Consider the following 57,671-nt stretch of genomic DNA (forward strand, 5'->3'; position numbering starts at 1 on the left):
TTTTTGAAAATTGATTATAATGTGTATAATCATTCATAAATGGAAAAGGAAAGAAATCTATGGATAGTAATAAAAATGATTATGAACATATGTTATTTTACTTCGCATATAAGACATTTATAAAAACGGCAGATGAAATTATTGAAAAATACGACATGAGTCGTCAGCACCATCGCTTTTTGTTCTTCATTAATAAATTGCCTGGTATTACCATTAAGCAATTATTAAAGACATTAGAAATCTCTAAACAAGGATCACATGCGACGTTGCGTAAATTGAAGGAAGAAGGGTTAATTGTTGAACAAACATCTGAAGAAGATCGACGTGTGAAACAATTATTTCCAACGCCTAAAGGCAGTAAGTTAGTTGATAAATTAAATAAAGCACAAGATGAATTAATGCAGAGTACCTTTCAGAAGGTAGGACATGATTGGTATGACATCATGGAAGAACTATCGAATTACAGAGAAGGATTTCAAGATATTCAGCATTTGAAAGATGAGAAGTAAATAGGATTGAATAGTAAAAAGGCATTGCGTAAATGACTACGCAATGCCTTTTAATATGCTTATTAGAAATTTTTACCCATTTCTTGTGCTTCAGTAATTGAAGCGGCTTTAATTTCTTCTGTTCTCTCTGGTTCCGCATTATGACCTTCAATAATTACATTTTCGTATGAAGGTACACCTAAGAATGTCATGATTGTTCTTAAGTAACGGTCGCCACTTTCAACATCTGCAGCTGGACCTTCTGAATAGAAACCACCACGTGATTGAATGTGTAATACTTTTTTATCTGTTAAAAGACCTTGAGGACCTTCTGCAGTGTATTTGAATGTTTTACCTGCAATTGAAATTGCGTCAATGTACGCTTTCAATACAGGTGGGAATGATAAGTTCCACATTGGTGAAACGAAAACATATTTATCAGCTGAAAGGAATTCTTCTAAAATTTCACTGAAACGATCAACTTTTTGTTGTTCATCTTGATTAAGTTCATCGCCATTTCTTAATTTACCCCAACCAGTTAATACATCTTTATCAATAACAGGGATATCTTCTTTGAATAAATCAATGTGCTTCACTTCATCACTTGAATGATTATCTTTGTATGAATCAATAAATGCTTTACCAGCAGCCATAGAATTAGAAGCTAATTCATCTAATGGGTGTGCTGTAATGTATAATAATTTTGCCACAGTCGTGCACCTCATATATATTTATTTCGAAATCGATATAATTAATATACTCGATTTTCAAAATAATACAATACTTTTCATGAAAAATCAGACCAATGGTGTATAAGATAATTAAACGTGACTTTAAAAATGAACAATTTTAAGTGTATAATATAGGTAAATTTAGATTTTAATATTTAAGAAATCTAATAAATGTAGAACCTTAAAGGAGTGACAGACATGAAGGGATTATTAATTACAGTAGTTTTAGGCGTAGCTGCATATGTTGGTTTCAAAAAATACCAAAACAAAGTAAACGAAATGCCAAATATTGAATATTAATGTTTTAAGCCAAGATATCTCTGTGTAGAAATATCTTGGCTTTTTTATATTTATGTAAATTACATAATTATTGTTTGTTGGAGAGACCTTAATTGAGGAAGAGGATAAATGTAAGTATAACTTTTTAAGACAAATAATGAATTTATTGCATAAGGACATATATTGACCGTTCAAAATTGTATAATGTACGGATAAAGAAATCTGAAAGTTTTACTCGGAATTACATAGCTATAAAATGAATTTTTATAAATAAGCTACTAATTCATTACGCAAGTAGTTTATTTATTGCATATTTACATGATAGTTACATTAGTTTTAACGTAAATTCTAACTAATATTATAAGATAAAATGTAATGGTTTTGATGAATGTAAAGAATATATTTTGTAATGTTGAAGAAAAACAAAATTAATTCGCAATTACAAAAAAATAATATTGAAGCACGTCCAGTATGGAAACCAATGCACTTACAACCATACTTTGAATCTTATGATTATATAATGGTTGATGGTATAGATAACAGTGCCTATTTATTTGACCATGGAGTATGTTTACCATCAGGTTCTGATATGACAGATGAGCAGCAAACACGAGTGATTGAAATTATTAAAAGTCTATAAAAAATGAGTGATTAATATTATGAAAAAAAAGAAATCAACTACTTTTAAAGTAATTATTACAATACTGATTATATTATTAGTACTTATTGTTGCTGCAGCTATTTTTGTCTTTACGAAATTACATTCATTAAATAATTCAATTAATGAATCCTTAGATAGAGATCATTCCCAATTAAGACAAAAGGCAGCAAAAGAGGGAGACCCTATGACGGTTGTGCTTTACGGTATAGATGACGATGCTGAAAGACAGCAAGAAAATCTCGGGCAACGTAGTGACTCTATCGTCTTGATGTCAATTAACCCTAAAGATAAAAAAACTGTAATGGTAAGTGTACCTCGTGATACACGTGCGAAGATTGTAGGTAAAGGAACAACTGAAAAAATTAACCATGCATATGCATACGGCGGTCCTAAAATGGCAGTCAACTCATTGGAAAAATTAATGGATGTACCTGTTGACCATTATATTTCTATTGATATGGATGGCGTTAAAACAGTAGTAGATGAACTTGGTGGAGTTACAATTACGAGTAATGGCTCTTTTATAACTAAAGATAGTACCAATACCTATCAATTCACTAAAGGCGAGCAATACAAAATGGACGGTAAAGAAGCATTAGCTTACATGCGTAGTCGTAAGGAAGATGGTGCTGGTGGCGATGAAGGTCGTCAATTGCGTCAACAACAAGTGATTACTGCAGTTGCTAGAGAAGCATTCTCTGTTAACTCAGTAACTAAATTAAACGGTATATTCAAAGCTGCTCAAGATAACTTGAAAACAGACCTAAGCTTCATACAGTTAAATCGCTTTAAATCTGACTATGATAAAGCACAAGACAATGTAGAACGTTTAACAATTAATGGTCAAAACGCACTTGGTGACGACAATCTATACTACTTCTATCCTGATAAAAATAGTCTAAAAGAAGTTAAAGAGAAATTAAAAGAAAACTTAAATCTTAACTAAATGAAAGCACTTTGTCGATGATATAAATCATTGACAAAGTGCTTTTAAATTGCAATTAACCTTTATTATACTTAAATTTTTAGTCTTAATTATTGTTGGTTTTGATTAGATGTTACATCGTTATTAAAGAAATCAAAGATATTTTTTGCGCTATCTGTATTATCATTATTACCAGCAAATTTATTTTCACCTGGTCCATGTGCATATGTGTTTACGTCTTCACCTGTATGACCATAAGTAGTCCAACCAGTGTGAGATTCATCGTTGATTGGTTTTTGAATCGCATCTTGAAGTTTAGTAGTTGCTGCAGCTACTTTTTCATCGTCTTCACTTTTAGCTTTATCTTGAGCTTCTTTCAATTCTTTAGCAGCGTCTTTAACTTTATCCATTTGTTTAGAAGGGAATTCGAAACCATAGCCGTCGTTAATAACTTTTTCTGGGTCTTTGCCATCAGCAATTTGTTTAGTCATGTAGCTACCAGAGTGTTTCATTTTATGAATTGCTTCTGGATTCCATACGTAATCTTTCCCTTTAGCAATTGATAAACCACCAGTTGAATGATCGGCAGTTGCTACAACTAAAGTGTCTTTGTGTTTGTTTGAGTAGTCTATTGCATTTTGGAAAGCTTTTTCAAATCCGCCCATTTCTGACATAACACCAGTAATGTCGTTAGGGTGTCCTGATTTATCGATAGACGCACCTTCGACCATTAAGAAGAACCCTTTATCATTCTTTTCTAGTTTAGATAAGGCACTGTTTTCCATATCTACTAATAATGGATTACTTTGTGGTGCATCGATTTGTAAAGGCATATCTTTTTCAGAGAATAAACCTAATACTTGATCACTTTGTGAATTAGCAAGTTCATCTTTGTTTGTTACATAATCATAACCGTCTTTTTGGAACTTATCCGTTAAATTACCATTTTCTTTACCGAAGTATTTAGAACCGCCACCTAAAATAACATCAGCTTTATGTTGACCATTAATTTTGTCATTGTAAAACTGTTGCGCGATTTCGTCTTTCTTATCACGGTCATCAACGTGTGCAGCATATACAGCTGGTGTTGCATCTGTTACTTCAGCAGTTGTCACAATACCAGTTGATTTGCCAAGTTCTTTCGCTTTTTCTAGAACGGATTTTAATGGCTTTTTATTATTATCTACTGAAATTGCACCATTATATGTTTTGTGACCAGTTGCAAAGGCTGTACCACCTGCAGCTGAATCTGTTACGTTCTCTTTAGGGTCATTAGGGTTAGTACGGTTAGTACCCTTTAAATATTTGTCAAATGCAGTTTGATCTAATTCTTTAGTATTTGGATTGTCGGCATAGTAACGATAAGCTGAATTGTATGCAGGTCCCATACCATCGCCGACCATGAAAATAACGTTTTTAGGATTCTTTGTGTTACCGATGGCCATGTAATCTTCATTTTGTCCTTGTTGGCCTTGGTTACCTTCGCCAGAACCTGACGCGAATGACACGTGTGTTGTCCCTAATACAGATGCAGCTAAGATTGAACTTGCTACTGTTGTTTTACCAAATTTATTGATGAAACTCATTTAAAAAAAGCCTCCTAATATGTATATTGTGTAGTTGTTACACTATTTATATTAAGAAATTTAATTTGATTTTCAGTTAGTATAAAGTTATTTTTAAGTAAAGTAATTGTAAACAATTATTAATGAATAGAATTTATTTTATATTTAGTTTTATCATATGTTGTAAACGTTTTACTTTTATAATTGTTAAAAGTGAGTTATAATACCAATAAATAAAATAGTTCGTCTTATTAAGAGTGAGTGGAGGGAATTGGCCCTATGAAGCTCCAGCAACTGCGCTTTGCGTGAGGTGCTAAATCCAACAGGAGTTTCCTGAAAGATAAGAAGATGTCCGTGAGCGCTTCTTATTTAAGGAGGGCTATTTTATTTACCCAAATTTAGAAAAGGTGGTAAATCTTATGGAAACATTGAAAGAGCTATTTGAACAATTAGATTATTGGGAGCAATATTCACCAAAGAGCTATGGTGGAAGTATGTTGAAAGTAGCTAAGATAGGAGAAGCCAAAACACAAATATACGACAGTACTTCAATAGAAGATATTAGAACTTACATCTTAAATAAAAAGTAATGTCTAATCTGTACTTATGAGTCGCAATTAAATTTATAATCTTTATTATGATTGAAGCGGTACGTTGAAATAGTCATTATTTCGGTATCGCTTCAGTTTTTTGATGTTCATTTTATAAGTAAAGTTGTAAAATGAAGACTAAGATGATGTATCAATCAAATATAAAATATAGAGGTGTTCAATCGATGATATTTGTAATGTTATCACCACTACTCATCATTGGATTTATCGCATTATCAATAATGGAAGAACGTAAACGTAAAAAGAAAACTGAGCAAAAAGAAGCAGAATTTGAAAAGGAAAAGAATAAAGTTTCAAATCCTGATTATGACGACGACCACAAAGCTTAATAAATCATTAGTAATGAAAGGTGAGCAATATGAAAGTATTCATCGTGGAAGATGATTTTATCATTGCAGAAAGTTTAGAGCAAGAGTTATCGAAATGGAATTATGAGGTCATCGTGGCTAAACAATTTGATAATATTATCGACGTATTTCATGCAAATCAACCACAACTCGTATTGCTCGATATCAATCTACCGACATTCAATGGCTATCACTGGTGTCAGGAGATACGTAAGACTTCTAATGTACCGATTATGTTTATTAGTTCAAGAACCGACAATATGGATCAAATTATGGCAATTCAAATGGGCGGCGATGACTTTATCGAGAAACCATTTAATTTATCGTTAACTGTAACTAAGATTCAAGCATTATTACGTAGAACGTATGATTTAGCAGTGTCTAATAATGAAGTTACTGTTAAAAATTGCAAACTTGTTGTAGATGAAGCAACACTTTACCATGAAGACGAATCGGTTCAATTGTCTTTTACTGAATTACAAATCTTAAATATGTTGTTCCGCAATGAAGGTAAGTATGTCAGCCGTACCGCATTGATTGAGAAGTGTTGGGAGTCTGAGAATTTTATAGATGACAATACTTTAGCGGTCAATATGACACGATTGCGTAAGAAATTACAATCGATAGGTGTTGTAGATTTAATTGAAACTAAGAAGAATGTGGGATATAAGGTGTCTTAATTATGCTGAAAGCTTTTATTAAATCGATATTAAATGAAATCATTATAGTTATTACATGTATATTATTATTCTTACTTATCTTCTTTCTATTTAATCTGCCATTGAGTGCGTTTCTATTAGGCGCCGGAATTATGCTATTCATCATGATAATTTATTGGTTAGTTCAATTAAGTGGATTTAAAGAACAAGTACAGATGGCAGATACTATTCATGAACTAGAGCATGAATTGCAACAGGTAAAAAGTGATCAGACTGAATATCAAGCTAATGTGGAGAATTACTTCTTAACATGGGTTCATCAAATGAAGACACCTATTACAGCATCTAAATTGTTGTTAGAGCGTAATGAAGATAATGTCGTCAATCGAGTGCGGCAAGAAATTATTCAAATTGATAATTATACAAGTTTAGCGTTAAGTTATTTAAAATTGATGAACCAGGAAACGGATATGTCCTTTTCAAAAGTGAAGATTAATGACCTTGTCCGTCCATTAATTATGAAATATTCTATTCAATTTATTGATCAGAAGACAAAGATTCATTATGAACGGTGTGAGGATGAAGTTCTGACTGATGCACAATGGTGTTCAATAATGATTGAACAAATTCTTAATAATGCATTGAAGTATGCACGGGGCAAAGATATTTGGATTGCGTTTGACCAACAACAGCAAGTATTGACTATTCGTGATAATGGCGTCGGAATTAGTCAAGCTGACTTACCGAAGATCTTTGATAAAGGCTATTCAGGATATAATGGTCGATTGAATGCTAATTCATCAGGCATTGGATTGTTTATTGTTAAACATATCTCTCAACATTTACATCATTATGTAGATGTACAGTCTGAGTTGAACAAAGGTACGGCATTTAGTATTTATTTTCCGAAAAATAATTAAACTTTCAATATTGTAAGCTAGCCAACAACATTTGTAAGAAATTATCAATGTTGTTGGCGTTTTTTTGTTTTATGATAGAGATAACAAAAGGAACCTGAGGTCTGCTATTTTTCAATTATTGGATTACATTTCATTGTGGCCATTTTATAAAAAATAATTAAAGAGAGCGAGGGTGAAGCAATGTTATTAGACGTTAAAAATGTAAAGAAAACGTTTGGCAGGGGGTTAAATGCGACTACTGCGCTGAATGGCATTTCATTTACAGTTGATAAGGGAGAATTTGTAGCCATTATGGGTGAGTCGGGTTCAGGTAAATCCACATTATTAAACTTAATTGCAACGTTTGATAAAGTGTCTGAAGGCAACATCACTATTAACAATCAAGATATTCGTAAGCTACGTAATAAGCAAATTGCGCATTTCCGTCGTGATAACCTTGGCTTTGTTTTTCAAGATTTCAATGTCTTACCAACTATGACGAATCGAGATAACATCTTAATGCCACTTGTGCTTGCTAACCGTTCACATAAAGTAATGGAACAGCGTATGAATGCGCTAAGTTCTAAATTAGGTATAGAGAAATTACTTTCTAAATATCCGTATCAAGTTTCTGGTGGAGAACAACAACGGATTGCGATTGGTCGAGCTTTAATCAATGAACCGGATTTACTGCTTGCCGATGAGCCGACCGGTGCGCTCGATTCTAAGACTTCGAAACAAATCATGACGCTGTTTCGAGAAATTAATGATAATACGCAAACGATATTAATGGTAACTCATTCAACTATCGATGCGTCTTATGCTAAACGAGTATTATTTATTAAAGATGGACGTTTGTATCATGAAATTTACCGAGGGGAAGAATCGCAACAAGATTTTCAAAAGCGTATCGCTGATAGTTTGGCTATTCTGAATGAAAGTGGGTACTAACATGACCATACATATGCTCTGGAAGATGATTGCTCAAAACTTCAAGATGCAGCGACATGTGATCATGCCTTTTATATTAGCACTGAGCATCATGTTCGCAACGGAATTCATTCTATTATCTTTAAATATGAATGACTACGTCCAAAAACGAAGTCAGCTATTACCTATATTTATTGGTGTAGGAAATTTCTTTATGAGTGTCTTGGGTTTTATATTTATCTTATATGCTAACCGCTTCATGATGAAACGACGTCAACAGGAACTTGCGATGAACATGATACTCGGAATGGAGAAGAAACATTTCCGGATGATTATGCTCATCGAGATGGTATATCAATATGTTTTAATTGCGCTTATCAGTATAACTGGTGGCTATCTCTTTGGCGTATTAATCTTTATGCTTATGAATAGATTGATGCATCAAACGGGCATGTCGCTATTAGATTATCCCTTTAATGTGAAAGCGATGTGCATTACTTTAATTATTTTAGCAGCGGTGATGTTATTTTTATTCTTGATTAACAATTTAAAAATATTATTCCAAAGTCCTATTAAATTAATACATCAACGTCAGAGAGCTGAAAGAAAGTTACCCAAATTTGTATTATACGCATTACTAGTTATTGGAATTGTTACGTTATTTAGCAGTTATCACATTGCGCTCTCTAATCAAATGGTATTACGCTCGTTATATGATTTGTTCGGTGCAATTGGCTTGGTTATGATTGGGACATATTGCTTATATTTATCGTTAGGCGTTTTACTATTAGATTGGTTAAAACGAATCCCTAAAATGTATTATAATCCCAAATACTTTTTTACCATTTCAGGATTGCAGTCTAGGATGAATTCAAATGCGATTGGACTTGCAAGCATCACGATGTTATGTACATTTCTAATTGTTACTGTGGGTATGACGATTTCAACTTATCGAGGGATATCGGATCAGGTCGATTCTATTATGTCGGATCAATATAGAGTTTCAATAGATGGAAATCTTCACAATAATAAGAAGACGCAGGAGAAAGTGCGTCGTTTGGAACGTGATATTAAAGATCATGCTAAAGTTGATTTCTTTAAAAAGAATGCAGTTTCACTGATTGCGGTGGATTACAAACAACCAGGATTATTTAAACATCGCAATAATAAAGATTATAATATGACGATTAATAGTGCCTATCTCGTGATTATGACACAACACGATTATAATGAGTTAAACACGAAGAAGGTTAAGTTGAGACATGGGGAATTAGGATTTGAAAGTTTAAATCAACCTTTTAAAAAATTAAGAACTGCAACAATGATGGGGGACCAATTTAATATTAAACAAATAGATGGTCATAACTATTCCTATCCAGTTCCAGGATCGTTAACTATTATTACTCCAGATGATAAGACATTCCAACAATTAACCAATTATTATGTCAATGCTGATAAGAACGACCATCACGGCACACAGAAAGTTCAAAATACATTTATGCATTTTAATATCATGACAAAGCATACATCTGACTTTGATAAGTTGAAAAATACATTAATGCAACGCTATAAAGTGAGTATTGATGATAAAAAAGAAGTGGCGGGCACATTATATGAAATTAATGGAGGACTTATCTTTATTGGAACGGTAGTGTCTATCATTTTATTTATTGGCACATTTCTAATGATGTATTATAAAAATGTTGCAGAAGGATATGAGGATCGTAAGAACTATCAAATTATGCAACACGTTGGTATAGATAATGACAGAATTAAAGATACCATTAATAAACAAATTATATGGATATTTGCATTGCCAATTATTGTCGCTACGATTCATGTCATCTTTGCTTCAAAAATAATATATAACGTGTTAGGTATTCTGAATGTTAATCATGTTGGTGTGTTTGTGACAAGTTATGTCGGTGTTATTATTTCGATTGTTGCTATGTATGCCTTAATGTATTGGATTACATCGCGTATTTATTACATGATTGTTAATCGGTATCACTAAATCAAGTATTAGAAATTTGCCATACTTTTTAAAAATTAAGTGTAACCTAATCATCGGTAGGGTATACAACAAAAAAAGGAGGCGTAAAAATGGCTAATCAAACAAACGATTATACATCACATTACACACAAAATAACAAGATTAAACGCACAGTCGAACATATCCTTACTTGGTTAGGGGTTGTATTGCAAGCATTAGCTGCAATCATGTTCTTAGTTCTTAAACCTTTAATGGGAAATAGTAACTTTAAAGATCAAATGATTAGTGAATCTCAAAAGCAAGGTAACTCAGTATCTACTTCAGAATTGAATCAAGGTATTGATGTTTTAGGTAGTTTCTTTAGTTTCTTAACTTGGGGTGCTGTAATTTCACTAATTTTAGCAATTATTGGCGGTATTTTAATTAGTAAAAAACCTAAAATTGCAGGTATCTTACTAATTATTGCAGGTCTAATTGCATTAATGTCTAACTGGATTAGTGTTATTCTTTGGATCGTAGCTGGTATTATGCTACTTGTAAGAAAAGGTAAGAAAAAAGATAGTTATGCTAATGGCTATTATGATAATAACAACCATAATAATAGTCGTAATCATGATCATGATAACAACCGTCATGATGACCAAAATGATGACCGACGCGATTATGATCGTGATAACCGTCATGATGACAGATATAACGATCGTCATAACAATGAGTTTAATGACAATCGTCACAATCATAACGCACACCGTGAACACGACCGTGATAATGACTATAACAATCGTCGTGACAATCATCATGATGATAAAGATGTTAACGCTCAAAACAATGCGTTTATCTTAGATGAAGAAGATAAAGCGAAGGAACAAAGAGATATTAAAGAACATTATTCTAATGATGATGTTCATAATGGTAGTCATGACCTTTCAAATCACAATGATAACAATCGTTATGACAATAAACGTAACCGTTCTAATTTAGAGCGTAATGATTATCAAGAGTCTAATCGTCGTGATGACTTACATCGTTCAAATGAAGACTTTAACCGTCGTAATGATGTAGAGTGGTCTTCAGATGACCGTAAAGACAATAATTTTAATCAAAATCAAGAGCACAATCATAATCATGACAATGAAGAACGTAGTCAATTTGGTTCTCGTAGTGATAGATATCAAGATGAAGCACATAAAGATTTAAATGATTTTGATAAAGATCGACATCATCATAAAGATAACGACTTTGTACGTGATGAAGCGGACAAATTGAAAGATAAAAAAGATAACGACCCATATAAATATTAATAGTTGAGTCGTTTATAGAGTGAGACGAATGTCTCACTCTTTTTAATTGCAATAAAGAAGTCGGTGACGCCCCTAAGTTAGCATCACCGACTTTACGTTAATTTCTATTATATGGATAAATAAATTGGATAAATAAAATGAATTTTCTACAATATTTCTAGTCTAAGCTTCTCTCAGACAATGCTTATTTCAACATGACATTTTCGCTACTATGATAAAATTGTCTGGCGGTCACCTCTGTCACTTTTTTAAAGTAAAAAATACGCAACCTTCACTATAGAAAAGTTACGTAAATGATAGATGTGAGTTTATATGAAATAAGGCATGACATATCTAGACCTTAATCAAGTTATCTACGATTTCGTCCACACTTTCCTACGCTAGTACCATCTAGTTCAGGTTCAAAGGGTTCGGAGTAAGACTCCATCTCAGTTTGTAAACACCCCTAGTGCATATTTTTATACTATATATTTAATTTAGTATTTTTAATTTTAGAAGTCAAGACTGTGAAGTGATTCATTAAAGTTAATGTGAAATAAATTAATATAATAATATTAACTAATATTATTGCAAAAAGTATTATTATTATCATAAAATGAACATTGCATAATTTTGACCCCGTTAATTAATACTTTTTTTCAAAAAAAACAATAGTTAACTTAGCAAATATTAGAAGAGGAAGGAGGTTAATCATGACCTATACGATTGGATTAGTGCCATCGCCAGGCGTTGCACATAAGCTCGTCGATAATGCGATACCAAAGATCCAACAGCATTTGCATGAACGGATCAGTGATGTGGATAAATGGCATTTCGAGAGTAAAGTCGATTTATTAATAGGATCTGCTGAGGATGTACATGAGAGTATAGATAAAGCTGCAGAATTGAAGGAAGAATATGATTGGGATTTCGTTATCTGTATTACAGATTTACCAAGTATCTCAGGTAATAAAGTTGTGATTAGTGACTTTAATAGTGAAAAGCAAGTTTCTATGCTTTCATTACCTGCGTTAGGTTGGATTAATTTAGAGCGTAAGTTAGTGAAGAGTATGACAGCACTAGTTGAACAGTTATATCACAATAATACGAAAGAACGCCCCAAAGTGCACCCACTGATTAAACCTAAAGCTGTTGATCCTAGAGAAGATGAAAGTTCGAAAAGACGTTATATTAATCGCTATTTCATATTAGGATGGTTGCAACTGATTTTAGGTTTAACACGAGCGAATGAGCCATGGAAGAATTTGTTTAATTTTAAGAAGATAATTTCCGTTGCATTTGCGACAGGAACCTATGTTTCTATCTTCTCTATGCCATGGGAGTTAAGTGTTCAATATTCAACCTTAAGATTTATTGTCTTAATGATTATTTCTATATTGGGTATGGCCGGATGGTTATTATACGCACATCAATTATTTGAAGAAAAAACAGCAAAGTCTCAACGTGTTTATCGCTATGTATATAACGCGACGACATTACTGACCTTAGTCATCATTACATTGATGAATTACGTAGTTTTATACCTATTACTATCAATAAGTATTTCATTATTTGTACCTGTAAGTTTATTTAATAGTTGGACGAGTGCAAATCCCGACTTTACATTTATAAATTATTTGAAATTATTATGGTTTGTATCTTCGCTCGGGTTGTTAGCCGGTGCAATGGGTTCAACTGTAGAGAATGAAGAGAAGATACGTCGAATTACGTATTCTTATCGCCAATATCATCGTTATAAAGAAGCACAACAAGAGGAAAAAGAGAAGAAAGAACAACAATCACAAGATGTATCACAACATGACGTTGAACAATCTTCATCTAACAAGGAAAGTAATGATGAACAGTATGAAGGTAAAAAACAAGATCATAGAGAGGAGGATGAATCATGAATGAAGCTAAAACAATCGGTTTAGTTGTAGCCCCTGGTGTTACAGAAAAATTAGCTGAGAGTTTAATAGATGATATTCCAAATATCCTATCTCACCAGAATAACAACCAACATGACTGGGAAGTGGATCTCGTGGTTGATCCTCTGACAGGCTATGCAGAATCTGTTGGCAAAATTTTTAAAAAGATACAAGATTATCATGATAAGCGACAATGGGATTATGTCGTTGCAATTACAGATTTACCTATGTTTCATAATGAACGAGTGTTAGCATTGGACATTAATAAGAAGAATGGCGCTGCTGTTTTTTCTTATCCTGCTTTTGGTTGGCGTCCAGTTAAGAAACGTTTTAAGAACGCCATAGTTGCGATAATTAATGAAGTACATCATTCTGAAGCTGAAAAGAATGATTATGATGACAATGATAATGTAACATATGCTGTTAACAAACAATTTCCATTGTCTAAAATAGAAAAGACTGAAGTATATTTAGATGAAACAGGTAATGATCATTTACGCTATTCATCTAATACTAGGTCAATGGGAATGGTTCGGCTTGTGAGTGGTATGACATTTGCGAATAATCCCCTTAATATGATGGCAAGCCTTAGTAATATCGTGGCAATTGCTTTTACCACTGGTGCATTTGGCTTAATATTTACAACGATGTGGCAGATGAGTATGGAATTCTCAATGTGGCGTCTATTTGGTATATCGATTATTGCTGTCTTAGGTATGTTACTTTGGATTATGATGTCTCATGATTTGTGGGAATCTGTTAAACAAAGTCGTAATAAACGAATTACATGGTTATATAACTTAACTACAGTGATGACGCTCTTTGTAGCTATTATCATTTATTACATTATTCTCTACACATTATTTTTAATTGCAGAATTGGTGTTATTACCATCTGATTTCTTAGGGCAACAGGTAGGTTTAAAAGGACCGGCTGGAATTGATCTCTATCTAAGCATTCCTTGGTTTGTTGCATCTATTTCTACGGTTGCGGGTGCAATTGGTGCCGGATTATTAAATGATCAACTCATCAAAGAAAGTACTTATGGTTACCGACAACAAATGCGATATGATGATAGAGATAAAGGTGAAGAATAATGAGATTGAAGTCGAGAGGCATTAAGCTTTCTTCGGCTTTATTTTTTTAGGTAAATTTATATAAAAAAATTATAGAAAATCGTTACTGCTTAATTTAAAATTAAATATAATGTAGGTGTCAAAATAAATAAGAGACCTAAATTCACAACAACTACTTAGATTTAGCAACATGAAGTGAAGGAAGGTAATATCATGAATTTTTGTCCTAGATGTGGTAATAAAATAACTAAAGAGCAACGATTTTGTAGTAAATGTGGCAATGATTTACGCATATTTGAAGGCGATTCAATTGAGTCACAATATGAAGTAGCTGAGCGTAAGACAAGCATTTGGCCATTTAAATTAGTCGGCTTAGTCGTTATTGGTATTATAGTCAGTTGTTGTTTTGCTTATTATCATTTCTTTTTAAAAGAAGAGGAACAGCCAAAACAAACTGCGACAACGACGACCCATGTGAAGAAAGATAAAGACACAACAGAAGAAGGTAAAGTGTCTAACGATCCTATTAAAGCAGAAAAGCAAAAATCGAAACAAAGTGAAGATGAAAAAGACAAAGATGCAACTCATTCACAAGCACCTAAAATTGATGTTATGAGTGAGGATTTCCATAAGTCATTTATGCAAAAGGATACAAGGGATTCTTACATGGGAATTAAACCTGGCATGACTAGAGCGGAAGTGGAGAAACGGTACGGAAGTTCAAATCGTGTCTTTCATAAAACAGGGATGGATTATCTTTATACCATTTATGGAAATTTAGCAGTGGCCTATGAATTGAAAGGTAATAAAGAAGTAGTTCGTGAGATTGGTGTAGCACCTTTGAATGTTGATGAACAAACATTTATTGATAAATACAGTGATTATGATAAAAATAATGATGCTGGAAGTTATACTTATAATACTGTGAAAAATAATGGTTTTGAAATTTTAGTAACTACAAAGAATGGTAAAATTGCTTTGATTCAGTGTATTCCAGAGAATCATTACTAGTGAAAAGTTGAAACGTTTAGGGAGTGTGGCGGATGCAAAATGGAAACAATGTCCTACTCCCTCGTTCTTTATATAATTCTCCTCAGAACCTTGACTTTATAGCAAAATCTCGATAAAGTAGTAACATATTATTCTGACAATTCTGATAGGTATTAGATTAATAAATTTGTGAAATTTTAGGGGGGACCATAAGTTTATGTCAGTACCGACAATTACGTATGAGAATTTTGAAGGTGACCCTTTCATTGATTCTATTTCTACTGACGATGCAACTAAAGGCGCTTATGAAATATTAGAATGGGCGTATCGCACATATGGTGATTCCATTGTTTATTCATGTAGTTTTGGTGCGGAAAGTATGGTTTTAATTGATTTGATTTACCAAATTAAGCCAGATGCACAAATTGTCTTTCTAGATACGGATTTACATTTCCAAGAAACGTATGACTTGATAGATAGAGTGAAAGAACACTTTCCAAAACTTCGTATTGAAATGAAGAAACCTGATTTAACGCTTGAGGAACAAGCGGACAAATATAATCCGGCATTGTGGAAGAATAATCCTAATCAATGCTGTTATATAAGAAAGATTAAACCTTTAGAAGAAGTGCTAGGTGGCGCTGTTGCTTGGGTTTCAGGTTTACGTCGAGACCAATCACCAACACGTGCAAATACGAACTTTATTAATAAAGATGAGCGTTTCAAATCAGTGAAAGTATGTCCTTTAATTTACTGGACGGAAGATGAAGTTTGGGACTATATTAAGAAACATGATTTACCTTATAATGCATTACATGATCAACATTATCCTAGTATTGGTTGTATCCCATGTACCGCTCCTGTATTTGACTCAGAGGATTCTAGAGCAGGACGTTGGTCGAATTTCGATAAAACAGAATGTGGCTTACATGTTGCTGATAAACCATAATGCGTTTGGATAAAATTTTTTAACTATAAAACATAGTATTCTGATATGTTTTGAGCAAAACCTTTAAAATATGTCCGACAATAAATAGTGTACAGACGGACATATTTCTTACATAATAAAAGTAGTATAAAGCTTTTATAAAATGATTGTTATTTTACGGAATAAGAGGTGGATACAATTGAATTTAAGTGTTACAAATAGTCCTTTTACAGAAGGACAAGCGGCACAAATTAATGAACTCATACAAACACTTACACCTGAACAAAAGGTATGGTTAAGTGGATACTTAGTTGCTAATCAACAATTGACGTCAAATGGAACTGTACCATCACAAACAGGTTCAAGTTCAACAAATGCAAATGGTCTAACTGAAGGCACAGAAGCGATGCTTCAACAAAACGAGCCTGTCATCACGCCGGAGAAACGAGCAATTACACTCTTATATGGTTCTGAAACAGGTAATGCACAAGGGTTAGCTGAAATATTTGAAGAACGCTTATCAAATATAGGTCATAACGTGACATTGAAAGCAATGGACGACTTTAAACCTAAAAACCTTAAAAATGTTGAAGATTTATTTATCATCACTTCTACTCAAGGTGAAGGGGATCCACCTGATAATGCAGCTGAATTGCATGAGTTCATTCATGGTCGTAAGGCACCTAAACTTGAAGGTGTGAGATTCTCAGTTCTCGCATTAGGTGATCAAACGTATGAATACTTCTGTCAAACAGGTCGTGACTTTGATAGAAAGCTAGATGAATTAGGTGCAGAACGTATATATGACCGTGTGGATTGCGATGTTGATTATGAAGAAGACGCTGAAAAGTGGATGGCAAATGTAATCAATGCGATTGATACTGCACCAGAAGGCACTCAAAATGAACAAATTGTAAGTGAATCAATTAAATCTGCGAAAGAAAATAAATTCTCTAAAGCTAATCCATATCAAGCAGAAGTTCTAGAGAACATTAACCTTAATGGACAAGGTTCTAATAAAGAAACGCGACATATTGAATTCTTATTAGATAATTTCGGTGAAGATTATGAAGTAGGAGACTGTTTAGTCGTTCTACCTCAAAATGACCCAGCTTTAGTTGATTTATTAATTAGCACATTAGGTTGGGATCCGAATGATCAAGTTCAAATTTCAGATGAGGGGGATACATTAGGATTAGAAGAAGCCTTAACAACTCATTTTGAAATTACGAAGTTAACGAAACCGCTTCTTATCAATGCGGCGTCATTCTTTGAAAATGAAGAACTTAACGAAAAAGTTGAAGATAATGAATGGGTTCAAAGTTACATTGAAGGTCGTGACTTAATCGACTTATTAAATGACTTTGCGACAACAGAACTTCAACCAGAAAATTTATATCAATTATTAAGAAAATTACCACCTAGAGAATATTCAATATCTAGTAGTTATGAAGCGTTACCTGATGAAGTGCATATTACAGTTGGTGCTGTTAGATACAACTCACACGGACGTGACCGTTCAGGTGTATGTTCAGTTCAATTTGCTGAACGTATTCAACCAGGTGACACTGTTCCAATTTACTTGAAACGCAATCCAAACTTCAAATTCCCTAAAGAGGGTGACACACCAGTTATTATGATTGGACCTGGTACAGGAATTGCACCATTTAGAGCATACATGCAAGAAAGAGAAGAACATGGATTTAAAGGTAATACTTGGTTATTCTTTGGTGATCAACACTTTACCACAGACTTCCTATATCAAACGGAATGGCAAGAATGGTTGAAAGACGGCGTGTTAGGTAAAATGGATGTTGCATTCTCAAGAGACACGGATGAAAAAGTATACGTCCAACATCGTATTGCTGAACATAGTAAAGAATTTAATGAATGGCTTCAAAAAGGTGCTTCGATTTACATTTGTGGTGATGAAAAACATATGGCGAAAGATGTACATCAAGCTATCCGCAATGTTTTAGTGAAAGAACAAAACTTATCTGAAGAAGATGCTGAAGCCTACCTTAAACAAATGAAAAAAGATAAACGTTATCAACGCGATGTGTACTAATAGAAAGGGTGGTACTTAATGGCTAAGACAAATAAGCAAATGTCAGAAGAACTTGATAAGAAGCTAGATGCTTTAGAGTATTTAAAAGACGAAAGTAATTATTTACGTGGGACAATTGAGCAAGGCTTAGCAGACCCACTTACTGGTGTTATTTCAGATGATGACACTAAATTATTGAAATTCCATGGTAGTTACCAACAAGACGATAGAGATTTACGTGACGAACGTCGTAAGCAGAAATTAGAACCAGCTTACAGCTTTATGATTCGCGTGCGTCTACCAGGAGGAACAGCTACACCTGAACAATGGATTGCCATGGATGACATTTCTAATAATTATGCCAACCAGACGCTGAAATTAACAACACGTCAAACTTTCCAATTTCACGGCATTTTAAAAAGAAATTTAAAAACATCTATGAAGAAAATTAATGAGTCTGTACTTGATACGATCGCGGCATGTGGGGACGTGAATCGTAATACAATGTGTAATCCTAATCCATATCAATCTCATATTCATAAAGAGATTAATGATTATGCAACTAAAATCAGTGACCATCTATTACCTAAGACCAATGCCTATCATGAAATTTGGTTAGATGGAGAGAAAGTATTAGATTCTTCAGAAGAAATTGAACCAATGTATGGTAAGAAATATTTACCACGTAAGTTTAAAATTGGTATCGCCTTACCACCATCTAATGATATTGATGTTTATTCACAAGACATCGGACTTATCGGTATCGTTGAAGATGAAACACTCGTCGGATTTAATGTCACAGTTGGTGGCGGTATGGGTATGACGCACGGAAATACAGATACGTACCCACAAGTTGGTCGTTTAGCTGGTTTCGTTCCTAAAGAACAAGTCGTTGATGTTTGTGAGAAAATCTTAACAATTCAACGTGATTATGGTAATCGTGAGAACCGTAAAAATGCACGATTCAAATATACAGTTGACCGCTTAGGTGTGGATAAAGTTGTTGAAGAACTAAATTCACGTTTAGGTTGGGAAATTGAAGAAGCACGTGATTTTGAATTCGAACATAATGGCGATCGTCTAGGTTGGATAGAGGGCGACGAAGGTGTTTGGAATTATACATTATTCATTCAAAATGGACGTGTTAAAGATACAGAAGATTATCAATTAAAAACGGCATTACGAAAAATTGCAGAAACACATACGGGCGACTTCAGATTATCTCCTAACCAAAATTTAATTATTGCAAATGTAACTTCAGAGAAAAAAGAAGAAATTCAAAATCTTATCGATCAGTATGGTTTAACAGATGGTAAAAATTATACGGGATTAAGACGTAATTCGATGGCATGTGTTGCGTTCCCAACATGTGGATTAGCGATGGCTGAGTCAGAACGTTATTTACCATCATTAATCTCTAAGATTGAAGACTTATTAGATGAAGCGGGTGTGAATGATGAAGAAATCACAATCCGTATGACTGGATGTCCAAATGGTTGTGCTAGACCAGCACTTGCAGAAATTGCATTTATAGGTAAAGCACCTGGCAAATATAATATGTATTTAGGCGGTGGCTTCAAAGGTGAACGCTTAAATAAATTGTACAAAGAGAATATCGGAGAACAAGAAATACTTGAAAGTCTACGTCCAATTCTTATGGATTATGGTAAAGAACGTCTTGAAGGTGAGCATTTTGGTGACTTTGTCATACGTTCAGGTGTTGTTGCTAAAGTTCATGGAGGACAAGACTTCCATAGTTAAAGTTTGAGATAAGTTGTTTTAAACGGGGGTGACAACATGGGGAAAGTGTATTTAGTAGGAGCAGGACCTGGTGATCCTGATTTATTAACTATCAAAGGTATGAAAGCCATTCAAATGTCAGATGTGATTTTATATGATCGCCTAGTCAATAAAGACATTTTAGATTTAGCTAAACCGGGGACAAAGTTCTTTTATTGTGGCAAAGACCCGAATAGACATTCATTACCGCAAGAAGAAACGAATCGAATGTTGGTTAATTTAGCGAAAAAAGGACATGTTATCACTCGTTTAAAAGGTGGTGATCCGTTTGTCTTTGGCCGAGGTGGTGAAGAGGCAGAAATCTTGGCGCAACATCAGATTGCATTTGAGATTGTGCCTGGTATCACTTCGGGTATTGCTGCACCAGCTTATGCAGGCATTCCTGTCACGCACAGAGATTATAGTTCGTCAGTTGCTTTTGTGACAGCAGTTAATAAACCTGGTATGTCTAAAGATGATTATTGGGCACATTTAGCGCATGGTCCAGAAACACTTTGTATTTATATGGGTGTTAAACGGTTACCAGAAATTTGTGACCTACTTATTGAACATGGTAAATCAATAGACACGCCTGTCGCACTTGTTCATTTAGGAACGACGACTTCTCAAAAAACAATTGATGGTACGTTAGGTAACATCGTTGAAAAAGCGTCAGAAATAAAAAATCCCGCTATGATTATTATTGGCGATGTTGTCCAAATGCGACAAAAAATTAGTTGGTTTAAAGAACAAACTACGGATTTAGAAATGACCTTACCTTAATTATTAAAAATAAGAAAGAATAATCATAAAAGGAGGATACAATATGAGCAATATGCCACTTATGATTGATTTACAAAATAAAAAGATTGTCATTGTTGGTGGTGGGAAGGTAGCAACTCGACGAGCAAAGTCATTAGTTGAATACTGTTCTCATGTTCATATTGTTAGTCCTTCAATCACCAAAGAATTACATACTTTATTTCAGCAACAGCGATTGACTTGGGCTGAAAAAATGTTTGAACCACAAGATATTAGTCACGCATTTCTAGTTATTATTGCGACAAATCAACCAGAGGTAAATCAACATGTTAAAGATAGTTTGCCAGAAGGTACATTATTAAATCACGCTGCAGATGCTTCTGCGGGGAATGTGACGTTTCCTAGTATGCTTAGACGTGGCAAATTGACTATTAGTGTATCTACAGATGGTGCAAGTCCTAAACTAGGTCGACAAATTATATCGACATTGCAAGATACCTACGATGAACGTTATGAAAGTTATATCGATTTTTTATATGAAAGTAGACAACTTATTAAAGCATCAACGATAGAGCCATCTAGAAAGCAAGCGTTATTACAACATGTATTATCTGAGGACTATTTGGATGAGGGGAAACAAAAAGAATTCAAGCGATGGCTTCAATCACAAGTTTAATGTCAGGGGGCATGTGATATATGAGAAAATTATTTATATTTGCATTAGCTGGTTTTTTAGCCCAACTTGTTGATGGTTCACTTGGCATGGGATTCGGTGCCTCATCATCATCAATATTATTAACTTATGGGATTGCACCGGCCATTGTATCGGCGACTGTACATTTTTCAGAAATAGCTACGACTGCTGCATCAGGAACATCACATTGGAAATTTGAGAATGTGCATAAGCCCACCATGTTAAAGTTAGCTATTCCAGGTTCTATAAGTGGATTTATTGGTGCAGGTCTACTTACACAAATACATGGAGATTATATTAAGCCATATATCGCATTGTTCTTACTTTCAATGGGTATATATATTTTGTATCAATTTTTATTTAAAAGAAATAGAGAAATTCATACACATGTTGGTAAGTTGAGTGGTTTCAAACTTGTGCCTCAAGGTGCTATCGCCGGATTCTTAGATGCAATTGGTGGAGGTGGCTGGGGACCAGTAAATACACCTTTATTATTGGCTAGTCATAAGATCCAACCACGATATGCAATTGGTACTGTATCGGCGAGTGAGTTTTTTGTAACATTATCAACGTCATTGAGTTTCATCATCTTCTTAGGTATTACTCAGATTAATTGGTGGTTTGTTATTGCGTTAAGTGTCGGCGGTATGATTGCAGCGCCTATCTCTGCATATTTAACAAAGATATTACCAATTAATATTCTAGCCATTTGTGTTGGTGGCTTAATCATCTTCACAAATAGCAATGCATTAATGACTTATTTCGTTCACGATGACACAATTTCAAATATTGTAAGATTCGCAATTATTTGTGCGATTGTGATACTTGTTATTATCACTGTGATTCGCAACAAAAAATTGTCTTTTTCTTGAAAATAAAACCGAGTAAACTAATCTAATTAATTGGAAAAGGAGTTATCAATAATGACAACACATGAACAGATTATTAATTATACGATTAAACCACATGGTGGTACATTAATTAACCGCGTAGTAGAAGGTGAAGAAAGAGATCATCTTTTAGAAGCAGCACAATCATATAAAGTGATTACTTTAAATCCATGGTCAATTTCTGACTTAGAATTAATCGGAATTGGTGGGTTTAGTCCGTTAACAGGATTTATGGGTGAGGCTGACTACACTAAAGTTGTTGAAGATACACATCTTGAAAATGGATTAGTGTGGAGTATTCCGATTACACTACCTGTTACCGAAGAAGAAGCGGATAAATTAGAAATCGGTGATGACATCGCATTATACGGTGAAGATGGCGAATTATACGGCACATTGAAATTAGAAGAAAAGTACACATATGATAAGAAAAAAGAAGCTCAAAATGTGTATGGTACGACTGACGAGGCACATCCAGGTGTTAAAAAAGTTTATGACAAAGGGAATGTTTACCTTGCTGGACCAATTCAATTAATTAATCGACCTAAACATGATGAGTTCTCTGATTTCCATTTAGACCCAGCAGAAACACGTCAATTATTCCATGATTTAGGATGGAAGACTGTCGTTGGATTCCAAACAAGAAATCCTGTGCATCGTGCGCATGAATATATCCAAAAATCTGCATTAGAAATTGTAGATGGTCTTTTACTTAATCCATTAGTAGGAGAAACGAAATCAGATGATATTCCAGCGGACGTTCGTATGGAAAGTTATCAAGCTATCTTAAAGAACTACTTCCCTAAAGATAGAGCGCGCTTAGTCATCTATCCTGCCGCAATGCGTTATGCTGGTCCACGTGAAGCAATTCTACATGCTACAGTACGTAAAAACTATGGCTGTACGCATTTTATTGTTGGACGTGACCATGCAGGTGTGGGCGATTATTATGGCACGTATGAAGCACAAGAATTAATTTCTCAATTTGAAGATGAACTAGATATTCAAATATTGAAATTTGAACATGCATTTTATTGTGAAAAATGCGGCAACATGGCTACTGCTAAAACATGCCCACACGACGCATCAGAGCATGTACATTTAAGTGGTACTAAAGTAAGAGAAAAGCTTAGAAATGGTGAATCACTACCTACAAAATTCTCTAGACCTAAAGTAGCTGAAGTCTTAATCAAAGGGTTAAAACAAAATTAATTCGGAGGGATTTAGCATGAGTCAATCAAGTAATATTACATGGCATGATTCTGAAGTTACTAAGTCAGATAGACAACAACAAAACGGTCATAAAAGTGTAGTGATATGGTTTACAGGATTATCAGGATCTGGAAAATCAACTGTATCAGTAGAACTTGAAAAAGCTTTGTTCCAATTAGGAAAGCATTCTTATCGATTAGACGGTGATAATGTTAGACATGGTTTAAATAAGAATTTAGGCTTTAGTCCAGAAGACCGTAAGGAAAATATTCGACGCATTGGTGAAGTAAGTAAATTACTTGTAGATGCAGGAACAATTGCTATAACAGCATTTATTTCGCCTTACAGAGCTGATCGTGATGAAGTTCGTGAAATTTTAGAAGATGGAGAATTCATTGAAGTTTACACAGAGTGTAGCGTGGAAGCATGTGAACAACGTGATCCTAAAGGTCTTTATAAAAAAGCGCGCTCTGGTGAAATTAAGGAATTTACTGGTATAAGTGCGCCATATGAGGCACCACATCAACCAGAAATTACGATTAATACTGAACATCAAAGTGTAGAAGAATCAGTAAATACTATTATCGAATATTTGAAGAATAAAGAAATTATTTAAAAGTATTCTGCGTGTTGTCAGTCCTTTTATTGATTGATAACACGCTTTTTTTGCATATCGTCTTAAATTAAAGTCAGATTTTTGATAAAATTATGAAAACGTTTTCTATATAAATGGAGAGCGTATTACGATATAAGGGGGAATTCACATGCAAGGGGATAGTATGTGGTTAACAATGATGGGGATAATCATTATCGGCTCAATTGTTGGACTTTTAATTGCAAAAAAGATTAGTCCGGTCGTTGGTATGATTTTAATTCCTAGTATTGGTGCTTTGCTATTAGGATACGGCATTAAAGATTTAGTTAAATTCTTTAATAGTGGTTTAGAATCTGTGATGAGCGTAGTCATCATGTTTATCTTCGCAATTATATTCTTTGGCATTATGACTGACAGTGGCCTGTTCAAACCTATTGTCAAACGACTTATATTAATGACTCGCGGTAATGTAGTCATTGTTTGTATTGTCACAGCATTGATTGGTATGTTTGCACAATTAGATGGTGCAGGTGCTGTCACTTTCTTATTATCAATTCCTGCATTATTGCCACTATATAAAGCTTTAAACATGAACAAATACTTATTAATTCTTTTACTAGCAATTAGTGCCGCGATTATGAATATGGTGCCTTGGGGCGGACCAATGGCGCGTGTTGCTTCTGTATTGAAAGTGAAAAGTGTTAATGAATTATGGTATGGCATCATTCCAGTACAATTGATTGGCTTCGTGTTAGTACTTATCTTCGCAACTTATTTAGGGTTTAGGGAAAAGAAACGAATTAAGAAGGCAATCGATAACGGTGAAGTAGAACCTACATTAAACATTGATATTCATCGACTTGTGAAAAATTACGAACGAGATCAAGACATTAAGTTTCCTGTAAGAGGACGCGCGCTCAAACATGGTTGGGTAATTTGGGCCAATGTACTATTGACGATTATCGTTTTAGTTATGATGTTAGCTAACGTTGCCCCGCCTGAATTTGCTTTTATGATTGGTGTTGCAATTGCATTAGTTATTAACTTCCCAAATGTGGATGAGCAAATGAACCGTCTTAAGGCACATGCACCAAATGCATTAATGATGGCCGCAGTTATTATAGCAGCAGGTATGTTCTTAGGTGTTTTAGAAGAAACAGGTATGTTAAAGTCAATTGCTTTAAATTTCATTAAGATCATTCCTGATGCCGTTGGACCATATTTACATATCATTGTCGGTTTCTTTGGCGTTCCACTTGATTTACTTACAAGTACAGATGCGTATTATTTCGCGTTACTTCCTATAGTAGAACAAACTGCAAGTCAATTTGGTATTAATCCAGTTTCAACAGCATATTCAATGGTAATCGGTAATATTGTAGGAACATTTGTAAGCCCGTTCTCTCCTGCACTATGGTTAGCTATTGGTCTCGCTGAGGCAAACATGGGTACATATATTAAATATGCATTCTTTTGGATCTGGGGATTTGCGATTGTGCTACTGGGCATAGCAGTATTAATAGGTACAGTTACAATCTAAATGACTAGATACATTACAATGTTAAAAGATCTAAATTGAATAATTAAACTCATAATCCTCCTTATAAGCATGTCGCTAATGTCTTATAAGGGGGATTTGATTTTTATCATTATTATTATAAAAAATACTTCCAAAATATCCTCGCCAAACTTTGAAAACGCTTCATACTTCCCGCTTTTCATGAAATAAAACACCTTTAAAATTATCAGATATTTTACAAGTCGAGTATATACACTGTTGATTAATATAGTATAAGCACTGTCATAGAAGTGTTTTTATAATTGTAATATAAGTCTATGTTTATTACATGCAAAGTAAAATTATTATGATTCATTTACAAACCCTTAACATTCCACACAAACCCTTGTGTGTCTGTTAGAGTATGTCTTGTCGTTATTTAACGAGGAAAAAATTTCTTAAAACTATTTTGAATCAAATTGATTTGAAATTTCTAATATGTCAATTGCAGGTAGCCACGAGAAAAAATAAGCTTTAAACATTCTAGGAGGATATTTTATTATGAAAAAGATCGCTACAGCTACAATCGCAACAGCAGGTATTGCAACATTCGGATTAGCACATCAAGATGCAGACGCAGCGGAAAATAATAATGGATATAACCCTAATGACCCATATTCATATAGTTACACTTACACAATTGACCAACAAGGTAATTATCATTATGAATGGCAAGGTAACTGGAGCCCATCTCAAGCTCAACAAGGTGGTCAACAAAACACTGGCAACCAAGCAGTAAACAATACTCAATCAAACAATAACTACAACTATAATTACAATAACAATCAATCAAACCAAAACACTCAATCATACACAGCAAACAACAATGCTGGTGGTGGTTTAGGTGCTAGTTATTCAACTTCAGATCGTAACGTTAAAGTCACAACTCAAAATGCACCAACTACACAATCAACTAGTTCAAACGCTAGCTCAAGTTCTAGTAGTGAAGCATTAGCTGGTAAATCAAGTGGAGGTTCAAACCTTTACACTGCAGGTCAATGTACGTATTATGTATATGACAAAGTAGGCGGTAAAATTGGTAGCACTTGGGGTAACGCAAATAACTGGGCAACTGCAGCAGCTGCAGATGGCTACACAGTTAATAACACACCTAAAGCAGGTGCAGTAATGCAAACATCTCAAGGTGCATACGGTCACGTTGCATATGTTGAAAGTGTAAATGATGATGGTTCAGTTAAAGTTTCAGAAATGAACTATAATGGTGGACCTGGTGTCGTTTCATCACGTACAATCTCAGCTGGCCAAGCTGGTTCATACAACTACATTTCATAATTTGAAATCACTTTTAACCACGATTCCTTATCATACGGAGTCGTGGTTTTTCTTTTGAGTAAAGACTGTGACAAGATAGTTCTTCGTGTGATTGAAGCCCAAGTATAAAGGGAAACATAATATAAAGAAGAATAATGCTTAAAGAATATTATGTTTAATTGTGAAGGAGGGTGAGTAGAGATGACGTTTGATGTAATTAAGTGGATTATATTAGCTCTAATTGCTATTGTAACTATTGCGATTATTTGTGGCCTCATTTGGGGTTCATTATTAGAAGAACGAGCATATGATAAACGCTCTAAAAAAGAAAAACGAAAAGAAACTGAGAAAAATTTAGAAATGGCAAAAGGTCATACTGATGATAAAGGTGTAGATGGTGACTATGAAGAGGCACCAACTAAAGAAGGAACGCTCAAAGATGAGCATATAAATCATCGTGAGAAATAATGATTATAAACCCCTTGGAAGATGCTATATCAAGCATACTTTCAAGGGTTTTTAAATTGAAATTTATGAGAAATAAATTGAATAGTAAGGTTGAATGTTCACATTTTATTTACATTTAATATCTCAAATTTTCTTCATTTCTATACTTTTAACATCTGCAAGTGATAAACTATGTATGTTAAAAAAATCACAATAATTTTCAGAAAAGTTAGGAGCTTTCATCATGCTACTGTTTGTAGTAGAAATCATCATAATGATACTGGCTATTATATTAGGGCTTCGCACAGCTGGTGCATTAGGGTGTGGTATCTTCGCCATTGTGGCACAACTCATTATGATTTTCGGCTTTCAATTGCCTCCAGGTTCAGCACCTGTCACTGCAGTTTTAATCATTTTATCTATCGGTATCGCTGGTGGTACTTTACAAGCTACGGGAGGAATAGACTATTTAGTCTTTCTTGCTTCTAAAATTATCGAGCGTTTCCCGAAATCCATTATTTTTATCGCACCAATGATTGTCTTTCTGTTTGTATTTGGTGTAGGTACCGCAAATATTGCGTTATCTTTAGAGCCTATTATTGCTAAGACTGCTGTTAGAGCAAATATCCAACCTAAACGACCACTCACCGCATCTGTTTTGACTGCAAATTTAGCCTTATTATGTAGTCCTGCAGCATCGGCAACAGCTTATATCATATCAGTAATGGCTGGTTATCATATATCAATGGGACAATATTTAAGTATTGTATTACCTACAGCGATTATTACGATGCTAATGTTGAGTGTCTTTTGTACATTTGTTGGTCGTAAGACAACGGTCACTGCAAGTGAAATTGCACATACGCCTGAAGTGCCAGTCAAACAATCATTTACAACGAAAACCAAATTAGGCGTAGTTGGATTTTTATTATGTGTTGCAGGTATATTAACTTTTGGTATTTTTCCAAATTTAATGCCTTCATTTAATGTTGATGGTGAACAAGTTAAAGTAACTATGACGGAAATCGTCCAATTCTTTATGTATTTGAGTGTTGCAATTAATTTATTAATGATGAAGATTAACACGAGTGATATATTGTCATCTAATATTGCGCAATCAGCTATTGGTGCACTCTTTGCAGTACTTGGCCCAGGTTGGTTAGGTGCTACTGTATTTAATGCACCGCAAAATTTAAAAATTATACAAGACGATATTGGACAAACAATTCAATCTATACCTTGGCTAGTCATTGTCTTAGTTGCCATAGTGGCAATGATCGTTATCTCGCAAACTGCAACAGCCTCCATTATGGTGCCGATTGTCATGAGTATGGGTATTCCACCAATGTATTTCATTGCAATGGTCCAAACGCTTAATGTCAATTTCGTCATTCCAGCGCAGCCAACATTATTATTTGCAGTTAATCTAGATGAGACCGGACGCACGCGTGCAACAAGTTTTATTATTCCAGGGTTCTTTGCGATTGGTGTATCAATCGTGGTTGGATTCTTAATTAAATTTTTATTGGGATTATAGATTATAAGACCACTAATTTTGGGCAAATGCTCAAAGTTTAGTGGTCTTTTCTTTTGAAAATGAACAGGTATTTTAAAAGAATTCAAATAAATATAAATTCATAATAACAGTATTATTATGCAAAATTAATACAATATAAAATTTGTTAAATACGTTAAGTTTAAATTTAACACTGTTGTTATGGCGATTTTTAAAGCTTTAAAATATGTCTGAAATATATATTTATTCAATAAATAGGAAAGTATAATTTGAATGTAATTTGCATTTTTATTTAATTTTAGATATCGTCAATATGTGAATAAACCGTGACAAGAAAGTGGTTTTTAATTTTTATCGAAACAACAATTTTGAGGAGGAACATAATTGAAACGAGAAAAAATTATGGATTGGCCGACTTTTATAGGGACGGTAATCGTATTACTTGTAGCTGTTACACCGATGATGGTATTCCCTAAAGCCAGTGAAAAAGTAATTACCGATATCAATAGCGCAATTTCCAATTCAATTGGATCTGTGTATTTATTTATGGGATTAATCATTCTATTCTTTGTACTATATATTGCATTCGGTCGTTATGGCAATGTAACACTTGGAAAGGCAACTGATAGACCAGAATTCAATAACTTTAGTTGGGCGTCTATGCTCTTCTGTGCAGGTATTGGATCGGATATTTTATATTGGGGTGTCATTGAGTGGGCATTCTATTATCAAGTACCACCGAATGGTGCAAAAGGGATGTCAGATGAAGCACTTACATATGCAACGCAATATGGGATGTTCCATTGGGGACCAATCGCATGGGCAATCTATGTGTTGCCAGCATTACCTATTGGTTATTTAGTATTCGTTAAGAAACAACCAATTTATAAAATCAGTCAAGCATGTCGTCCAGTTTTAAAGGGACAAACGGATAAATTTTTAGGTAAATTAGTGGATATATTATTTATTTTTGGTTTACTAGGAGGCGCAGCAACATCACTCGCACTTGGCGTGCCAATGATTTCTGCTGGTATAGAGAAACTTACAGGCATCGATGGAGAGAATATGGTTGTGCGTTCAATCATCTTATTAACAATCACAGTGGTGTTCGCAGTCAGTTCTTATTCTGGTTTGAAAAAAGGAATTCAAAAATTAAGTGATGTTAACGTATGGCTATCATTCTTATTATTAGGATTTGTGTTTATTGTTGGGCCTACCGTATTTATTATGGAAACAACGATTACAAGTTTTGGTAATATGCTGAGAGATTTCTTCCATATGGCCACTTGGATGGAACCTTTTGGTGGGATTAAAGGACGTAAAGAAACGAATTTCCCACAAGACTGGACAATATTCTATTGGTCATGGTGGTTAGTATATGCACCGTTTATCGGTCTGTTCATCGCACGTATTTCAAAAGGACGTCGTCTTAAAGAAGTCATTCTAGGTACTATTATTTATGGTACATTAGGCTGTCTATTGTTCTTTGGTATATTTGGTAACTATGCTGTGTATTTACAAATTACTGGTGAATTTAATGTTATTAACTTTTTAAATTCACACGGTACTGAAGCAACGATTATTCAAGTAATGCATCAATTACCATTTTCATCATTAATTGTTGTATTGTTCTTGATTTCTGCATTCTTATTCTTAGCAACAACATTTGATTCAGGTTCATATATTTTAGCTGCTGCATCTCAGAAAAAAGTTATTGGAGAGCCATTAAAGGCTAACCGTTTATTCTGGGCATTTGCGTTGTGTCTATTACCATTCTCTCTTATGTTAGTTGGTGGTGAACGTGCGCTAGAAGTATTAAAAACAGCATCCATACTGGCGAGTGTACCGTTGATTGTCATATTTATTTTTATGATGATATCGTTTATTATTACGCTTAATAGAGATCGGATTAAACTGGAGACAAGAGCGGATAAACATAAAGAAATTGAGAGACGTTCATTACGTATTGTGCAAGTTAAAGAAAAATCAGATGATGATGATAACTTATAAATAAAAAAGAGCTAGCAGATTCTTCAAAGTTTTACACTTTAGAAAATCTGCTAGCTTTTTTAAATATCTTCTTTTTCTGGAATTGGGTAATGTTCGAATATCTGTCCACTTTCAATGGCATTACTTAAGTTTTCTAACCATTTACAATATTGCTTAGTGTGATCTAATTGAGCTTGGATTTTATCGACTTCTGCTTTAGCATGATCGTCTAAGTCAGCATTTTTTAATGTTTCGTCTAACAGTAATTGTGCCTTTTCGACCGCTTCTAAATTAGTATCAACTTCACGTTCCCACTTTTGTGTAAAGAAATTTCGGAAAAAATGGAAGAAGTTTTTTTCGGCGATAAAATGTTGTTTTCTGCTACCACGCGTAAATTGTTGTTTTACGATGTCGAATTCTTGTAATTTCTTGACGCCAGCACTCATGCTAGGTTTGCTCATTTGTAAATGCTCACGCATCTCATCAAGCGTCATGCTTCCTTCGAAGACCATTGTGCCGTATAAATTACCAACGCTACGATTCGTACCGTACAAATCCATCGTTTCACCGATTGAGTTAATTACAAGGTCTTTTGCTTCTTCAATTTTTTGATCATAATTCGTTGAACGTGCCATAGTGCACCTCCATTGTTACTTAGTAATTTTTCAAAAGAGAAATAAACGTTGATGTTCATTTTTCGATTCTAAATCATTATAAAGTGTTTGATGAAAAGTTTCAAAATCGCATATTCATTATTAGCACTTTTGATACTAAAATTTCAAGTTTATGTAAAAAATGTGCAGATATGTGTCGTTTGCAAGACTGTGGAAAGTGTGATAATCTAGTTTTGTAAAATTCGTTAAATAAAAATTTAACAAACTTAACGGAGGTAGTTTGATGGAACTTGTAGAGAAATTGTCTAATCGTCAATATATCGATGGTGAATGGGTAGAAAGTTCAAATAAAAATACAAGAGATATTATTAATCCTTATAACCAAGAAGTTATCTTTACGGTTGCAGAAGGTACTGCTGAAGATGCAGAAAGAGCAATACTTGCAGCACGTCGCGCATTTGAAGATGCCGAGTGGTCACTAGAAACAAGTGAAGTCAGAGGTAAAAAAGTAAGAGCAATTGCGGATAAAATAACAGAAAACCGTGATGAATTAGCCAAATTAGAAACTTTAGATACTGGTAAAACGTTAGAAGAATCATATGCGGATATGGATGATATAGCTAATGTATTTACTTATTTTGCAGGTTTAGCAGATAAAGATGGTGGTGAAATGATAAATTCACCAATTCCTAACACTGAGAGTAAAGTAGTTAAAGAACCTGTAGGTGTAGTTACTCAAATCACACCTTGGAACTATCCATTACTTCAAGCCTCATGGAAGATCGCACCAGCATTAGCAACCGGATGTTCACTCGTTATGAAACCAAGTGAAATTACGCCATTAACTACCATTCGTGTATTCGAATTAATGGAGGAAGTTGGCTTCCCTAAAGGCGTTATCAACTTAGTATTAAGTAGCGGTGAAGAAATTGGAGATACGTTATCAGGTCATGAAGAAGTAGACTTAGTTTCATTCACAGGCGGAATTGAAACAGGTAAACATATCATGAAGAATGCCGCCAATCATGTAACTAACATCGCTTTAGAACTTGGTGGTAAGAACCCTAATATTATTTTTGATGATGCTGACTTTGAAGTTGCAGTAGATCAAGCGTTAAATGGTGGTTACTTCCACGCAGGTCAAGTATGTTCAGCAGGTTCACGTATATTAGTACACAACGATATTAAAGCTGACTTTGAAAAGGCATTAATCGATCGTGTAGGCAAAATTAAACTTGGTAATGGTTTCGATGATGATACAGAAATGGGGCCAGTGATTTCTACAGAACATCGCAATAAGATTGAAGGTTACATGGAAATTGCAAAAGAAGAAGGCGCTACAATCGCGATCGGCGGTAAACGTCCAGAACGAGAAGATTTACAAGCTGGTTTGTTCTTTGAACCAACAGTGATTACAGATTGTGATACTTCAATGCGTATCGTTCAAGAAGAAGTCTTTGGACCAGTTGTGACAATTGAAGGATTTGATAGTGAAGAAGAAGCAATTAAATTAGCTAATGATTCTATTTATGGTTTAGCTGGTGCAGTATTCACTAAAGATATCGGTAAAGCACAACGTGTAGCTAATAAATTAAAACTTGGTACAGTTTGGATTAATGATTTCCATCCATACTTTGCACAGGCACCTTGGGGTGGCTATAAACAATCAGGTATTGGACGTGAACTAGGTAAAGAAGGCTTGGAAGAGTACTTAACTAGTAAACACATCTTAACTAACACAAACCCAGAACCAGTCAACTTCTTTAGTAAATAACAAGTCCATGCTAGAGCTTTAGAGTCGTTATATTAATTAACTATGCGACTCTATTTATTTGAGTTATAAAGTTGTACGTATCGAACTTAAAACATGAAATAAAAAGACATAATAATCAATTTAAGGGAGGACGAATTTATAATGAGTAAAAAGAATTCATATGATTACGTCATTATTGGCGGCGGTAGTGCAGGATCAGTATTAGGAAATCGTTTAACAGAAGATAAAGATAAAGAGGTATTAGTGTTAGAGGCGGGACGTAGTGACTATCCTTGGGATTTATTCATTCAAATGCCAGCAGCATTAATGTTCCCATCAGGTAATCGTTTTTACGATTGGATTTATCAAACGGAAGAAGAACCGCATATGGGACGTAAAGTAGACCATGCACGTGGTAAAGTGCTTGGTGGCTCTAGTTCAATTAACGGTATGATTTACCAAAGAGGGAATCCAATGGACTATGAAGGATGGGCTGAACCAGAAGGTATGGAATCATGGGACTTCGCACATTGTTTACCATACTTTAAACGTTTAGAGAAAACATACGGTGCTACACCATTTGATCAATTCAGAGGACATCACGGTCCAATTAAATTAAAACGTGGACCTGCAACAAATCCATTGTTCAAATCATTCTTTGATGCCGGTGTAGAAGCGGGTTATCATAAAACAAAAGATGTGAACGGATATAGACAAGAAGGGTTTGGACCGTTTGATAGCCAAGTGCATAATGGTCGTCGTGTTTCAGCATCAAGAGCTTACTTACACCCAGCAATGAAACGTAAAAACTTAACAGTTAAGACTCGTGCATTTGTCACTAAAATTCATTTTGATGGTAACAAAGCAACAGGGGTAACATTTAAACGTAATGGTAGATATCATACTGTTGACGCCGGTGAAGTTATCTTATCTGGTGGAGCGTTCAACACGCCACAATTATTACAATTATCAGGTATTGGTGACGCAGAATTCTTGAAATCTAAAGGTATAGAACCACGAATGCATTTACCAGGTGTTGGTGAAAACTTCGAGGACCACTTAGAAGTATATATTCAACACGAATGTAAAGAGCCTGTGTCACTGCAACCTAGCTTAGATGTTAAACGTATGCCATGGATTGGTTTACAATGGATATTCGCGCGTAAAGGTGCAGCAGCATCAAATCACTTTGAAGGCGGTGCCTTCGTAAGATCAAATAATCAAGTTGCATACCCTAACTTAATGTTCCACTTCTTACCAATTGCTGTAAGATATGATGGACAAAAAGCACCAGTAGCACATGGTTACCAAGTTCACGTAGGTCCTATGTATTCTAATTCACGTGGTAGCTTAAAAATTAAATCAAAAGACCCGTTTGAAAAACCAAGTATTGTCTTTAATTACCTTTCAACTAAAGAAGACGAACAAGAGTGGGTAGAAGCTATTCGAGTAGCTAGAAATATATTAGCGCAAAAAGCAATGGATCCATATAATGGAGGTGAAATTTCACCAGGACCATCAGTACAAACAGACGAAGAAATCTTGGATTGGGTACGTAGAGATGGTGAAACAGCATTGCATCCATCTTGTAGTGCTAAAATGGGACCTGCCTCAGATCCAATGTCTGTTGTAGACCCATTAACAATGAAAGTTCACGGTATGGAAAATTTACGTGTTGTTGACGCTTCGGCTATGCCTCGTACAACAAACGGTAATATTCATGCACCAGTATTAATGCTTGCTGAAAAAGCAGCAGATATCATCCGTGGTAAGAAACCATTAGAACCACAATATGTAGATTATTATAAACATGGCGTAAGCGATGAAAACGCAGGTGCAATGGAATTTGATCCATATTACCAACACTAATTATAAAACACTATATTAATACTCTAGAACCAGTAAAATTAATAAATCAATGCTACTTTACAAATTTACAGTAGCTGACTGAATTGAGAAGGCGTTTAAATCAAGCTTTTCTTAGTTCTAGTTATCCCTGCGGGGGGAGTGGGACAATGAATTCAAAATGAATTCTGACTCACTCCCCCTTACTATTTAACTTTTGATTTTAAACATTCAGTACAATATCACGTTATTAAACCCTTCTTAGTCATCAAAGTTTGATATTATAGATTGAAAGAAGTGATTGAGAAGGGCGGGTAAATACCTCTTGAATACTAATTATGAAATCACGTTCGACACTAAAAAGGAAGATATAGCTTCTGATTATTTATCGCTAAATTTAATTTTAAAAGGTAACGTCACATGTCAGAGTGAAAATCAAAATAAGCACTATCATGTTGGAGATTTAATATTAATCAATAGCTATCAAAACTTTTTGATTTTAGAAGATTCAGATGTAAGTTATATGTCGCTCCGACTGTCTAATAATTATTTTTCTCATTACATTGAAGATAAGAATATTTATTTTCATTTTGAAGAAGTATCTAAAAAAATACATGATGATATCAAAACATTGTTAGCTAAAATAGGGATTACTTATTTAAGAAAAGGGAAGTTTCATCAATTACACATGGATCAAATGATGATTCAATTAATTGAAATGTTGGTGAAATTTATTCCCTATCAATCTAGACAAGAGTTGATTCATGAACATAATAAAGATGATGTATTTGCTAGTCTCGCTTCAGAATTTATTAATCAACATTTTATGGAACGTATTGGTTTGGATGATTTGTCAGACTATATTAATTTGTCTAGTTCGTACACTTCTAGATTATTCACGAAAAAATTAGGAACGTCGTTTAATAGTTATCTTAATAAAGTGAGAACAAGAAATGCTGAACATGATTTGAAATATAGTGATATTTCAATTACTGACATAGCAATGAAGAATGGTTTTTCTAATTCAACGTCATTAGCGAAACATTTTAAATTATGGTATCACATGACACCGGGTGATTATCGTAAGGAATTTCAAGTTAAAGACTTGAATCAGTTGAAAATGAAACCCCTAAATAAGCAAAGTATTAAGAGATATATTCAATATTTGTCGTCATATGTGAATAATCAAATGGATGTCGTCATTCATTCGGCAGAACCCCAAAAAGAAATCGATATTCAATTAGAAGACAGGCTTGGATATTTAAATAAATACAATCATATCGTTCAAATTGGAAGTATCGTCAATATGCGCGTGCATCGTTATAGAGAGCAAATATTGGAAGTGAAAGATAGAGTTGGTTTAGATACTGTATTGGTACAAGATTTAGTAAATGATACTTCTTGGAGAGAACATGTCGTTGCATCTGATGAAATTATTCCGCATAGCCACCAATATATGACCTTAGATGAGTGTTTGTTATTTTTAATGAACCATCAAATACATTTGAGTATTCGTTTGAGACCGCCACATAGTGCAATAGCATTTCAAGCGTATTGTGGTACATGGGTACAGATTCTTAAACATTTTATAAATATGACAACACATAGCAGTAGAATGCAACTTTCAGTAATTATAGACGCCATAGACCTGAAACAGTACACTCAATTATATGAGGTTTTTAATCGTTATATATCTAACGTGAAATTTATTGTAAATTATCAAGATTTCAGTAAACAAAAAAATAACTTGAAGTTACTATTTAAAGATCATCCTGAAAAAGTTAATATGTTAGCGTTTGAAGCTAATCAGAATGACGTAGTCAATTTAGAAGTTTCTGAAGATATACAGTATCAGTATGCTAAAAATCATATCAATGAGACAGTAGAAGCGTTAGTCGAATGGCTACCGAAAAAGCAGAAAGATATGCCACTAATGTTACTCAACTGGAATACCTTAACTGGTAATTCAAATCTTACTAATGGCGAATATTTTAGAGCGGGTATTATATTTAAACAATTATTAGATATTAATGAAAAAGTTTGTACGGTGGGTTATTGGCTGAATTATGAATTACATCAAAAATATGGTGTCATGAATGAACATCAATTAATGGGAATTGACTTATATCATCAATTTGATGGTAAACGCCCTGCATTCTTTACAAGTAATTTCTTTAGAATGTTGCAAAATAATGTAAGATTCAGAAATGAAGAATGTATGGTTGTTGGCGACGATACACATCTTCAAATTGTTGTATGGGATGCGGATCATTACAATCCTTATTACACGATTTCAGAGCAGCCGAATGTAATGGAAAAGAGAAATTTTAAAATAGAAATTAATCAACTTCAAAGTGGGCTATATAAAATTAAACACTACACGTTAGATAAAGAGAACGGTGCTTTATATCGGGTATGGCAACAACACAATACAACATATGGTATGGATCAGGAAACGATTGATTATGTTAATCGTATTTCATATCCTAAATTGGATATTGCAGAAGTGGAGGTAGAAGAAACACTTACCTATCATTTAAAAGTAATGACGAATTCCATTCATATTATAGAAGTGAATAAGTATGTATAAATTGGATAATGACAAAAATTAATCATTAATTTTTGTCATCATCCTTTTTTAATTCAAAAATAAATAAATTTAGTGCTAAATAGGACAACGATTGAATATTAAATTTAGAGATAAACGATACAATAATAAGTGAGGAGAGATGAATTATGAATAAACAATTAATTAACACTTTACAAGAAAAAGAAGAACGTATGATTGAAATAAGAAGATATTTACATCAACATCCTGAGTTATCATTCAAAGAACAGGAAACACCAAAATATATTGCTGATTTCTACAAAGATAAAGATTGCGAAGTAGAGACTAATGTAGGACCTAATGGCGTCAAAGTGACGATAGATAGTGGTAAACCTGGTAAAACAATTGCGATTAGAGCAGACTTTGACGCTTTACCAATTCAAGAGGCTACGGGCTTACCTTTTGCTTCAAAAAATGAAGGTGTTATGCATGCTTGCGGCCATGATGCACACACAGCTTATATGTTGATTTTAGGTGAAACATTAATAGAAATAAAAGATCAATTTAAAGGTAAAGTTATTATTATTCATCAACCAGCAGAAGAAATGCCTCCAGGTGGTGCGCAAGGCATGATTAAAGATGGCGTGCTTGATGGTGTAGACCATGTGTTAGGTGCACATGTAATGAGCACAATGGAAGCAGGAAAAGTATTCTATAGAGAAGGCTTTGTACAAACTGGACGTGCTTACTTTAAATTAAAAGTACAAGGTTCAGGTGGTCATGGATCTTCACCACATATGGCAAACGATGCGATCGTTGCAGGTGCTCAATTTGTTACGGAAGTACAAACGATTGTATCAAGACGTTTAAGTCCATTTGAAACGGGCGTTATTACAATCGGTTCATTTGATGGTAAAGGTCAATTTAATGTTATTAAAGATGCGGTAGAACTTGAAGGTGATGTAAGAGCGCTAACTGATGACACACGTGACACAATTGAAAAAGAATTGAAACGCTTAGTAGAAGGTCTTGAATCAACGTTTGGCGTTACATGTGAGTTCGAATTTAAAAAGGATTATCCAGCATTATATAATGACCCTGAATTTACACAATATGTTGCACAAACAATTAAAGAAGCGGATGCAGATGATATACAAGGTATTGAAGTTTGTGAACCTCAACCACCTTCAGAGGATTTCGCTTTCTATGCAGCGACATTGCCAAGTACATTTTTTTATTCAGGCGCTGCACCTAAAGATGGCAAAATTTATCCACATCACCATCCAAAATTCACAATTGATGAATCATCAATGTTAGTAGCTGCAGAAGCAGTAGGGACAGTCGTTTTAGACTACTTAAGTTAAGGAGAGAGCATTATGGAAATGAAACAACAACAATTCACTGGAAATAATAAGCTTTTATTAGGTATAGTACTCGGCGTAATTACATTTTGGTTGTTTGCGCAATCTTTACTCAATTTAGTGCCAACAATTCAACATTCATTTTCAAGTAGTATTGGTACAACGAGTATTGCGATTAGTATTACGGCTTTATTTAGTGGTATGTTTGTCGTTGGTGCAGGTAGCTTCGCCGATAAATTAGGTCGCGTAAAAATGACGTACATTGGTTTAATATTGAGTATTATTGGCTCATTATTGATCATTGTAACACCATTTACGCCAATGTTAATTCTTGGTCGTATTATTCAAGGGTTATCAGCAGCAGCAATTATGCCATCTACATTAGCGATTATTAAAACGTATTATCAAGGTTCAGATCGACAACGTGCGTTGAGCTTCTGGTCAATTGGGTCTTGGGGTGGCTCAGGATTTGCTTCTCTATTTGGAGGTATGATTGATACAGCAATTGGTTGGCGCTGGATTTATATTATCTCTATTATTGTTGCGATTTTAGCTATTCTATTAATTAAAGGTACTCCTGAAACTAAAGCGAATCAAACAACAAATACTAAATTTGACTTTGTAGGACTTACGTTGTTTGTCATCATGATGCTAAGTATTAATGTAGTGATCACTCAAAGTGCTAAATTAGGTTTATTCTCACCAACAATTCTAGCTTTAATTGCAGTGTTTATTATTTCAACAATCATCTTTATTCGTGTTGAAATGAAAATGCACTACCCATTAATAGACTTTAAATTATTTAATAATAAAGCCTATACGAGTGCAACAGTTTCTAATTTCATGTTGAATGGAGTTGCCGGTACGCTAATCGTTGCTAATACATTTGTTCAACAAGGGTTAGGTTTCTCAACATTTCAAACTGGACTACTTTCAATTACGTATTTAATTACAGTATTATTGATGATTCGTGTCGGTGAAAAGGTTCTCCAAAAAGTTGGCGCAAGAAAGCCGATGTTACTGGGTACTGCATTGAATATGGTAGGTATTCTATTAATATCATTTACATTCCTATCTTCACAAATGTATGTTGTCGTATGTGTCATTGGTTACTTATTATACGGACTAGGATTAGGTTTCTATGCGACACCATCTACAGATACGGCCATTTCAAATTCTCCTGAAGATAAAGTAGGTGTGGCATCTGGTATTTATAAAATGGCATCTTCACTTGGTGGTGCCTTTGGTATTGCCCTTTCAGGTACGCTATATGGTATCGGGGCAGCGATGGTTAATATTAACTTTGGTGCAATGTTAGGATTATGGTTGAACATTTTAATGGCAATCATTTCATTTACGGTTATACTTATCGGTGTTCCTAAACAACAATCTAAATAATTAACGATAACCATTTAACAGAAGTATATGCAAGCATTTATCAATGTTCACATATGCTTCTTTTTTTCGGGAAAAGAAGACTATAAATGAATGTAACATTGAATCATGTTTGGAACGTATGAAACCGTGACGCAACATTGTTAAACGAGAAAAGCATATAATGAGGAAAAGGAGTGGATATAATGATGAAAGATCTAGTAAAACGTCTACAAGAGAAAGAAGAAAAGATGATTGAAATTCGTAGACACTTACATGAACATCCAGAATTATCATTCCAAGAATCAGAAACACCTAAATATATTACTGATTTCTATAAAGACAAAGATTGTGAAGTTAAAACGAATGTCGGTGAAAATGGTGTGAAAGTGACTATCGATAGCGGCAATCCTGGAAAAACAATTGCGATTAGAGCAGACTTTGATGCTTTACCAATCCAAGAAGATACTGGATTGTCATTTGCGTCTAAAAATGATGGTGTGATGCATGCATGTGGTCATGATGCGCATACCGCGTATATGTTAATATTAGCTGAAACGTTAATTGAAATGAAAGATCAATTTAACGGTAAAGTGATCGTTATTCATCAACCAGCAGAAGAAATGCCTCCAGGTGGTGCCAAAGGTATGATTGAAGATGGTGTGCTAGATGGTGTCGATCATGTGCTAGGTACACATGTAATGACAAATATGGAACCGGGTAAAGTGTTCTACCGTCCTGAAAATGTTCAAACAGGTCGTTCATACTTTAAGTTAACGATACAAGGTGAAGGTGGTCATGGTTCATCACCTCATACAGCAAATGATGCGATTGTCGCTGGTGCTAACTTTGTTACTACTGCACAAACAATCGTTTCACGTCGTCTTAACCCGTTTGAAACAGGTGTTGTAACAATTGGCTCATTTGATGGTAAAGGTCAATTTAATGTCATCAAAGATAAAATCGAGCTTGAAGGTGATGTGCGTGCATTAACCGATGCTACACGTGATAAAATTGCTGACGAATTACAACAAATAGTCAAAGGTCTTGAAGCAACATTTGGTGTTAAATGTGACTTTGAGTTTAGTAAAGACTATCCAGCACTATATAATGACCCTGATTTTACAAATTATGTTGCAGAAACTATAAAAAAAGCTGATTTAGATGACGTAAAAGGGGTAGAAGAATGTGAAGCACAACCGCCATCAGAAGATTTCGCATTTTATGCTAAAACATTACCAAGCACATTTATTTATTCAGGTGCTGCGCCTCAAGATGGAAAAGCGTACCCTCATCATCACCCTAAATTTAAAATTGATGAGAAAAGTATGTTAGTCGCAGCAGAAGCCGTGGGTGCAGTTGTGTTAGATTACTTAAATTCAAAATAAAAAATTGCTATCTCAACTTAGCCAACAAAACTTCAGAAATTGTTGCCTTTCCAGTACTAGTGTAAAGCTATGTATCATGATAATATTAGCGTATATCTAAACACTGGGGTGAGATAATGAGTTTTTACGAATTTATGCAAGGATTTATTGGTGACCAAACCCCTTTAGGCGAACTTGCACATTGGATTAGCCAAGATCAGCATTTCCCAAAGTATGAACGAATTTCTGATAACATACTTAGTTATTTTACGAAAATTACAACATTGGACCACGAATTTTTAGAAGTCGTAAAGCGTTCTATCTCGCTTTATGAACAAAGCCAATTATAATGACAGAACGAATATAGATATACAAATTTAATAGTAGCTCAGTGCTAGTTTAGAAATGAAGGATAAGAATCATGATTTTAAAAGATAGTTACAAAACTTATGTAGTAGAAGAAAAAGGCGATAACACGATTTCAATAAAGAAAAATAATGATGAACATCAATATGATGTGTTAGAAGTGATTGATGATTTATCAAATGATTCTTTTTGTGTGTTAAATCATTTATTTGTTAATGAAGGTATGGAAGATGCATTCGAGAAGAAATTCTTAGAACGTCCTAAATACTTACAAAATGTTCCAGGATTTAAAGCTTTAAGATTTTTGCGTCCACAAGTAGCAGGACGACACTATATTATTTTAACTTTATGGGAAGAACGTCAGGCATTTTATGATTGGCAGAATTCTAATGAATATAGTCAAACCCATAAACATAGAGGCACTGAACGTGGTGTTGATCGCAACATTGTTAATCGTGATTTATCTTATAATGTGCGTATTGAGCTATCTGGTTTAGAGTCAAAATTAGATTTAAGTCATATTTTCTAGTACAGATATAAAGATTAAGCCAATGTCATTGTTATCGACATATGTTCTTAATCTTTTTCAATTTCAAATCAAATTGTAAAAACGTTTACATAAATGATTTTGATTTCATCAGACTAAAGCGTTTGATAAGATAATAAATAAGGTCGAACTGAAAGGGAGTATAGTAATGGATAATTCAAGTTTATTAGCACCAGAGACTTACAATATTGTTTCAGAAATTGAGAAACATGCTTCTAATACATCGAAGAAAGCCCTGATTTATGAAAATGGGGTAGACGAACCAATTACAGTGACATATTCAGAATTAATTAAAAATGCCAATAAAGTGGGACATGTCTTATTAAATCACGGACTTAAAAAAGGTGATAAGGTATTAATCATGATGCCGAGAGCAATTATGACATATGAACTTTATCTTGCTGCATTAAAACTGGGTATTGCGATTATTCCTAGTTCAGAAATGCTAAGAACTAAAGATTTACAATATCGAATTACACATGGTGAGATTAAAGCAGTAATTGCTAAATCTGATTTTATTGAAGAGTTCAAAGGCGTTAAAGAGTATGACTCATTAACGAAATTTATCATTGACGGACACGAAACGGACTGGATTAATATTGAAGATGAAAAAGCGTCTCAAAGTGATGCGTTAGATATTGAAAAAACTTCAAGAGACGATTTAGCCATCTTATCATATACATCTGGAACGACAGGAAATCCTAAGGCTGTTACACATTCTCATGGTTGGGGATTTGCACACATGAAAATGGCGCCAGAACATTGGTTATGTATTAAAGAAGACGACTTAGTGTGGGCGACAGCTGCACCAGGTTGGCAAAAATGGGTATGGAGTCCTTTCTTATCAATTATGGGTTCAGGCGCAACAGCATTTGTTTATAATGGTAAATTCAACCCTTCTCGTTATCTTGAATTATTACAAGGCTTTGAAATCAATGTCTTATGTTGTACACCAACAGAATATCGTATGATGGCGAAATTAGACAATTTACAAGAATATAACTTAGAACACCTTCACAGTGCTGTATCAGCAGGCGAGCCATTAAACCGTGAAGTTGTAGAACAATTCCGCAATAACTTTAATTTAACGGTGCGTGATGGTTATGGACAAACAGAGAGTACTTTATTAATCGGGTTCTTAAAAGACACTAAATCACGACCAGGTTCAATGGGTAAAGAAATCCCAGGTAGCCGTGTTACGATCGTTGATGATGAAGGACAACCGGTTGAAACAAATGTTAAAGGAAATATAGCTTTACCACTTGATTTCCCTGGTTTGTTTAAAGGTTATTATAAAGATGAAGAACGTACGAAAGCAGCTCAAGCGGGTGACTATTACATTACTGGAGACTTAGCGCATATAGATGAAGATGGCTATTTCTGGTTTGAAGGTCGACGAGATGATATTATCATCAGTTCAGGCTATACGATTGGACCGTTTGAAGTTGAAGATGCCTTAACAAATCACCCGGCCGTTAAAGAATGTGCTGTTGTAGCAAGTCCTCATGAAATTCGAGGCAACATTGTTAAAGCATTCGTTATTTTACAAGATAATTATCAGGGTAATGATGACCTTGTTAAAGAATTACAAACTTTCGCGAAGAATGAAGTAGCACCATATAAATACCCACGTGCAATTGAATTTGTAGACTCATTACCTAAAACAAATTCAGGTAAAATCCGTCGTGTTGAATTACGCGATGCTGAACGTGAGAAATATAATAAAGAAAATGGATTTAAATAATATCGATTTCAATGTATAAAAGACACCTCGTTAAATGCTTTGGTCATCTAACGAGGTGTTATTTTTGTGTTTGATTGAGTATTCGATACCAATTGATGAAGCATATTATCTGGCAGTGTATCCACCGTCTACAGTTAATGCTGCACCTGTAATAAATCGAGCTTCATCACTTGCTAAGAATAATACTGCATTGGCAACATCTACAAGTTCACCTAAATAGCCAATTGGATGGCGTTCAGACATTTTAGCAGTATAGGCTTCTAAACCACCTTCTGTTTCTGCACCGAGTTTTTTCACTAAAGGTGTTAATATTGTACCTGGATGAACAGAGTTAACACGAATGTGATCTTTACCAAAGCTGATGGCATCTTGTCGTGTCATATTTGTAACAGCAGCTTTAGCAGCTGCGTATGGTGTGAGTTCATCTGTACCCACTAAACCTAAGATAGATGAGAAGTTAACGATTGAACCGCCACCATTTTCACGTAAGAGTGGTACAGTTGTTTAGTACAGAAGAATACGCCTTTTACATCGACTGCAAAAACCTGATCCCATTCTTCTTCAGTGAGTTGGTCTGTCGTTTTGTCAGCGCCAGTTATACCCGCACAATTAATGAGTATGTCTAATTTACCAATATCATGCTTGATATTCGAAAATGTATCTTCAACGCTAGCTTCTTTAGAAACATCTAAGACATAACCGTATACCTTTTGATTAGTTTCTTTAGAAAGTGTGTCAATCGCTTGATTGACTACATCTTCTTTAAGGTCTGAAATGATAACTGTTGCACCCTCTTCAACAAAACGCTTAGCAGTTTCGAAGCCTATTCCACCACCTGAACCAGTAATTAAAGCTACTTTGTTTTCTAGTCTCATAATAATCCCCTTTTCAGAAATAGTCTCATCACAATTTAATGGTATCATCGCCAATATATAATGTATAATGCATAATAATTATATTTTTATAACTTAAAGTTATGATTTGAGGTGTAGTGTTTGGAGATTACAAAGCTCAAATATTTTAAAGTGGTAGCTAATATGAATAATATTTCAGAGGCGGCAAAGCGACTGAATATTTCTCAAGCAGCACTAAGTAAGGCGATTGCATCAATTGAAGATGAGTTGGGTGTGGCATTATTTGACCGGAAAGGCAGACATATCTACTTAAACCGATATGGTGAATTAATGCTGAATTATATCGATAGTGCATTTAGGGAATTAAATGAAGGAGAACGTATAATCAAAGAATTAACAGGTATCGAAAGTGGTCAAGTTACTTTTGCAGTAACATTTCCACATGTTATGCCATTACTCATTCAAAATTATGTGTCACGACATCCCAATATTAAAATTAAGCAATATCAAGCAATATCTGAACGGGCAATCATTTGATTTTAAATAACGAAGTAGATTTTGCTATATCATCTTCTAAAATTGAACATCGCGATATAAGTTGGGAACCTATCATACAAGATGATATTTATTTAACTGTTAGTAAAGAACATCCTCTCTCTCTCAATGTACTTCTCTTGAATTAACACAAATTAAAGATGAACGATTGATAGGTCAAATTGAAGGTTATGGTTTTCGAGATACGATAGATTACATTTTAAAACAAGAAGGGATTGTTCCTAATTATCAAGTAGAGGTTGAGGATTCGAGCGCTATTTTAAAACTAGTAGCTATGAATATAGGCATCTCATTCACACCCAAACAAGCCTTAAGAAATTTGGATAAGCAAATTGTAGCAATACCTATTAACAATGAACATTGTTATCGGGAGATTGGTTTAGCTTATAAAAAATCTCATTACTTTACAGAAGTAGCATCGTCATTTAAGACTTTTGTGACTGATTATTTTCAAAATCATATCAATTAAACTGAATAAATATGAAAATAGTATGACACAATTAAAGCGTGCATAATAGACATTCAATTACTATTGTAAGTCCATTTTGTGCTCTAATTGTGTCTTTTTTATAAATCTTGAAACTAAATGTGATGTTTTTAATTGTATTTATCTTGATTATATGACATACTCTATATTAATTAGTATGACATAATAATTAATTGAGGTGACATTATAATGACGAAATATATTTATGCTTTTGATGAAGGACAAAAATCGATGAAAGATTTACTTGGAGGTAAAGGTGCTAACCTATCTGAAATGAAACGTTTAGGTTTACCTGTGCCAGATGGTTTTACAATAACAACTGCCGCTTGTATAGAATACTTAAGACAAGGTAAATCATTATCAACTGATGTAAAAACACAATTAATTGATCATCTTGCTGACTTTTCAGAGAGAACTGGGAAAGCATTCTCATCAGATGCTAACTTATTACTTGTATCTGTACGAAGTGGTGCGAAAATATCGATGCCTGGTATGATGGATACAATTCTTAACTTGGGATTAAATGACGATAACGTAAAGAAACTTGCAGATAAAACAGGTGATGCTCGCTTTGCATATGACTGTTACCGTCGCTTACTACAAATGTTCGGTGAAGTGGTATACAACGTTCCGATGCAAGCATTTGATACATATTTTGAAGATTATAAACAACGTCACAACTTTGAAAATGACGCTGCAATTACAGCTGAAGGTTTACAAGAAATTTGTGAACGTTTCAAAGACATTTATATGGAAGAAGTTTATAAACCGTTCCCTCAAGAACCTTTGAAACAATTAGAAGAAGCAATCGAAGCGGTCTTTAAGTCTTGGGACAATGACCGTGCACGAATTTATCGTGATTTAAATGATATTCCACATGACATAGGTACTGCTGTTAATATCCAAGAAATGGTATTTGGTAATAGTGGTAATAATAGTGGAACAGGTGTTGCATTCACTCGTAATCCTGTGAGCGGAGAAAATAAATTATTTGGTGAATATTTATTAAATGCACAGGGTGAAGATGTCGTAGCTGGTATCCGTACACCAAAAGACATTTCAACTTTACACGATCAAATGCCTGACGTACATCAAGAATTTGTTGAAGTAACGAAACAACTTGAACAGCATTATAAAGATATGCAAGATATTGAGTTTACGATTGAAAATGGAAAGTTATACTTATTACAAACTCGTAATGGTAAACGTACGGCACGTGCAGCAATTAAGATAGCAGTAGATTTAGTAGATGAAGGTGTCATTAAAAAAGAAGAAGCGATGTCAAATGTTGATGTGAAATCAATCGACCAATTATTACATCCTAATTTTGATGAAAAAGCACTAAAACAAGCGACTGAAATTTCAAAAATAGGTTTACCTGCAAGTCCAGGGGCTGCTACAGGACAAATTGTATTTTCAGCTGAAGATGCTAAGGCACAAGCTGATGCAGGTAAGAAAGTTATCTTAATGCGTCCGGAAACGTCTCCTGAAGATATTGAAGGTATGATTGCGAGTGAAGCAATCGTAACAACACACGGAGGTATGACATCTCACGCAGCAGTTGTAGCTCGTGGTATGGGTAAATGTTGTGTGACAGGTTGTTCTGATTTAGAGATCAATACTGTAGCAAAGACAGTTTACTATGATGGTGGGGAACTTCATGAAGGCGATACAATTTCAGTTGATGGTTCTAAAGGTGACATCTACATAGGTGAGATTGAAACAGTGAGTGCTGAACACAGTGAAGAGTTCACTCAATTTATGGAATGGTCAGAGGATATTGCACGCTTGAATGTTCGAATGAATGCAGAGACGCCTCAAGATATTAAAGCGGGTTATGACTTTGGTTCTAAAGGTATTGGTTTAGTTCGTACGGAGCATATGTTCTTCGGAGCAGAACGTTTAGTTGAAATGCGACGATTTATTCTTTCATCTTCATATGAACAACGAGTAGAAGCTTTGAATAATATTCGTAAGTATCAAGTAGAAGACTTTGAAGCAATATTCCGATTATCTGGAGAGCGTCCTACAATTGTCCGTTTGCTTGATCCACCGTTGCATGAGTTTTTACCTAATTCAGATGAAGATGTTGAAAATGTTGCACGACAACTCAACATTCCTAAAGAAGTATTGAATAAACGCATTGTAGATCTTCATGAAGTGAATCCAATGCTAGGACACCGTGGTTGTAGACTTGCAATCACATACCCTGAGTTATATGAAATGCAAGTTGAAGCGATTATGGGAAGCGTATTAAAACTTAAAAAAGAGGGTATAACATGTAAACCTGAAATTATGATTCCGCTAGTATCAACTGTGGAAGAATTCACAACGCTTAAAGAGAAATTGGTTAAAACCATTGAACAATTAGAGGATGAACAAGGTGACAACGTACCATATTTAATTGGTACTATGATTGAAACACCGCGCGCATGTTTAGTAGCAGATGAATTAGCAAAACATTGTGATTTCTTTAGCTTTGGTACAAATGATTTAACGCAATTGACATTTGGTTTCTCAAGAGATGATGCAGGTAAATTTATAAATGTGTATACTGAAAGTAATATATTGAAGCTTGACCCATTCCAAACGTTAGATAGAGATGGTGTCGGAAAATTAATCGAAATTGCAGTTGAACAAGCTAAAAAAGTGAATCCGAAAATCAAAATCGGTGTTTGTGGTGAATTAGGTGGAGATGCTAAGTCTATTCGTCGTTTCAATCAATTAGCGATAGACTATGTTTCATGCTCACCATTCCGTGTTCCAGGTGCAATTTTAGCAACAGCTCAGAGTCAAGCGGAGGAAAGCGAGCAGTAAAGTGAACGAAACTCAATCAAATGAACAAATTCTAAAGTTATTTATCGTATCAGATTCCATTGGCGAAACAGCACAACGAATGATTCATGCAACATTAACACAATTCCCTGATTTGCATAATGTTGAAATTAAGAAATTTCCATATATTAAAGATGAAGAGGAATTCTTAAATATTTTAAATTTAGCACGTGAACAACATGCGATTGTAGCGACGACGTTAGTAAGTGAATCCTTTAATGCATTGGGACATCAATTTGCGCATGAACATGATATTCCTTATGTTGACTACATGTCTGGTTTAATCAGCATTATTGAGAAGGTAACACACAGTCAACCGCTTATGGAGAGTGGTGCGTTACGTAAATTAAATGATGAATATTTCAAGCGTATTGAAGCGATTGAATACTCTGTTAAATACGATGATGGTAAACATTTTACTGATATTGGAGAAGCGGATGCATTAATTGTCGGTGTGTCACGAACATCTAAAACACCATTAAGTATGTATTTAGCTAACAAAGGTTATAAAATAGCTAATATACCATTGGTACCTGAAATTGAAATTCCTGATAATGTTTATAAACAAAAAGGGTTAAAAGTATTTGGATTAACTGCGAGTCCACAGTATATTGCAAACATACGAAAGAATCGTGCTGAAACGTTAGGCTTATCCAGTGAATCACGATACAATAACTTGGATCGTATTAAAAAAGAACTTGTATATGCTGAGGAAGTCTTCAAGAAATTAAATGCGACAGTCATCAATACGGAATATAAATCGATTGAAGAGTCAGCATTCTATATTGAGAAGTTTTTACAACCTAAATTGTAATTGCAAGAATAAAGAAGTATTTGGTTACAGTTTTATAAGGTTAAAATGAGATGAATTTAAACACTTAGTTGCATATCTGTAACTAGGTGTTTTCTTATAAAAAATAGGTAGCGTTGATGCGTTCATTTTCATATAAAAAAATAATTTTAATTAAGTTTCGCAATTTACAATTTACCATATTTGTTTTAACATAGAAATGAAAGGCTTAACAATCTTAATATAAAAAGATATTACTTTATATTAGGGAGAAAGAGTAGTAAGTAATAGCTTTTTAGTTGTTAACTAATAAATTTGGAGAGGTGTACAACCATGGCAGAATCAAAAGACGTCATTTTAATTGGTGCGGGTGTCTTAAGTACAACATTTGGTTCTATGTTAAATGAGCTTGAGCCTAATTGGAATATCAAGCTTTATGAACGTATGGATCGACCAGGTCTTGAAAGTTCTAATGAACGCCACAACGCTGGTACTGGTCATGCTGCACTTTGTGAATTGAACTACACTGTTCAACAACCTGATGGTTCAATTGACATTGATAAAGCAAAAGAAATCAACGAAGAATTTGAAATTTCAAAACAGTTCTGGGGTCACTTAGTGAAAGCAGGACATATTGAGAATCCAAGAGAATTTATTAATCCTCTTCCACACATTAGTTTTGTTAGAGGCGTTAACAATAAAGAATTCTTGAAGAAACGTTATGAAGCAATGAAACAATCACCAATGTTCGATAACATCGAATATACTGAAGACATTGAAGTAATGAGAAAATGGATTCCATTAATGATGCAAGGTCGCGTTGATGACGGCAAAATGGCTGCTAGTAAAATCGACGAAGGTACAGACGTTAACTTTGGTGAATTAACACGTAAAATGGCACGTCACTTAGAGTTAGACGAGCATGTTGAAGTTAAATATAGTCACCAAGTACTTGATTTTGAACGTTTATCAAATGGTAAATGGCAAGTTAAAATCAAAGATCTTAAAACTGGTAGCGTATTTGAAGAAGTTACTGACTATGTATTCATTGGTGCAGGTGGTGCTGCAATTCCATTACTACAAAAAACAGGCATCCCTGAAAGTAAACATTTAGGTGGATTCCCTATTACTGGTCAATTCTTAGCATGTACAAATCCACAAGTAATTGAAGCACATGATGCGAAAGTATATGGTAAAGAACCACCAGGTACACCACCAATGACAGTACCTCACCTTGATGCTCGTTATATCGAAGGTAAACGTACGTTATTATTTGGACCATTTGCAAACGTTGGACCTAAATTCCTTAAAAATGGCTCAAACTTAGATTTATTCAAATCTATCAAACCTTATAACATTACAACGATGTTAGCTGCTGCAGTTAAAAACTTACCATTGATTAAATATTCATTTGATCAAATTATCATGACTAAAGAGGGTTGTATGAACCATTTACGTACATTCTACCCTGAAGCTCGTGATGAAGATTGGGAATTATACACAGCAGGTAAACGTGTACAAGTAATTAAAGATACTGAAAAAGAAGGTAAAGGATTTATCCAATTCGGTACAGAAGTGGTTAACTCTGAAGATCATTCAGTGATTGCTTTACTTGGTGAATCACCAGGGGCATCAACTTCAGTATCAGTAGCTTTAGAAGTTCTTGAGAAAAACTTCCCAGAACAAATCGGCCAATGGAATGCTAAAATTAAAGAAATGATTCCATCATACGGTCAATCATTAATTGAAGATGTTGAATTAATGAGAAAAATACGTCGTCAAACGTCTAAAGATCTTGAATTAGGATACTATGAAGACGCTAAATAAGATGTGTTAATAATAAGTAAGAGTCGCTTGAGAGTTTATAGCTCAAGCGACTCTTTTTTTAACTTTCTATAGGTATAAAGAAGTTGGCGTATTTATAATGATAAACAATCTTTGAATAATCAAAAGGTAGTCCTTTATTAGTGTAAAAGGTTAAATCATGACGCATACAAGGATCATTTGGATTGAGATCCAATTGTGGTGCTTCACGTTCAGTAAGAAAATCAATATAGAAATAGATATCAGAAAAACCGATATTAATCTTAAGCTGTGCTTGTAGATAGTCGAATATTGAATGTTCTGCACTGTCATGATCAAGGTGAGTAACTAATGTTTTATTGAAGTAAGATGTTTCAATACATAAAGGGTTATGATCTAAATAGCGAATACGTTCGACATAATAAACTTCTTCATCTTGTTCCGTTAAACGTAAGTGCGCTCTTACTTCATCATTAGGTTTTATCGTTTCAAACGTTAAAACTTTACTTGTGATTTGATGGCCTTGCAGATTATCTGAGAAACCCTTTGTTTTCAAAAGGTTGATATACCCTGATTTATTTTTATTTCGTACATAAATTCCACTGCCTCTTGTTTGGAAAATCATACCATCTCTTTGGAGTATCGCTAATGCTTTAATGATGGTACTTTTGCTAACCTTATATCGTGCTTTTAATTGTTCGACACTTGGAAGTTTATCACCAACATTATATTCATCATTTGCAATGGCACTTGTAATATCTTGAGCAATTCGTTCGTACTTTAACATCATTTGACTCCCTTAATGCGTAATTTATTTTTATTATAACAAATGTAAAACACTATTAGTAAATTGTACCGGTATAATTTTGATTATTCTGTTTACAAATTGTACCGGTATAATTACAATAGATTTTGAAAAGGCTTTCGTATTGTTGTTAATGATAAGATTATGAAAGTAGTTAAAAAGTAAAACACTAATGAAAAAATTATAAAGGAGTTTTGGAACATGTCTAAATTACCTAATGATTTCTTATGGGGTGGCGCTTTAGCGGCTAATCAATTCGAAGGTGGCTATGATCAAGGTGGAAAAGGACTAAGTGTCATTGATGTTATGACAGCTGGGGCACACGGTAAAGCACGTGAAATTACGCAAGATGTAGAACCTGACAAATATTATCCAAATCATGTTGGCATTGATTTCTACAATCGTTATAAAGAAGATGTGAAAATGTTTAGTGACATGGGTTTAAAATGCTTAAGAACATCAATTGCTTGGACTCGAATTTTTCCAAAAGGTGACGAAGTTGAACCCAATGAGGAAGGTTTACAATTCTATGATGACTTATTTGATGAGTTATTAAAATATAAAATTCAACCTGTTATCACACTTTCACATTTTGAAATGCCGTTACACTTAGCTCGTGAATATGGTGGTTTCAGAAATCGTAAAGTGGCAGATTTCTTTGCACATTTTGCAGAAACAGTATTTAACCGTTATAAAGATAAAGTGAAATATTGGATGACATTTAACGAAATTAATAACCAAATGGACATTAATAATCCAATCTTCTTATGGACAAACTCAGGTGTCTCATTAAAAGAGGACGATAATAAAGAAGAGGTATTGTACCAAGTAGCACATAATGAATTAATCGCTAGTGCTAAAGCAGTTAAGATTGGTAAAGAAATCAATCCTGAGTTCGAAATTGGTGCGATGATTTCACATGTTCCAATCTACCCATATAGTTGTAATCCAAATGATATTATGGAAGCAGAAGTGGCTAGTCGTATGCGTTTCTTCTTCCCTGATGTTCATGCGCGTGGTTATTACCCAGGTTATGCAACGAAGATGTTTGAACGTGAAGGTTTCGACATTGGTTGGCAAGAGGGTGATGATGAAATTTTACGTGATGGCAAAGTGGATTACATTGGATTTAGCTACTATATGTCAACTGTCGTAAAACATGATAATGAAGCAAGTGTCGAAGATAATATCGTTAATGGTGGTTTACCTAATTCAGTAGATAACCCTTATATTAAGAAGAGTGATTGGGGTTGGGCAATCGATCCAGTAGGGTTACGTTATATATTAAATGCCTTATATAATCGCTATCAAATTCCATTGTTTATTGTTGAAAATGGCTTTGGTGCCGTGGATGAGTTTGATGAAAATGGACAAATCCATGATGATTATCGTGTAGATTATTTACGTGAACATATCAAAGCAGCTATTGATGCAGTTGACAAAGATGGTGTTGATTTAATGGGCTACACACCATGGGGTATTATTGATATCGTGTCATTTACAACAGGTGAAATGAAAAAACGTTATGGCTTAATTCACGTAGATCGTGATAATGAAGGAAATGGCTCACTAGAACGTACAAAGAAAGACTCATTTGACTGGTATCGTAATGTGATTGAGTCAAACGGTGAAGAACTGTAACTTTTGAAATTGTTAGGAATAATAGAATACAACATAAGCTTTCAATCATTTTCAAAGCGTAGCTAACTTGCTTTGGATTGGTTGAAAGCTTTTTTAATGAGAATGCGAATTAGTTTATGAACTATACAAGAGTGGTTAAGATGAGGGTATCAAATGAAAAGGAGATTACTTATGACAAAAGATATATTTAGTAATCAATATTGGGAGAAAGCGTGGGAAGATGACCCTAATACTCAGGATAAAAGGATGAAACGTGCAGGTTTAGGTGATCCATCGGCACCAGGTTTTGAAAAGTGGGCAGAAAACTTTAATAAAAATTCTTTTACTGAAGAAAGCCAGCACCGTACGAAACGGATTATGAATTGGATTGAGCAACAAACAGGTCGATTTAGTAATTTAAGTGTATTAGATGTAGGGGCTGCGTCAGGAGTGTTTAGTGTCCCGTTTGCTAAAGAAGGTGCTAAAGTTACAGCGTTGGAACCATCGCCAATTTTACATGACATGTTAAAAGATAATGCAAATCATTACGGTGTAACACTTAAAACATTAAATCAATCGTTTGAAGATGCTCAACTAGAAGAATTAGGGCAGCATGATTTAGTTTTTGCGTCAATGTGTCCAGCAGTGACTACGTGGGAAGCGGTTAGCAAGGCAATCGATATTGCACAGAAATTTGTTTATGTCAGTTTAATTGCAGGACCTAAGGAAAACTCAATTGTCGACGAAGTCGTGGCATTTTTAGACGAAGAAAGTCAACCTATGACGGCGGATATGTATTATTTATTACAGTTGTTATACTTTAATGATTATACTTATGAAACATTAATCGAACGCCATACGCAACATAATGACAAACCAATTGAAGATGTGATGCAGCAATTGCCACAATGGTTAAAAGAAGTAGAAGTAGAACTAGATGAACAGCAACTTGCAAGCGTAGAACACTATTTACGAGATAAATATGGCGATACCATACCTGTTATCACTGGGGGTAAATTTGGTAAAGTATTGATTCACGTTTAGAGGAGGCATTCGATGAAACACTACATCGTAAAATTTGAACATACTGATTTAAAAAGATGGAAAAAGTACGTTGTTCCACATGTTTTATATTTGAAGAAATTAATCAAACAAGGACATTTAATCGTTTCTGGTCCTACAGTGAATGCGCGGAAAGATATAAAAGAAGCTTATTTAATATTTAAAGTTAAAAATCGAGACGAATTAATGACATTACTTGAGAAAGATCCATTTTGGTATAAGGGATTGGTTTCAAATTATACCATTGAAGAGTGGAAACCATTATTCGGTAATCTCGAGCAACTCACAAACGAGGAATTTAATGATGAAGAATAATCGTAAATACTATTCTGACAGGGTTTGTTGGGGTGGTATTTATTTTTGTTAAAAAACATAACGATATATCGAAAAAGTAATTATTTAAATAAAAAAGGTGATTTTAATGATGTTTAGAAGACATATGCAAGATATAAGACAAAGAATGGATCATTTTGAACAATTTGGTAGAAGTAAAGGGCCACAAGGATTTGAGAGATTTGGTGGTTTTGGACGCCGTGGTGGAGGTCGAGATAGATTCTTCAAAAAGGGAAATTTACAATTTATAATTTTACAAATGTTAGAAGAGGAATCACGTCATGGTTATCAAATCATTAAGGATTTAGAAGAACGTTTCAAAGGATTCTATTCACCGAGTCCTTGTTCAATTTATCCAATATTACAAATGTTGGAAGATAGAGACTTTGTATCGATTTCTAAAGAAGGTAACAAAAAAATCTACACAATTACAGATGAAGGTAAAACTTTTTTAAAAGAGAATGTAGACCAAGATGAATTTACAAAACGCTTAGAACAATTTAAAAATGTAGATTTTGAACAGATGAAAGCATCTCGTGAACAATTACAAGGATTATTTCATGGATTTATGAAAGCAAGTCAAAGCGCATTACAAGATGAAGAAAAACAAAAAGAATTAAATGTATTTATTGAGGAAACTAAACAAAAATTAGAACGTTTCTATAAATAGTGAATATTAGAAAAGCCGGCCGGTTGAAATAACCAGTCGGCTTTTAAATATTCGAGTGAAGTTGTAGAGCACTTCGCCGGAATGATAAACGGGCTACGAAAAGCAGATCGTTTGACAATAATACGCTAATCGCTAAAATCAAAGAGCGATTTTTGCTCATAGCTCGTTATTGCTCACGATCTGAACGCTTTTCTTCGCACCTTAGTTTTTATTTACTGATGCGTCGTAGATAGAATCTACTGCGTCACCTAATGCTTTATCAAATTCTTCTTGTGATTGGCTAGCACGTAAGTCACTTGCTAATGCACGTGAGAAGCTTGCGATTAATTCATCATTGTCTTTCAATAATTTGTTAGCTTCGTCTCTGCTGTAACCACCTGATAATACAACCACGCGTACAACATTTGGATGATCTGCTAATTCTTTGTATAAGTTAGCTTTAGTTGGGATAGTTAATTTTAACATTACTAATTGATCATCGTTTAAAGCATCTAAGCCTTTTTTAAGTTCAGCTTTTAATACTTCTTCAATTTCAGCTTTATCTTTAGCGTTAATGTTAACTTCAGGTTCAATGATTGGTACTAAACCTTTAGCAATGATTTTTTTAGCGAATTCAAATTGTTGTTCAACAACATCTTTGATACCTTGTTCATTTAATTCTAAGATATTAGAACGCATTTTAGTACCGAAGATATGACGTTCAACTGCACGGTCTAAAGTATCGTCTAAATCATCGATAGGTTTCATTAATTGAACACCGTTTTGTTGTTCAGCTAAACCTTTGTCGACTTTTAAGAAAGGTACAACACCTTTGTCTGCTAAGTAGTCACCAGTGTATTTGCCTTCAACTTCACGATCCATAGTTTGTTCGAAAAGGATAGCACCTAAAATTTTGTCTGGAGAGAATGAAGGTGAAGTTACAACTCTAGTACGCATATCGTGCACAAGTTGGAACATTTCGTCATCATTGCTATATTCGTCCTCGTTTACACCATACTCTTTTAATGCTTTAGGAGTACTACCGCCACTTTGGTCTAATGCTGCGATAAAACCTTTCCCATTTGTCATTTTTTCTAATTGTTCTTTATTCATTACTCTTTCCACTCCTTTAATTAACTTTCATATTTATTATGATAAAAATAAAGATCATTCTCAAGTTATAAAACTTATATTTATTGAAAATTCATATTTTACAGTTTATAGTTTCATAAATTAGACGTATTTAGCGATAATAAAGTAAATAAATCTTATTAAGTGAGGGGAAAATGGAAAAACGTATTTTAATTA

General features: G+C 34.3%; 49 protein-coding genes, 3 pseudogenes and 2 riboswitches (1 of these 54 only partly in view). Of the genes and pseudogenes, 46 read left to right on the forward strand and 6 right to left on the reverse strand.

Going from position 1 to position 57,671, the window contains the following annotated elements:
- Window positions 1-59: 59 nt before the first annotated feature.
- Window positions 60-509 (forward strand): MarR family winged helix-turn-helix transcriptional regulator, encoded by a 450-nt coding sequence (locus AC1RRU_RS04475; RefSeq protein ID WP_037551495.1) that lies wholly within the window; start codon window positions 60-62, stop codon window positions 507-509.
- Window positions 510-571: 62 nt separating this feature from the next.
- On the opposite strand, the gene AC1RRU_RS04480 is transcribed toward AC1RRU_RS04475, so the two are convergent.
- A complete protein-coding gene (locus AC1RRU_RS04480; RefSeq protein ID WP_037551497.1) occupies window positions 572-1,198 on the reverse strand; it encodes an FMN-dependent NADH-azoreductase in 627 nt (208 codons plus the stop codon).
- A gap of 219 nt (window positions 1,199-1,417) precedes the next feature.
- Here AC1RRU_RS04480 and AC1RRU_RS04485 point away from each other — a divergent pair, with 219 nt between their 5' ends.
- The 3 genes and pseudogenes from AC1RRU_RS04485 (at window position 1,418) to AC1RRU_RS04495 (ending at window position 3,105) form a co-directional block, all read left to right on the forward strand.
- Window positions 1,418-1,519, forward strand: coding sequence for an SE2200 family small protein (locus AC1RRU_RS04485; protein WP_016930637.1), 102 nt, complete (start codon window positions 1,418-1,420; stop codon window positions 1,517-1,519).
- A 400-nt stretch (window positions 1,520-1,919) separates the two neighbouring features.
- A pseudogene (locus tag AC1RRU_RS04490) lies at window positions 1,920-2,138 on the forward strand (DegT/DnrJ/EryC1/StrS family aminotransferase); the annotation flags it as partial.
- A gap of 19 nt (window positions 2,139-2,157) precedes the next feature.
- Complete coding sequence (locus AC1RRU_RS04495; protein WP_016930639.1) at window positions 2,158-3,105, forward strand: LCP family protein; 948 nt, start codon at window positions 2,158-2,160, stop codon at window positions 3,103-3,105.
- Between the two features lie 89 nt (window positions 3,106-3,194).
- Here AC1RRU_RS04495 and AC1RRU_RS04500 read toward each other — a convergent pair whose 3' ends face one another.
- Window positions 3,195-4,670 (reverse strand): alkaline phosphatase, encoded by a 1,476-nt coding sequence (locus tag AC1RRU_RS04500; RefSeq protein ID WP_016930640.1) that lies wholly within the window; start codon window positions 4,668-4,670, stop codon window positions 3,195-3,197.
- Between the two features lie 224 nt (window positions 4,671-4,894).
- Window positions 4,895-4,996, forward strand: a riboswitch (SAM riboswitch).
- Window positions 4,997-5,068: 72 nt separating this feature from the next.
- Between AC1RRU_RS04500 and AC1RRU_RS04505 the strand changes: the two genes are divergently transcribed.
- The 23 genes from AC1RRU_RS04505 (at window position 5,069) to AC1RRU_RS04615 (ending at window position 31,072) form a co-directional block, all read left to right on the forward strand.
- Window positions 5,069-5,239, forward strand: coding sequence for a hypothetical protein (locus AC1RRU_RS04505; RefSeq protein WP_011274728.1), 171 nt, complete (start codon window positions 5,069-5,071; stop codon window positions 5,237-5,239).
- A gap of 185 nt (window positions 5,240-5,424) precedes the next feature.
- Window positions 5,425-5,589 (forward strand): hypothetical protein, encoded by a 165-nt coding sequence (locus tag AC1RRU_RS04510; RefSeq protein ID WP_016930641.1) that lies wholly within the window; start codon window positions 5,425-5,427, stop codon window positions 5,587-5,589.
- A 29-nt stretch (window positions 5,590-5,618) separates the two neighbouring features.
- Window positions 5,619-6,287, forward strand: coding sequence for a response regulator transcription factor (locus AC1RRU_RS04515; RefSeq protein ID WP_016930642.1), 669 nt, complete (start codon window positions 5,619-5,621; stop codon window positions 6,285-6,287).
- A 2-nt stretch (window positions 6,288-6,289) separates the two neighbouring features.
- Window positions 6,290-7,186, forward strand: a complete 897-nt coding sequence (locus tag AC1RRU_RS04520) for a sensor histidine kinase (RefSeq protein WP_016930643.1) — start codon at window positions 6,290-6,292, stop codon at window positions 7,184-7,186.
- A gap of 180 nt (window positions 7,187-7,366) precedes the next feature.
- Window positions 7,367-8,116 (forward strand): ABC transporter ATP-binding protein, encoded by a 750-nt coding sequence (locus AC1RRU_RS04525; protein WP_016930644.1) that lies wholly within the window; start codon window positions 7,367-7,369, stop codon window positions 8,114-8,116.
- A 1-nt stretch (window position 8,117) separates the two neighbouring features.
- Window positions 8,118-10,109 (forward strand): ABC transporter permease, encoded by a 1,992-nt coding sequence (locus AC1RRU_RS04530; RefSeq protein ID WP_016930645.1) that lies wholly within the window; start codon window positions 8,118-8,120, stop codon window positions 10,107-10,109.
- 89 nt (window positions 10,110-10,198) lie between these two features.
- The gene (locus AC1RRU_RS04535) at window positions 10,199-11,389 is read left to right on the forward strand and encodes a DUF4064 domain-containing protein (protein ID WP_016930646.1); all 1,191 of its coding nucleotides are present in this window, start codon (window positions 10,199-10,201) and stop codon (window positions 11,387-11,389) included.
- Window positions 11,390-11,744: 355 nt separating this feature from the next.
- Window positions 11,745-11,846: riboswitch (TPP riboswitch) on the reverse strand.
- Between the two features lie 235 nt (window positions 11,847-12,081).
- The gene (locus AC1RRU_RS04540; protein ID WP_033079698.1) at window positions 12,082-13,278 is read left to right on the forward strand and encodes a 5,10-methylene-tetrahydrofolate dehydrogenase; all 1,197 of its coding nucleotides are present in this window, start codon (window positions 12,082-12,084) and stop codon (window positions 13,276-13,278) included.
- Window positions 13,275-14,393, forward strand: coding sequence for a hypothetical protein (locus AC1RRU_RS04545; RefSeq protein ID WP_037570972.1), 1,119 nt, complete (start codon window positions 13,275-13,277; stop codon window positions 14,391-14,393). The genes AC1RRU_RS04540 and AC1RRU_RS04545 overlap by 4 nt, the downstream gene beginning before the upstream one ends.
- Before the next feature lie 192 nt (window positions 14,394-14,585).
- Window positions 14,586-15,383 (forward strand): zinc-ribbon domain-containing protein, encoded by a 798-nt coding sequence (locus AC1RRU_RS04550; protein WP_037558328.1) that lies wholly within the window; start codon window positions 14,586-14,588, stop codon window positions 15,381-15,383.
- Between the two features lie 196 nt (window positions 15,384-15,579).
- Window positions 15,580-16,311, forward strand: coding sequence for a phosphoadenylyl-sulfate reductase (locus tag AC1RRU_RS04555; RefSeq protein ID WP_011274739.1), 732 nt, complete (start codon window positions 15,580-15,582; stop codon window positions 16,309-16,311).
- Window positions 16,312-16,489: 178 nt separating this feature from the next.
- Window positions 16,490-18,358: an assimilatory sulfite reductase (NADPH) flavoprotein subunit gene (locus AC1RRU_RS04560; RefSeq protein ID WP_493196456.1), complete on the forward strand. Its 1,869-nt coding sequence runs from the start codon at window positions 16,490-16,492 to the stop codon at window positions 18,356-18,358.
- 18 nt (window positions 18,359-18,376) lie between these two features.
- The gene (gene cysI / locus AC1RRU_RS04565) at window positions 18,377-20,098 is read left to right on the forward strand and encodes an assimilatory sulfite reductase (NADPH) hemoprotein subunit (RefSeq protein ID WP_493196457.1); all 1,722 of its coding nucleotides are present in this window, start codon (window positions 18,377-18,379) and stop codon (window positions 20,096-20,098) included.
- Window positions 20,099-20,134: 36 nt separating this feature from the next.
- Complete coding sequence (gene cobA / locus AC1RRU_RS04570; RefSeq protein WP_493196458.1) at window positions 20,135-20,899, forward strand: uroporphyrinogen-III C-methyltransferase; 765 nt, start codon at window positions 20,135-20,137, stop codon at window positions 20,897-20,899.
- 43 nt (window positions 20,900-20,942) lie between these two features.
- Window positions 20,943-21,554, forward strand: coding sequence for an NAD(P)-binding protein (locus tag AC1RRU_RS04575; RefSeq protein ID WP_037570966.1), 612 nt, complete (start codon window positions 20,943-20,945; stop codon window positions 21,552-21,554).
- Between the two features lie 20 nt (window positions 21,555-21,574).
- A complete protein-coding gene (locus tag AC1RRU_RS04580; RefSeq protein WP_037570965.1) occupies window positions 21,575-22,444 on the forward strand; it encodes a sulfite exporter TauE/SafE family protein in 870 nt (289 codons plus the stop codon).
- 51 nt (window positions 22,445-22,495) lie between these two features.
- Window positions 22,496-23,674: a sulfate adenylyltransferase gene (sat, locus tag AC1RRU_RS04585; RefSeq protein WP_016930654.1), complete on the forward strand. Its 1,179-nt coding sequence runs from the start codon at window positions 22,496-22,498 to the stop codon at window positions 23,672-23,674.
- 16 nt (window positions 23,675-23,690) lie between these two features.
- A complete protein-coding gene (gene cysC, locus AC1RRU_RS04590) occupies window positions 23,691-24,290 on the forward strand; it encodes an adenylyl-sulfate kinase (RefSeq protein WP_016930655.1) in 600 nt (199 codons plus the stop codon).
- A 148-nt stretch (window positions 24,291-24,438) separates the two neighbouring features.
- Window positions 24,439-25,809, forward strand: coding sequence for a CitMHS family transporter (locus AC1RRU_RS04595; RefSeq protein ID WP_011274747.1), 1,371 nt, complete (start codon window positions 24,439-24,441; stop codon window positions 25,807-25,809).
- A 519-nt stretch (window positions 25,810-26,328) separates the two neighbouring features.
- Window positions 26,329-27,120, forward strand: a complete 792-nt coding sequence (locus tag AC1RRU_RS04600) for a CHAP domain-containing protein (RefSeq protein WP_011274749.1) — start codon at window positions 26,329-26,331, stop codon at window positions 27,118-27,120.
- A gap of 180 nt (window positions 27,121-27,300) precedes the next feature.
- Complete coding sequence (locus AC1RRU_RS04605) at window positions 27,301-27,567, forward strand: hypothetical protein (protein ID WP_011274750.1); 267 nt, start codon at window positions 27,301-27,303, stop codon at window positions 27,565-27,567.
- Window positions 27,568-27,790: 223 nt separating this feature from the next.
- Window positions 27,791-29,083 (forward strand): anaerobic C4-dicarboxylate transporter family protein, encoded by a 1,293-nt coding sequence (locus AC1RRU_RS04610; protein WP_016930657.1) that lies wholly within the window; start codon window positions 27,791-27,793, stop codon window positions 29,081-29,083.
- 363 nt (window positions 29,084-29,446) lie between these two features.
- Complete coding sequence (locus AC1RRU_RS04615) at window positions 29,447-31,072, forward strand: BCCT family transporter (protein WP_029376614.1); 1,626 nt, start codon at window positions 29,447-29,449, stop codon at window positions 31,070-31,072.
- 59 nt (window positions 31,073-31,131) lie between these two features.
- Here the strand turns inward: AC1RRU_RS04615 and cudC are convergent, their stop codons facing one another.
- Window positions 31,132-31,686, reverse strand: coding sequence for a choline uptake/conversion transcriptional regulator CudC (cudC, locus tag AC1RRU_RS04620; RefSeq protein WP_011274753.1), 555 nt, complete (start codon window positions 31,684-31,686; stop codon window positions 31,132-31,134).
- Between the two features lie 262 nt (window positions 31,687-31,948).
- Here cudC and betB point away from each other — a divergent pair, with 262 nt between their 5' ends.
- From betB to mbcS, 9 genes are all read left to right on the forward strand, one after another.
- Window positions 31,949-33,439, forward strand: coding sequence for a betaine-aldehyde dehydrogenase (gene betB / locus AC1RRU_RS04625; RefSeq protein WP_016930658.1), 1,491 nt, complete (start codon window positions 31,949-31,951; stop codon window positions 33,437-33,439).
- A gap of 141 nt (window positions 33,440-33,580) precedes the next feature.
- Complete coding sequence (gene betA / locus AC1RRU_RS04630; RefSeq protein ID WP_011274755.1) at window positions 33,581-35,287, forward strand: choline dehydrogenase; 1,707 nt, start codon at window positions 33,581-33,583, stop codon at window positions 35,285-35,287.
- A gap of 301 nt (window positions 35,288-35,588) precedes the next feature.
- A complete protein-coding gene (aryK, locus tag AC1RRU_RS04635; RefSeq protein WP_016930659.1) occupies window positions 35,589-37,853 on the forward strand; it encodes a transcriptional regulator AryK in 2,265 nt (754 codons plus the stop codon).
- A 146-nt stretch (window positions 37,854-37,999) separates the two neighbouring features.
- Window positions 38,000-39,175, forward strand: coding sequence for a M20 family metallopeptidase (locus AC1RRU_RS04640; RefSeq protein WP_011274757.1), 1,176 nt, complete (start codon window positions 38,000-38,002; stop codon window positions 39,173-39,175).
- A 12-nt stretch (window positions 39,176-39,187) separates the two neighbouring features.
- Window positions 39,188-40,570 carry an MFS transporter gene (locus AC1RRU_RS04645; RefSeq protein WP_011274758.1) on the forward strand — a complete coding sequence of 461 codons (1,383 nt, stop codon included), beginning with the start codon at window positions 39,188-39,190 and terminating at the stop codon, window positions 40,568-40,570.
- 182 nt (window positions 40,571-40,752) lie between these two features.
- On the forward strand, window positions 40,753-41,934 hold the full coding sequence (locus tag AC1RRU_RS04650) for an amidohydrolase (RefSeq protein WP_011274759.1): 1,182 nt from the start codon (window positions 40,753-40,755) through the stop codon (window positions 41,932-41,934).
- Between the two features lie 116 nt (window positions 41,935-42,050).
- Window positions 42,051-42,263, forward strand: coding sequence for a sterile alpha motif-like domain-containing protein (locus AC1RRU_RS04655; RefSeq protein ID WP_011274760.1), 213 nt, complete (start codon window positions 42,051-42,053; stop codon window positions 42,261-42,263).
- Window positions 42,264-42,334: 71 nt separating this feature from the next.
- Window positions 42,335-42,808 carry an antibiotic biosynthesis monooxygenase family protein gene (locus AC1RRU_RS04660; RefSeq protein WP_011274761.1) on the forward strand — a complete coding sequence of 158 codons (474 nt, stop codon included), beginning with the start codon at window positions 42,335-42,337 and terminating at the stop codon, window positions 42,806-42,808.
- A 166-nt stretch (window positions 42,809-42,974) separates the two neighbouring features.
- The gene (gene mbcS / locus AC1RRU_RS04665; protein ID WP_011274762.1) at window positions 42,975-44,570 is read left to right on the forward strand and encodes an acyl-CoA synthetase MbcS; all 1,596 of its coding nucleotides are present in this window, start codon (window positions 42,975-42,977) and stop codon (window positions 44,568-44,570) included.
- Between the two features lie 105 nt (window positions 44,571-44,675).
- On the opposite strand, the pseudogene AC1RRU_RS04670 reads toward mbcS, so the two are convergent.
- A pseudogene (locus AC1RRU_RS04670) lies at window positions 44,676-45,493 on the reverse strand (SDR family NAD(P)-dependent oxidoreductase).
- A gap of 72 nt (window positions 45,494-45,565) precedes the next feature.
- Between AC1RRU_RS04670 and AC1RRU_RS04675 the strand changes: the two are divergent.
- The 5 genes and pseudogenes from AC1RRU_RS04675 (at window position 45,566) to lqo (ending at window position 51,918) form a co-directional block, all read left to right on the forward strand.
- Window positions 45,566-45,961 (forward strand): LysR family transcriptional regulator, encoded by a 396-nt coding sequence (locus tag AC1RRU_RS04675; RefSeq protein ID WP_011274765.1) that lies wholly within the window; start codon window positions 45,566-45,568, stop codon window positions 45,959-45,961.
- A gap of 130 nt (window positions 45,962-46,091) precedes the next feature.
- A pseudogene (locus AC1RRU_RS04680) lies at window positions 46,092-46,448 on the forward strand (LysR family transcriptional regulator substrate-binding protein); the annotation flags it as partial.
- Window positions 46,449-46,655: 207 nt separating this feature from the next.
- Window positions 46,656-49,283: a pyruvate, phosphate dikinase gene (ppdK, locus tag AC1RRU_RS04685; protein WP_016930660.1), complete on the forward strand. Its 2,628-nt coding sequence runs from the start codon at window positions 46,656-46,658 to the stop codon at window positions 49,281-49,283.
- Window position 49,284: 1 nt separating this feature from the next.
- Window positions 49,285-50,115 (forward strand): pyruvate, water dikinase regulatory protein, encoded by an 831-nt coding sequence (locus tag AC1RRU_RS04690; RefSeq protein WP_053022025.1) that lies wholly within the window; start codon window positions 49,285-49,287, stop codon window positions 50,113-50,115.
- A gap of 309 nt (window positions 50,116-50,424) precedes the next feature.
- On the forward strand, window positions 50,425-51,918 hold the full coding sequence (gene lqo / locus AC1RRU_RS04695; RefSeq protein ID WP_033079707.1) for an L-lactate dehydrogenase (quinone): 1,494 nt from the start codon (window positions 50,425-50,427) through the stop codon (window positions 51,916-51,918).
- Window positions 51,919-51,976: 58 nt separating this feature from the next.
- On the opposite strand, the gene AC1RRU_RS04700 is transcribed toward lqo, so the two are convergent.
- On the reverse strand, window positions 51,977-52,681 hold the full coding sequence (locus tag AC1RRU_RS04700) for a GntR family transcriptional regulator (RefSeq protein ID WP_037570950.1): 705 nt from the start codon (window positions 52,679-52,681) through the stop codon (window positions 51,977-51,979).
- Between the two features lie 219 nt (window positions 52,682-52,900).
- Between AC1RRU_RS04700 and AC1RRU_RS04705 the strand changes: the two genes are divergently transcribed.
- From AC1RRU_RS04705 to AC1RRU_RS04720, 4 genes are all read left to right on the forward strand, one after another.
- Window positions 52,901-54,340, forward strand: coding sequence for a 6-phospho-beta-glucosidase (locus tag AC1RRU_RS04705; RefSeq protein WP_033079709.1), 1,440 nt, complete (start codon window positions 52,901-52,903; stop codon window positions 54,338-54,340).
- Window positions 54,341-54,511: 171 nt separating this feature from the next.
- Window positions 54,512-55,363, forward strand: coding sequence for a class I SAM-dependent methyltransferase (locus AC1RRU_RS04710; protein ID WP_033079710.1), 852 nt, complete (start codon window positions 54,512-54,514; stop codon window positions 55,361-55,363).
- 12 nt (window positions 55,364-55,375) lie between these two features.
- On the forward strand, window positions 55,376-55,696 hold the full coding sequence (locus AC1RRU_RS04715; RefSeq protein ID WP_033079711.1) for a YciI family protein: 321 nt from the start codon (window positions 55,376-55,378) through the stop codon (window positions 55,694-55,696).
- Window positions 55,697-55,805: 109 nt separating this feature from the next.
- Window positions 55,806-56,384 (forward strand): PadR family transcriptional regulator, encoded by a 579-nt coding sequence (locus AC1RRU_RS04720; RefSeq protein ID WP_037570947.1) that lies wholly within the window; start codon window positions 55,806-55,808, stop codon window positions 56,382-56,384.
- Window positions 56,385-56,585: 201 nt separating this feature from the next.
- Here AC1RRU_RS04720 and AC1RRU_RS04725 read toward each other — a convergent pair whose 3' ends face one another.
- A complete protein-coding gene (locus AC1RRU_RS04725) occupies window positions 56,586-57,476 on the reverse strand; it encodes a fructose bisphosphate aldolase (protein ID WP_011274776.1) in 891 nt (296 codons plus the stop codon).
- Window positions 57,477-57,649: 173 nt separating this feature from the next.
- Between AC1RRU_RS04725 and AC1RRU_RS04730 the strand changes: the two genes are divergently transcribed.
- Window positions 57,650-57,671, forward strand: the beginning of a protein-coding gene (locus AC1RRU_RS04730; RefSeq protein WP_016930664.1) for an AAA family ATPase. The gene runs 461 nt beyond the window's last position; 22 of the gene's 483 nt are visible here — the first part of the coding sequence; the start codon lies at window positions 57,650-57,652; its stop codon lies off the right edge, out of view.

The organism is Staphylococcus sp. GW821-FHT11H10, assembly GCF_058807855.1.

What these genes read in the sequence shown, in the direction of transcription:
- mbcS (WP_011274762.1), top strand. Translation starts at nt 42,975, where the DNA reads ATGGATAATTCAAGTTTATTAGCACCAGAGACTTACAATATTGTTTCA.
- sat (WP_016930654.1), top strand. Translation starts at nt 22,496, where the DNA reads ATGACAACACATGAACAGATTATTAATTATACGATTAAACCACATGGT.
- AC1RRU_RS04720 (WP_037570947.1), top strand. Translation starts at nt 55,806, where the DNA reads ATGTTTAGAAGACATATGCAAGATATAAGACAAAGAATGGATCATTTT.
- AC1RRU_RS04715 (WP_033079711.1), top strand. Translation starts at nt 55,376, where the DNA reads ATGAAACACTACATCGTAAAATTTGAACATACTGATTTAAAAAGATGG.
- AC1RRU_RS04555 (WP_011274739.1), top strand. Translation starts at nt 15,580, where the DNA reads ATGTCAGTACCGACAATTACGTATGAGAATTTTGAAGGTGACCCTTTC.
- AC1RRU_RS04505 (WP_011274728.1), top strand. Translation starts at nt 5,069, where the DNA reads ATGGAAACATTGAAAGAGCTATTTGAACAATTAGATTATTGGGAGCAA.
- AC1RRU_RS04530 (WP_016930645.1), top strand. Translation starts at nt 8,118, where the DNA reads ATGACCATACATATGCTCTGGAAGATGATTGCTCAAAACTTCAAGATG.
- cysI (WP_493196457.1), top strand. Translation starts at nt 18,377, where the DNA reads ATGGCTAAGACAAATAAGCAAATGTCAGAAGAACTTGATAAGAAGCTA.
- AC1RRU_RS04650 (WP_011274759.1), top strand. Translation starts at nt 40,753, where the DNA reads ATGATGAAAGATCTAGTAAAACGTCTACAAGAGAAAGAAGAAAAGATG.
- AC1RRU_RS04510 (WP_016930641.1), top strand. Translation starts at nt 5,425, where the DNA reads ATGATATTTGTAATGTTATCACCACTACTCATCATTGGATTTATCGCA.
- AC1RRU_RS04705 (WP_033079709.1), top strand. Translation starts at nt 52,901, where the DNA reads ATGTCTAAATTACCTAATGATTTCTTATGGGGTGGCGCTTTAGCGGCT.
- cysC (WP_016930655.1), top strand. Translation starts at nt 23,691, where the DNA reads ATGAGTCAATCAAGTAATATTACATGGCATGATTCTGAAGTTACTAAG.
- AC1RRU_RS04600 (WP_011274749.1), top strand. Translation starts at nt 26,329, where the DNA reads ATGAAAAAGATCGCTACAGCTACAATCGCAACAGCAGGTATTGCAACA.
- cudC (WP_011274753.1), bottom strand. Translation starts at nt 31,686, where the DNA reads ATGGCACGTTCAACGAATTATGATCAAAAAATTGAAGAAGCAAAAGAC.
- AC1RRU_RS04660 (WP_011274761.1), top strand. Translation starts at nt 42,335, where the DNA reads ATGATTTTAAAAGATAGTTACAAAACTTATGTAGTAGAAGAAAAAGGC.
- AC1RRU_RS04640 (WP_011274757.1), top strand. Translation starts at nt 38,000, where the DNA reads ATGAATAAACAATTAATTAACACTTTACAAGAAAAAGAAGAACGTATG.
- ppdK (WP_016930660.1), top strand. Translation starts at nt 46,656, where the DNA reads ATGACGAAATATATTTATGCTTTTGATGAAGGACAAAAATCGATGAAA.
- AC1RRU_RS04520 (WP_016930643.1), top strand. Translation starts at nt 6,290, where the DNA reads ATGCTGAAAGCTTTTATTAAATCGATATTAAATGAAATCATTATAGTT.
- AC1RRU_RS04540 (WP_033079698.1), top strand. Translation starts at nt 12,082, where the DNA reads ATGACCTATACGATTGGATTAGTGCCATCGCCAGGCGTTGCACATAAG.
- AC1RRU_RS04580 (WP_037570965.1), top strand. Translation starts at nt 21,575, where the DNA reads ATGAGAAAATTATTTATATTTGCATTAGCTGGTTTTTTAGCCCAACTT.
- betB (WP_016930658.1), top strand. Translation starts at nt 31,949, where the DNA reads ATGGAACTTGTAGAGAAATTGTCTAATCGTCAATATATCGATGGTGAA.
- AC1RRU_RS04500 (WP_016930640.1), bottom strand. Translation starts at nt 4,670, where the DNA reads ATGAGTTTCATCAATAAATTTGGTAAAACAACAGTAGCAAGTTCAATC.
- AC1RRU_RS04645 (WP_011274758.1), top strand. Translation starts at nt 39,188, where the DNA reads ATGGAAATGAAACAACAACAATTCACTGGAAATAATAAGCTTTTATTA.
- lqo (WP_033079707.1), top strand. Translation starts at nt 50,425, where the DNA reads ATGGCAGAATCAAAAGACGTCATTTTAATTGGTGCGGGTGTCTTAAGT.
- AC1RRU_RS04525 (WP_016930644.1), top strand. Translation starts at nt 7,367, where the DNA reads ATGTTATTAGACGTTAAAAATGTAAAGAAAACGTTTGGCAGGGGGTTA.
- AC1RRU_RS04725 (WP_011274776.1), bottom strand. Translation starts at nt 57,476, where the DNA reads ATGAATAAAGAACAATTAGAAAAAATGACAAATGGGAAAGGTTTTATC.
- AC1RRU_RS04485 (WP_016930637.1), top strand. Translation starts at nt 1,418, where the DNA reads ATGAAGGGATTATTAATTACAGTAGTTTTAGGCGTAGCTGCATATGTT.
- AC1RRU_RS04710 (WP_033079710.1), top strand. Translation starts at nt 54,512, where the DNA reads ATGACAAAAGATATATTTAGTAATCAATATTGGGAGAAAGCGTGGGAA.
- AC1RRU_RS04545 (WP_037570972.1), top strand. Translation starts at nt 13,275, where the DNA reads ATGAATGAAGCTAAAACAATCGGTTTAGTTGTAGCCCCTGGTGTTACA.
- AC1RRU_RS04610 (WP_016930657.1), top strand. Translation starts at nt 27,791, where the DNA reads ATGCTACTGTTTGTAGTAGAAATCATCATAATGATACTGGCTATTATA.
- AC1RRU_RS04575 (WP_037570966.1), top strand. Translation starts at nt 20,943, where the DNA reads ATGAGCAATATGCCACTTATGATTGATTTACAAAATAAAAAGATTGTC.
- cobA (WP_493196458.1), top strand. Translation starts at nt 20,135, where the DNA reads ATGGGGAAAGTGTATTTAGTAGGAGCAGGACCTGGTGATCCTGATTTA.
- AC1RRU_RS04515 (WP_016930642.1), top strand. Translation starts at nt 5,619, where the DNA reads ATGAAAGTATTCATCGTGGAAGATGATTTTATCATTGCAGAAAGTTTA.
- AC1RRU_RS04475 (WP_037551495.1), top strand. Translation starts at nt 60, where the DNA reads ATGGATAGTAATAAAAATGATTATGAACATATGTTATTTTACTTCGCA.
- AC1RRU_RS04605 (WP_011274750.1), top strand. Translation starts at nt 27,301, where the DNA reads ATGACGTTTGATGTAATTAAGTGGATTATATTAGCTCTAATTGCTATT.
- AC1RRU_RS04535 (WP_016930646.1), top strand. Translation starts at nt 10,199, where the DNA reads ATGGCTAATCAAACAAACGATTATACATCACATTACACACAAAATAAC.
- AC1RRU_RS04550 (WP_037558328.1), top strand. Translation starts at nt 14,586, where the DNA reads ATGAATTTTTGTCCTAGATGTGGTAATAAAATAACTAAAGAGCAACGA.
- AC1RRU_RS04495 (WP_016930639.1), top strand. Translation starts at nt 2,158, where the DNA reads ATGAAAAAAAAGAAATCAACTACTTTTAAAGTAATTATTACAATACTG.
- betA (WP_011274755.1), top strand. Translation starts at nt 33,581, where the DNA reads ATGAGTAAAAAGAATTCATATGATTACGTCATTATTGGCGGCGGTAGT.
- AC1RRU_RS04700 (WP_037570950.1), bottom strand. Translation starts at nt 52,681, where the DNA reads ATGTTAAAGTACGAACGAATTGCTCAAGATATTACAAGTGCCATTGCA.
- AC1RRU_RS04595 (WP_011274747.1), top strand. Translation starts at nt 24,439, where the DNA reads ATGCAAGGGGATAGTATGTGGTTAACAATGATGGGGATAATCATTATC.
- AC1RRU_RS04655 (WP_011274760.1), top strand. Translation starts at nt 42,051, where the DNA reads ATGAGTTTTTACGAATTTATGCAAGGATTTATTGGTGACCAAACCCCT.